The following is a 57,671-nucleotide window of genomic DNA, read 5'->3' on the forward strand; positions in this document are numbered from 1 at the left end:
ACTTATAAAAGGCCACCAAGCAAAAGCGCGGTAGCCTATGTTACCCCAACATTTGACGTAGAACCATTATATAAAACAATTGAAGTTTGTCTAGAAAAATACGAATATACTGTCAGCCTTTTCGTAAGCATCGGTAGTGTTTATCATGGAATATTTTGGTGTGAAAACTTAAATAGGACTATGGTATTATTAATCTTGCATTATTGTTCTCAAATGTGTTTGGAAACTAAGGAGATTTATTAATGAAATATACAGGAAGAATATTGGCAATTTCAAGTTTAATTATTTCCTCAGCAGCTTTTAAATTAAATGTATATTTATCACTGGGATATTTACCACCAAGGGAATGGATTTTAACCGCCATTTTTATGTTCCCAGTTTGGTGGATTGGATTACAAGTTGATAAAGCCAGATATTATGCGAAGGAAATGAAGAAAAAAGAAGAAGAAAAAGCTGAGCTTTTTGAAAGTGTAGATGCTGTAATTTATTCATATGATCTCATGAATAATAACTTAATGATATCATCAAAAGTTAGTGAGTTATGTGGATATTCAGCAGACGAATTTATCAATAATAAAGATTTATGGAAAAAAATGATTTATAAAGAAGACATTGATGTTTTAGGAAAGTTTGAACAAAAAATTTTGAAAGGCGAGACTGGAGTAGGAGAATACAGAATTCAGCTGCCAAATGGCGAACTAAAGTGGATTCAAAAACGTATTAAGCCTATTTTGGATTCAAATGGAAAAGTAATAAAATTAAATGGTGTCGACATTGATATCGACCAACGCAAGAAGGTTGAGGAATTACTTAGTTATAGTCAAGAACAGAATCGGAAACTGTTAGAAAAACGTTTGGATCAAACTGAACAACGTTTTAAGTCATTATTTGTTCATCATTCGGACTCCATCTTTACATTTAATTTAGATGGACAATTAATAGATGCCAATCAGGCAGCTGAAAAATTAGTCGATTATCCTATCGAGGATCTCAAAAATATGGATTGGAATTCTATCATTCTTCCAAAAGATTTAGATTTACACAGGGAGTATTTTAAGCAAGCTAATGAAGGAAAACATCAGGAGTGTACCGTATCAATTATTCGTAAAGACGGATGTGAACGAGTCGTTAATATAAAAATGATTCCGATTATCATTGATAATCAACTTATTGGGATTTATGAAATTGCAAAAGATATAACGGAATCCAAATTAAGTGAGGAAATGATCAGAAGGTCTGATAAACTATCAGTTGTTGGTCAATTAGCTGCAGGTGTGGCTCATGAAATTAGAAATCCTTTAACAACGCTTAGGGGCTTTGTGCAACTATTTAAAACGGATATTGATGAGCGGTATGCAAATATTATGTTAGCTGAGTTAGATCGTATTAACTTAATAGTCAGTGAATTTCTTATACTTTCCAAGCCACAAGCAATAAACTATGAATATAAGGATATGGAACAGATATTGCATAGTATTATTTCCTTTCTAGAACCGCAGGCAATCATAAAAAATATACAACTTCATTTGGTGGTTGATAAAGAAATACCGCAAATCAAGTGTGAACAAAATCAACTAAAGCAAGTTTTTATTAATCTTTTAAAAAATGCTATTGAAGCGATGCCAAAAGGTGGGAACATTACGGTAGAGGTTCAAGTAACCAATGATGAGATGGTCAATATATGTATTATTGATGAAGGAGAAGGAATAGAAGAAGAGCAAATACCTAAAGTGGGAGAACCCTTTTTTTCAACGAAGGAAAATGGGACTGGACTAGGTTTAATGGTTAGTTATCGAATTATTGAAAATCATGGTGGTGCAATGAGAATTTCAAGTCAGTTGAATAAAGGCACAACCATTGAGATTAAATTGCCTATAAGTACCCGAAGTTAGAAAGAAAGGGAAACTTTCCTTCATAGCCCAATTTAAGGATAACAACAATAAAAAGTAAAGAATAATAAAGAAAATCACTATCTTGTCTAGCTAGATAGTGATTTTCTAAAATAATGGATATTGTAATTGTTTCTATTATAAGCTTATGAACCATCTAACAATTTTTTAACGTATTTACAATCATTAGAGGGATTTATAAATACTACCTAAAAGAACTGTTAAATTAGGAGTCTACTGCTTATGTTCTATATTAATTTCGAATGAGATAATCAAATGCACCTAAAGCTGCTGTTGCACCGGATCCCATGGAAATAATAATTTGGTTATAGGCACTATCTGTACAATCTCCTGCTGCAAATACTCCAGGAATTGTCGTAGCTCCACGCTTATCAACGATGATTTCACCTATTGCGTTACGCTCAAGTGTACCTTCTAACCATTCAGTATTTGGCACAAGTCCAATTTGGACAAATACACCTTGTAATTCGACATGGTGTTCTTCACCTGTCTCACGATCGGTGTAAGTAATGCCATTTACATTGTCCGTACCTGTAATTTCTTGAGTAGCAGCGTTCGTTACGACTGTTACATTTGGTAGGCTGTTAAGACGCTCTTGTAGAACTTGATCTGCTTTTAACTCTGATGCAAATTCAAGAACTGTGACATGTTTTACAATCCCAGCAAGGTCAATTGCTGCTTCAATACCAGAGTTACCGCCACCGATAACCGCTACGTCTTTTCCTGCAAATAATGGACCATCACAGTGTGGGCAGTAGGCAACCCCTTTATTTTTAAGTTCTTGCTCACCAGGAACGTTAACATTTCGCCAACGAGCACCTGTTGAAATAATTACGGATTTACTCTTAAGAACAGCACCGTTTTCAAGTTCAATTTCAAAAAGGTCCTTCTTCTCTAAACGCTTAGCACGCTGTAAGTCTATGACATCAATATCATACTCTTTTACATGTTCTTCAAGAGCTTGTGCCAGTTTAGGTCCTTCTGTAGCTTTTACACTGATAAAGTTTTCAATACTTAGCGTGTCAAGAACTTGTCCACCAAATCGTTCTGCAACGATTCCTGTACGAATACCTTTACGCGCTGTATAAATTGCCGAACTTGCTCCAGCTGGTCCACCACCAACAACGAGGACATCGTATGGGTCTTTATCCGCTAGATCTTCTGCACTTAGACCCTCACCCAATTTAGCAATAATTTCTTGGAGTGAAATACGACCTCCGTTCCAGAACTCGCCATTTAGGAAAACGGCTGGTACGGCCATAACATTTTTACTTTCTACTTCTTCTTTAAATGCAGCTCCATCAATCATTGTGTGTGTAATGTTAGGGTTAAGTACACTCATAATGTTTAGTGCTTGCACAACGTCAGGACAGTTATGGCAAGTTAAGCTGACATATGTTTCAAAGTGATATTCACCATCAATTTTTTTAATCTGGTCAATCACACTTTGGTCGACTTTTGGAGCTCGTCCACTTACTTGTAATAAAGCCAACACTAAAGAAGTAAACTCGTGTCCTAAAGGCACACCAGCAAAGGTGACGCCAGTCTCTTCACCGACACGATTAATACTAAAGCTTGGTGTTCTATTTAATTCTGCTTTTTCGACAGTGATTTTAGACGACATGGAAGCTAGCTCTTCAACAAGAGCTAGCATTTCCTTCGATACGTCATCTGAACCTGCACTGACTTTAAGCAGAAGATCATTTTCTACTAGTTGAAGATATTGATTTAACTGTGACTTAATTTCTGCATCCAGTGCCATTTATAATCGCTCTCCTTAAATTTTACCTACAAGGTCAAGGCTTGGCTTAAGTGTTTCTCCGCCTTCTTGCCATTTAGCAGGGCAAACTTCACCTGGGTTGTTGCGAACATATTGTGCTGCTTTAACTTTAGAGATAAGCGTGCTTGCATCACGACCAATGCCTCCTGCATTAATTTCAACAGCTTGGATAACACCATCAGGGTCAATGATGAAAGTACCGCGATCAGCAACACCGTCTTCTTCAATTAATACATCGAAGTCACGAGAAATTTGATGTGAAGGATCTCCAATCATTGTGTATGTGATTTTGCCGATTGCTTCTGAATGATCATGCCATGCTTTATGAACAAAATGTGAATCAGTTGAAACAGAGAATACTTCAACCCCGAGTTCTTGAAGTGCAGGATATTGTTCTTGAAGATCTTCAAGCTCAGTTGGGCAAACAAAAGTGAAATCTGCTGGGTAGAAACAAACAATGCTCCATTTACCTTTTAAATTTTCTTCTGTAACATCGATAAATTCACCGTTTTTATAAGCTTGTGCTGAAAATGGTTGTACTTCTTTTCCTATTAGAGACATAACTAAAATTCCTCCTAAGTGTAATATTTAATATTATAGGAAACCTTTTATTTTATTTGTAAACTTGGCTACCTATAATAATTATTATTAATTTATACTAATTATTATATAGGTTTAATTATTTTTGTCAATTAAAATACAAGGATTACTTTAATTGAATTTTAGCAAATTTTTCGTACAACCTACAAAGAAATAGACTTTATTTATCGGATATTCCTTATAATATTGAGAAAAGTGAAGGTTACAGGGTAAAAGTAGAGATTGATAACCTGCTGATGAAACAGGTGTGGCGAACCGTATCACAAGTAATATTAAAAGGTTAAAGTGACGTATTAAAGACAAAGGCAGAATCTTTTAAAGAAAAAGGTTCTGCCTTTATTCTTAACCATTTTCGTAATCGCCATGTGCAAAAAAATTTTTTTCTACTTTTCACACTTATGGGCGAACGCACATATTATTTGTGTAAAGAGGTGGTGAAGCATGAAGAAAAATAACGTGAATGTAGAATATGATCCTTTTGCAATAGAACAGGAAGAATGGAGAAAAAGGCAAGTAAAAGATCGATTTAAACAATTGCTTACAATATCTTCTCCTATTTTCATTTTAGTTTTATGGGAATTTTTATCGAGAACTGGTTTAGTAGATGCGAGATTTTTCCCACCGCCAACAGAAATAGTTGGAACATTTTTTGTAATGGGAACAAGTGGAGAATTATTTAGTCATATTGGTATTTCATTATATAGAATATTTGCAGGATTTTTGCTAGGTGTTATCCCCGGAATTGTTCTTGGTTTATTAATGGGGCTATATTCACCAATACGGCACTTTTTTTCTCCATTAGTAATGGCGCTTATGCCAATTCCGACGTTGGCGTTATTACCAATTATTTTAATCATATTTGGTATCGGAGAAGTTTCCAAGATTGTAACCATTGCAGGAAGTGTGTTTTTTCCAGTCGTTATTAATACGGTAGCTGGGGTTATAAATATTGACAAAATCTATTTGGATGTAGCGAAAAACTATGGTGCTAATTCTAAAGATTTTTTCTTCAAAATTGCTTTACCTGGATCTCTTCCTGTTATGTTAGAGGGCATCCAAATGGGGCAGGCGATTGCACTTTTAACTATTGTTGCAGCGGAAATGATGGGAGCGAATTCTGGTATAGGTTATTTAATTTGGACCTCCTATAGTGCCTTTTTGCTAAAAGAGATGTATGTGGGACTCGTGCTGATTTCCTTTTTTGGATATCTATTTTCACTTATTTTAAGAGGGTTTCAGAAAAAGTTATTGCCGTGGAGATAGAGTATTAGAGAGGTGATACGATGGAGGAAATTCCGAAGATTTCTATTCATAATTTGACAAAAGTATTTTATAAAAAAGGTAGTAGCGTTTCAGCTTTAAAGGATATAACAATGGATATTAGAGATGGTGAATTTGTTTGTTTGGTTGGGCCGAGTGGGTGTGGAAAGACGACTTTACTTCGTATTCTTGCGGGATTAGAGAAACCAAGTGTTGGAGATTTTTCAATATCACAAGGAAAAGAAGATCGTCCATTACAATCAATGGTTTTTCAGGAGCGAGGAGTTATTCCGTGGTTAACGGTTGAAGAGAATGTTGCGTTTGGGCTCAATATGAGGCATTTACCGAAAAAGATTGTAAAAGAACGAACATCTTACTATTTGAAAAAAGTCGGACTTGAGAAATTTGCAAAGCTTTATCCAAAGGAATTATCCGGAGGAATGAAACAGAGGGTAAGTATTGCGCGAGCTTTTGCTAATGACCCCGAAATTTTATTAATGGATGAACCGTTTGCTGCGTTAGATGAACAAAATAAATTTATTCTTCAAGAAGAATTGTTAAGTATTTGGTCAGAAACAAAGAAGACAGTTCTTTTTATCACACATAGCATTGATGAAGCATTGTTACTTAGTGACAGAATCCTATTAATGAGTTCTCAACCCGGGAAAATTATCGATGAAAAGATCATCGATTTACCGCGACCGAGAAATATGGAACAGGTGCGTGCTAATAAAGAAATGGCAAATAGTTTTGTGGAAATTTGGAATCACCTGCAAGAAGAGGTGCAGGGGTCGAGAATGTAGGTATATAAAAAACTAAAAATGGAGGCGACTTGATAAGAGGCACAAGCACTTTGGAAAAATAGAAGAGATGCCTTTTTAATCTTAACTATTTTTTCTAAAATTGCCCCTCGAGCCTCTAATCGCCGGAACGAGAAAGGAGATTCACCATGGGGAAGTTCAAAGGGGTGTTTTTCGTCCCATTGTTTGTGGTCGCATTAATCATAGGAGGATGCTCTTCCAATAATTCGGGGGAGTCTAACAATGGAGGGAAGGTGAACAATGAAGTAAGTAAAGATAATCCATCAGGTGATTTAGCTCCTCTTGACGATAAGGCATCGGTGGTTATCGCAGAGGATGGATCTGCTTCAGGGGCAGGTTTTTATATTGCAAAAGAAAAAGGTTACTTTGAAGATTACAATATTGAAGTAGAATTCGCTCAATTTGCAAATAGTGATGATATGCTACCGGCATTAGCCTCTGGCGAAGTAGATATTGCAGGGGGAATTTCATCTGCTTCCTTTTTTAACGCCATTGCTCAAGGAATTGACGTTAAAATTATTGCAGATAAAGGACATAACATAAAAGGAGACTCTTACTTTTCCTTTGTAATTAGTAATGATTTGAAAGAGGAAATGAAGGACTACTCTGACTTTAAAGGTAAGCGTATAGCGGTTTCTACCAGAAATGCAGTGGATGATTATATTTTTCATAAGATGATAGAGCATGGAGGCTTGACGAAGGATGAGGTAGAGTTTGTACTAATGCCGGATTTTGGAAATATGCTTGCATCTATTGAGAATGGTTCTATTGATGCAGCACTTCAAATTGAACCATTTATTACACAAGGAAGTGAACAGGGTATCCATACTCGGTTTGGAGATGCAACGGATTATGCACCAAAAGCTCAAATTGCAATGGTACTTGGGTCACCTAAATTTATAAATGAAGAAAAAGATATTTCCTTAAGATTCATGGCTGCCTATTTAAAAGGTGTCCGTGACTACAATGATGCTTTTATTAAAGGGGAAGGCAAAGACGAAATAATTGAGATCATGACAGAGTATACGGCACTAAAAGATCCTAACCTATGGGAGAATGTTGGTGTTACAGGATTAAATCCTAATGGTGAAATGTTCATCGAGGATATTAAAAATCAATATGATATGTATAAAGAAAATGGTGCCACTCGAGGAGAGCTAGACTTCGACAAAGCCATTGACACGTCTATTACAGAAAAGGCTGTGGAGATTATTGGCGAATATGAATAGGTAGTCATGGAGAGAGTTGGCTATTTTAATCAGGGAGAATAATAGATGTTAGTTCTATTTTGGGATAAAGAGAGGCAACGATAGTATTCACTGCCTCTTTTTATTTCTTTTCTTTTTTTGAAAATAAGTGTTGTATTTCTTTGCTAACATGTTGTATAATTTGTTTGTGAAGAACTTCACAATAATCTCAGGAATAAACAGACCGCAATAAGATTATCTTTTTTTAAATCTGTTTGTGAAATTATTCACAAATAGAACAATAGGTCTTCCCTTCTCTCCACTATGAATGGAGATGAAAAAGTGATTTTAGACATATAGGTACCATTAGCAATTAGTATAGAAGTTAAAATAAGTTGAAATTAAAACATTAAGTATACTTAATCATGTGAAATGATTCACAATTAATGACTAATTGGAGGAAATCATGATGAATATTACATTAGGAAGCAAAGTTGTTTTAGTTGGAACCGGTTCAGTTGGCTCAAGTTATGCTTATGGTTTGATGAACCAAGGAGTTTGTGATGAATTAGTGCTTGTTGATTTAAATGAGGAAAAATCTAAAGGCGATGTTATGGATTTAAATCATGGGATTGTGTATGCTCCATCAACCATGAAAATAAAATTTGGTTCTTATGATGATTGTAAAGATGCTGCACTTGTCGTTATATGTGCTGGTGCTGCACAAAAACCAGGAGAAACTAGATTAGATCTTGTTAGTAAAAATGTAAAAATCTTTGAATCTATCGTAGGGAACATTATGAAGTCAGGATTTAATGGTATTTTCTTAGTTGCAACTAATCCTGTTGATATTTTAGCTTATGCTACATGGAAATTCTCAGGTCTCCCAAAAGAAAGAGTAATTGGTTCTGGAACAATTCTAGATTCTGCAAGATTTCGCTATCTACTAGGTGAAGAGTTTGATACAGCTCCTACAAGTGTCCATGGCTATATTATTGGAGAACATGGGGATTCTGAACTTCCTGTTTGGAGCTCTGCTAATATCTCTGGCGTACCAGTAGCGCCAAGATTAACAGAAGAAAGAAAAGAGGAAATAGCTGTTGAGGTGCGGGATGCAGCCTACAAAATTATTGAATCAAAAGGTGCTACGTATTATGGAATTGCAATGGGATTAGTGCGAATCACAAAAGCAATTTTACAAAATGAAAATGTCGTTTTACCAGTTGGCACGCTGTTAACAGGAGAGTATGATCACGAGGATGTTTACGTTGGAGTTCCTTCTGTTATTAATCGTACAGGTGTAAAAAATATAGTGGAACTTTCATTAAATGATAATGAAAAAGAAAAGTTTGCTAGTTCTGTAAAAACACTGAAAGGTATTCAATCTCTTTATTGGGAATAGTGTCATTCTTAAAGGCTGTTTTCGTAAAGGTGGTTGCTTTTTAACCGAAAACTTACTGAGTTAATTGGAGCGGAGGGCTCTTCCCTCTCTCCACGTGGAAATCAACGGGAAAAACTCACAAATGAAAACAACAATCTATGAGAAGTGAGCCTTCTTAAATAAGAAATTTTATGTAGGGGAGTAATTCCGATGTTAGTAGAAACTTTTGATCCATTTCATCATCTCGGCCTATCCGCTTTAGTTGCAGCGATTCCAATTCTTTTGTTTCTATTATGCCTAACAGTGCTAAAAATGAAAGGTATTCATGCAGCCCTATTAAATTTACTAGTAACCTTTCTAATCGCACTTTTTGTTTTTAAACTGCCTATTGGGGAATCAATTGGAAGTGTTATACAAGGTGCTATACAAGGGATATGGCCAATTGGCTATATCATTGTAATGGCGGTCTGGTTGTATAAAATTTCCGTTAAGTCAGGGAAGTTTGACGTTTTACGTGGTAGTATTGCAGGGATTTCACAGGATCAGCGTATACAACTCTTATTAATCGGTTTTTGCTTTAACGCCTTTCTTGAAGGCGCAGCTGGTTTCGGTGTTCCAATTGCAATTTGTGCCGTTCTCTTAGTTTCATTAGGATTTAAACCGTTACAGGCAGCAATGCTTTGTCTTATCGCAAATGGTGCTTCTGGAGCATTTGGGGCTATTGGAATACCAGTTGGAATCATCGATACATTTGGTCTTGAAGGCGATGTAACGGCTATGAATGTATCTGTCATGACTGCTTTAACACTACCTATCATTAATTTTACAATCCCATTTCTATTAATAGGGATAATGGATGGATTTAAAGGGATTAAAGAGATATTTCCGGCTATTTTAATCACTTCTACTACTTATACAGTGAGTCAAGCAATTATAACTATATTTATAGGTCCAGAATTAGCTGACATAATTCCCTCTTTATTAGCGATGGGGCTACTTGCACTATTTCTTAAAAAGTGGCAGCCTAAACGGATATTTTTACTTAATGGAAAAGAGTGTGAATTTGAAAAGCATTCTATGGGAGATATGATAAAAGCGTGGTCCCCGTTCTATTTATTAACTATATTTGTATTAATATGGAGTTTCCCAGCATTTAAAGGATTATTTACAGAAGGTGCAATCCTTGGGTTCTCTGTTTTAAAGTTTGCGATACCAGGATCTGCTATCGATGTTAGTGTTGATGTAATAGGAGCAACAGGTACAGCCATACTATTAGCAGGTTTAACAACAATAGTTACAACAAAATCAATAACTGGGAAGGAAAGCATAGGTCTTCTTAAGGAAACTGTTTCTGAATTTTATATCCCTATTATTATGATCTGTGCCATTATTGGGATAGCTAAATTAATGACATATGGTGGATTAACTTCTACTTTAGGGGAAGCAGTGGCAACAACAGGAGATATTTTCCCGCTATTATCACCAATTTTAGGGTGGATTGGAGTATTTATGACGGGATCGGTAGTCAATAACAATACATTATTTGCACCAATACAGTCTACTGCTGGTAGTATAATTGGAACTAATTCTTCTCTATTAGTTTCTGCTAATACTGCAGGAGGAGTGATAGCAAAGCTTGTTTCTCCTCAATCTGTTGCAATAGCAACGGCAGCTGTTGGAGAAACTGGAAAAGAAGCAGCACTCACAAAGATGACATTAAAATATAGCTTTATATTACTAGCCTTTGTAAGTATTTGGACATTTATCTTATCACTAGTTTTTTAGCGATACTAGTATGTGAACAATTAAGGAATTGGAGTAACGACTCTAATTCCTTTTTTAATGTTAAAGCAAGTAAAAGTAGTATAAAAAAATGGTAACATGTCTCCCTTTTATATGGAGACTACGGATAAAGTATTGAGGATGCGGAGAAGCATTTATCTAAAAAATTTCACTAGAAAAGAACGGAGTGAGTAATTAGACCTACCCTCTATTCTTTATAGTGAACAGAAGTGTTTAATGGTGTCTTGCTGTACCACTTATTTTAAATCAGTTAATTATATTTAATTGGATTTCATTTTCATACGAACTTTTTTTCGTGGAAGATACCAAAAGATAGCGTGGACAATGAGATTATTATATTAAAATAACTTACTCCTCTCATTTTTCTTCTTCTTTCTAGCCGTTTTTACAATGGGAAATAATGCTTGTTGTATAAGGGAGAGAAGGATTAGGCAAAAGATGATAAAATAAGAATAATAGAGAAACAAGTCGAGTATAAGAGGGAGGTTGAACATGAATATGAATGTACATCATCCACCAGATTATTCATCCGTTCCACAGGATAACGTAATCTTAGAACATTATGGGGTGAATGAACTAAACTTCGAGTCTATTAAAAATTATCGAGATAAATTTTCTGCTATTAAACCAAATCATCCGTGGAATGGACTAGAAACAAAAGAATTTTTATACAAAATTGGTGCATGGGGAAAGGTTCGAAATACGAATGAGGAAGGCTTAACGCTTGCTGGTTTATTAATGTTCAGTGAGGAAAGGATTATTACAGAAGTATTGCCACAGTATTTTCTTGAATATCGAGAAAGTTTAGAGGAAACACTAAATGGAAATTGGTCTAAACGCTTTACTTCACAGGATGGTACTTGGTCGGGGAATATATTTGACTTTTATTTCAAAACAAGTGCTGATTTAGCAGTTGATTTGAATGATTTATGTCAAAACAATAATCTTACTCTATCTGATGAGACGGCTGCTATATCTTGTTTGCATGAATCATTGATCAATGCATTAGTTCACTCCGATTATTATGGTGAGGGTGGCGTTGTTATTGAAAAGGAAAAGAATTTGTTTCGGTTTTCCAATCCTGGTCTTTTCCGTATATCAGTAGATCAAGCATTAGAAGGTAATATAAGCAATCTCCGCAACCCTAATCTCTTTAAAATGTTTATTTTAATAGGGCTTTGTAAAAGGACAGGCTCTGGATTAAAAAACATGGAGACAGCATGGAAGGATTATGGGGAGGATGCTTTTAATTTAATCCAAGTGCCAGAATCAGAACGTACGATTCTCACGTTACATGTAAAATCAAATTTGTTGGAAGAAGTACAACAGATGGAGGAAATAGTTGAAACAGAAGAGCACGAGCTTTTTTTATTTCCCGAAGAAGAGGTGGTAAACGAAGCCTTTGGTGACCAAGAGAGCTCCGTTAATAATGAGAAAAGCTCCATAAATAACGGAGTAAGCTCCGTAAATAAAAAGAGTAACTCCATTAATAACGATGATGACATCATAAAACGCGATAATAACTCCGTTAATAATGGTGATATCTCCGTAAACAAAGAGATTAACTCCTATAATAGTGGAAATAACTCCGATATTAAAGAAAGTGACTCCTATAATAACGAAGAAAACCCTTTTGTCAGTGCTTTTAACTCCGATAATAGTGAGATGCATGCGATAAATGAGCAAAAAGTTGATAGAGTGGCAAGTGATTTAAAAGTTGAACGAAAAGAGCAAAAAGCAGACTTCGCTTCTTCAAAAGAAATGGAAGAGGAATTGTGGGGAATTTCAGAGATTGCCAGAAGAAAGAGACGGTTAAAGCCAAGCGTAATGGAAGAAGTGATAGTAAGGCTTTGTGCCAAAAAACCATTAATGTTAAAAGAACTAGCACACTTATTAGAGAGAACCCCTGACGGATTAAGAAATAATTATCTAGCAAAGCTATTAAATAAAGGGGAAATAAGATTAAAGTATCCGGATCAATTAAATCATCCGAAGCAAGCCTATATAATCGTTGAGAAGTAAGAAAAGTAAAGGTGAGGTTAAAGCAGCAAATAGGCTATCCTTGCTTATACTAGTAAAGTAGAAAAACAGTAGAGGGAGAAATCCTCTGCTGTTTTTTTATTATGAAGATGATTCTTTGTGACTGACCAGTCAGGCTTGTCATCGTCTTCTACAATATTATGAGCACGGTTTATATTTTTTGAGTAAATACTTATATTTTTAAAGCCTGTTTTCGTAAAATTTTTTATTTGGGGGCAATGGACCATTCCAATCCACCCCAATCTCCCCTGTGTTTTCAACTTTTTTTACTTATTAGCTTTAAATATTGCCTTAATTGAAGAAACTATAACTAGTATGAGTAATTTGGCAAGTGGAAGCGGCTCACCCAAGGATGATAAGCCTTTAACCAGTGGAATTAGATAAGGGGGCTTTTGTATGAATACTGAGAAAATAACGGTTGTTAAATATGATGGTGATTATTTAGGAGAAACGCAGGAAGATGCAGCGGTTGAACATCCGCTAACTATTCGATTGGATGGGGAAGAGTTTGCGACAATGGTGTGCTCGCCTGATCATTTACATGAGCTTGTTGTTGGATTCTTAGCCTCAGAAGGAATAATCCGTTCTGAAAAGCAAATTAAGTCATTGCAAATTGATGATAGTAAGGGATTTGCTTATGTCGAGTTAGAAAATAAGCAAGTTAGAAACAAGGATTATGTCTCTAAAAGATTCATTGGTTCTTGTTGTGGAAAAAGTAGGCAATTTTATTTTCATAACGATGTCCAAACTGCAAAGACAATACGTAGTTATATGCAACTATCGGTTATCCAATGTTTGCACCTTATGAATGAACTGCAAAATCATTCTTCTCAGTTCCATTTAACGGGTGGTTTTCATAATGCAGCTCTATGCACAAAAGAAAAATTACTCTTAACACGGGCAGATATTGGTAGACATAATGCTCTAGATAAAATTTATGGATATTGCCTACATAACCGTATTTCATTATCAGACAAAGTAATTGTTTTTAGTGGAAGAATTTCTTCAGAAATCGTATTAAAAGTTGCAAAAATTGGTGCAGGAGTCCTTTTATCTAAATCGGCTCCAACAACTTTAGCGTTAAAGTTGGCACATGACTTAGGGATTACCGCGGTAGGTTTTATTCGAAAAGAAAGATTAAATGTATATACACATCCAGAAAGAATCGTGCAAGGCTAAAATAAAGGAAAGTAGGTAGTAAAATGTCATTTCATCCACCTAAGAAAACAGCAGAACTAGCCATGGAGCATGGGGAAAAGAAAGTTCATTTACCAGTATTTACTACACTTATTCTTGGTTTTTTAGCGGGAGCTTTTATCGCTTTTGGCTTTTTGTTGGACATTCGAGTGACTGCAAATTTACCGGAAGAAATATGGGGATCGATGTCTGCGTTCATTGGCGGAGCAGTCTTTCCGGTTGGGTTAGTATTTGTGCTACTAGCAGGTGGTGAACTACTCACAGGTAATATGATGGCGGTAGCAGTAGCAAGGTTTACTGGTAAAATTAAGACAATCCACATCGTAAAAAACTGGTCAATTATCACTGTCAGCAACTTTATCGGTTCAATTTTTGTGGCCTACTTTTTTGGACATATCCTTGGGTTAACGGAAACAGGTCCTTTTTTGGAGAAAACGGTAGCCGTCGCTGGTGGTAAAATAGAAGATTCCTTTTTTCAAGCTTTTATTTCAGGCATTGGAGCTAATTGGCTAGTATGCTTAGCTGTATGGCTTTGTTACAGTGCGGATGACTTTACAGGTAAAGTTCTCGGTATTTGGTTTCCGATTATGGCGTTTGTTGCTATCGGGTTTCAGCACGTCGTAGCTAATATGTTTGTCATTCCAGCCGCTATCTTTGCTGGTTACTTTAGTTGGTGGGAATACTTTGTAAACTTTGTTGCTGTATTTCTTGGAAACGCAGTTGGAGGCGCAATCTTTGTTGGTGGGTTTTACTATATGGCTTATTTGAGAGAAAAAGTCTAAACGGACGGTTTCATTAGTGCTTTTTTGCTTCAAAACGAACGAATTTTATTTTTAAAATTACCTAACTCTGGAATCCACTTGATGGCTTTCTTGAAAGTAAAATGGACCAGTCTCTTTATTGTAGAGGCTGGTCCACTTTTATGTTGCTATTCTAACTCCGATGATGGATATATTATGTGTTCCGTACATTCTAGACAAACATCTAGGATATCATACTTAGGTTCTTCCCTATCTACTTCCTCTACTCGGCCGCAAACTTCACAAATCCTAGCCATTCAAGAGATCCTCCTTTTACAATTCACCTTCGAGTTTGTTTGCTTCATATCCAATATCGATAATCGCTTGTTGAAAGTCTTGCAATGATCCAGCTTTCTCATCATAGGAAATGATAGCCTCTTTTGTCTGTACATTAATTTTGACGTTGCGTATACCCCATACATCATGCAAAGCTTTGCTAACTTTTACTTCGTCTTCTTTTTTGAGGTTAGGAATAGAAAGTTTATGGGTAATCAATTGTTTCACATCCTGACTAATGAGCTTGTTTGTTGTTTAATCCTTCTCCCATGCCATTTAAAAAATGAATCATCGTATTTAACGACGCATTTACATTTGGGTCTTTCATCGACTTTAGTAATCCCCACATTCCTATTTGTTCTTTCTTTTGTGTGCTTTCCGATGCCTTTTGTACCCCTTGTGTCAATCCCCCTAGAAGTTGTTTTAGTTGATCTGAATCTATCGATGACAACAGTTCTACTCCACTCATTCCATTTTTAATGATGTTGTGCATTCCGGGTTGGTTTATCTGTTCAATCGCAATGGAGCCTATTTTTTCTTTTGTTCTGAGAAAACCTTTGAGCATATCTAGAACCCCAGATTGATGGAGTTCTTTAAGAATAATTAGGCTGTCTTGAATAGCCTCCCTATTGTCAGCGATTTGTTTTAGAATTGCTTGGATATCCTCTGCTCGCTCTTCCTCTACATTACTTTGTTTTCGCTCAATTTGCTTGATCGCTTTTGCCATCGTAAATTCCCTCACTTTCAAGTGTCTCAGGAATCGGAGTGAAGTCTGAACGATTCCATTTTTTCTCCACTTCTACACCAATGTGTGGCTGTGGATTTCCAAATCGATGATTATGTCGAGGTAACGGAGATTCACCTGATTGCTCGAGTATTTCCATTTTAACCTGTGTTTCTTTATAGTTTGGTGTATGTGTGTCTTTGTCATAATAACTACTTGTTAATTTATTTACCGCTTTTTCGTTTTCTATTGTATTCATCGGCAAATATAGTTCATTACCTGCGACTCGTTCTGTAACTAACACACGTACTTTCACCTGACCATATGGGGAGGTTAAACGGACTAGTGATCCTGTTTCAAGGTTCCGTTCATCAGCCAGCTCTTTTGATACTTCTAGCCAAGGGTTAGGGACCATATGATGAATACCATCCGATCTATCTGTCATGTTGCCTTCGTGGAATTGTTCCAGTAACCGACCATTATTTAGATGAAGGTCAAATTCGTCATCTACTTCAAACGGTGGTGTCCAATCGACAGGAAAAAGTCGCGCCTTCCCATCTAGGAATTTAAACTTATCTTTGTATAGTAGCGGCGTACTCTCGCCATTTTTTTTCACTGGCCAAACTTGGCTATCCCAACCTTCCAACCGGTCATATTTTACTCCTGCAAAAATTGGTGCAAGCTGTGCTACTTCATCCATAATTTCAGATGGATGAGAGTACTGCCAGTTTGCTCCTAACTTGTTGGCAAAGTCACGGAAGATTTCCCAATCCGGTTTACAATCTCCAAGTGGCTCGAATACTTGATAGAAACGTTGAATTCTTCTTTCTGTGTTTGTGAAAGTTCCTTCTTTTTCTAAGCTAGGCGCTGCTGGTAAAACAACATCCGCAAATTGTGCTGTTTTAGAAAAGAAAATATCTTGGACGACAAAGAATTCTAGTTTTTCAAATGCTTCATGGACATAATTGATATTCGAATCAACTAAAGCCATTTCCTCTCCAAAAAGGTACATTCCTTTCACATGTCCATCTGTAATTGCTTCGACAATTTGGTGGTTATTCAAGCCTGGTTCTTTCGGGATATTTGTACCCCATGCTTGCTCAAATCGAGAGCGTACTTCATCATTCTCGACAGGCTCGTAACCTGGTAACCAGTTAGGCATTGTGCCAAAATCACTTGCACCTTGTACGTTATTGTGGCCGCGAAGTGGGTAAGCGCCGGCCCCTGGTTTGCCGTAATTACCTGTAACTAAAAGGAGATTACTAATAGCTGTACTTGTGTCAGTACCTCCTAAGTGTTGAGTGACGCCCATTGCCCATAAAATACATGTGCCATTTGACTCATGTATCATTTCTGCCACTTTTATTAGTGTGTCTTTTGATAACCCTGTTACTTCTTCAGCATATTCCAGTGTGAACTTTTCTAGCGATTCCTTGTATTTTTCTATATTATTGACACGTTCTTGTAAAAACTGCTTATCTTCCCAACCTTGATCAAGAATGTACTTTGTCACAGCTGATAACCATACAAGGTCTGACCCTGGCTTTGGATGGATGAATAGATCTGCTCGATCAGCTAATTCATTTTTTCTTAAATCGGAGACAAGTAATTTCAAATCATGTAGCTTGTGGGCACGTTTAATCCTAGTGGCTAGCACTGGATGGGATTCAGAAGGATTTGCCCCAACAACAATAACGAGGTCTGCACCTGCGATATCTTTCATTGTTCCTGAATCTCCACCAATTCCGACTGTCCGCATTAAACCAGCTGATGCTGGTGTTTGGCAATACCGAGAGCAGTTGTCAATATTATTCGTTTGAAAAACAGAACGTGCAAGTTTTTGAAATAAATAGTTTTCTTCATTGGTGCATTTAGAAGATGAAATAAATCCTAGTGCATCTGCTCCATCTTTTTCTTTAATAGCTTGGAACTTTTCGGCCATTAGATTTAGGGCCTCGTCCCAAGATGCCTCATAGAATTTGTCTCCTTTTCGAATAAGCGGCTTGGTTAGGCGCTCTTTGCTATTGACAAAGTCCCAGCCGAATTTTCCTTTTACACATGTAGAGATGCCATTTACAGGAGCATCCTCTTGTGGTTGAATTTTTAAAATTTCTCTATCCTTTGTCCATACTTCAAAGCTGCATCCTACTCCACAATAGGTACACACTGTTTTGGTTCTTTTTATTCGATCTTCCCGCATTGTTGCTTCTACATTGGAAATAGTAAAAATTTCTTTATATCCTGGTTCTACTTCCTTTGTTAAATCAATCATTGGTTCTAAAATATTTTTAGGAATTCCAGTCATATATCCTGCTTTTCCAAGCATAGATTTTTCCATCAACGCATTACATGGACAAACCGATACACAGTGGCCACAGGAAACACAAGAGGATTTATCAATCGGAACATCATTATCCCAAATAACTCTAGGTTGCTCTCTCTCCCAGTCAATACTTAACACTTCACTGACTTGGAGATCTTGGCATGCTTCTACACAGAGTCCGCACAAAATACATTGGTCGGGTTCATAGCGGTAAAAGGGATGTGTGGTGTCGGGCGGATAGGGTTTTGGTTTGAACTCGTACTTTTGATGCTCGAGTTCTAAATATTCCGCGGTGTTATGTACGACACAGTTTCCGTTGTTGTTATCGCATACGGTACAGTAAAGCTCATGGTTTTTTAAAATTCGTGACATACCTTCTAACTGAGCTTCTTTGGCAACTTCAGAAATAGAATTGACCACCATATTAGGCTCAGCCTTCGTCGAACAGGCTCTTTGTAGCTCGCCGTTTACCTCGACATAACAAGTATCACAGGTTTGAATTACACCAACACCTAAATCTGGTTGCGAGGAACAAATGCCAGGAATATACACGTTATTCTCTAGTGATGCTTCTAAAATGGACTGTCCTTTCTTTGCTTGGATCTCATTGTCATTCACTTTGAGAGTAAAACTATTTACCTCCATATGTGCCCACCTCCTAAAATAGTTAGCTATAGTTAAAGTATGGACTATTCATGAATTTGTATTACAAATAAATGTAATATTTGTAAGGAGGTTGGTTTCTAGGTTGTTTAAGGTAGCATTCAAATGTCAGATTCCAGAACCATTATTTAATCTTCTACTTACGAATTTATTAATGGGAGAGACTAAATGTACCAAAATCTATTACTATGTTATATTAGTGTATTAAAATTTGATGAGAAGTAGGGGGAATTAGAAAATGCTTGAGGAGTAAAGCTAAAAATTTTTATCCTTTTTTTCATTTCCTTTCTTCAATATTCGTCATCAGAAAAGCATACTACATGGTAGTATCATCAAATCATTTGTTTTTAGATTAATAAGCAAAGCTTTCCTGTTGTTTATTAATTTTTGTGTTAAAGATAGATAGGAGTTTTAGTAGAGGACATTTATCTTTTAATAAGAACGTTTTTGATTTGAAAATATTTGGTAAATTATTGAATAAGAGTTGTTTTTATTTTAATTCAATAATAAAAGCCGATAAAAAAATAGAATCATTTATCATCAACCTTAAGGAAAAGTTGAGAATGGACAATATGTATTTTAATGCGGGAATAAAAGGATAGTTTACCCAGTAATTATGAGAACCCATAGAGAATACAGTGACTCCTAAAGTGTTTTCATAAGTGATCCTTAAGATTAGTGAAATAATAATAGAGGTGATTGTCTTGAAGATGAAATTAGGTACTAAAATTAACATAATGGTTTTAGCCATTATTCTTTCTTTATCAATGATTATAGGGTTTGTAGTAAATCAACAAATTACAAAGGGGATTGAAGAATTTGCAGTTGAAAAGGCAAAAGGGGATTTAGGTCTAGCTTACAGATACATAAATAATAAATACCCTGGCGATTGGGCCATAAAAGGTGACAAACTTTATAAAGGAACTACTCTCATAAATGATAATTATGAAGTAGTGGATAAAATAGGTGAAGATACCGGGGATACTGTAACGATTTTCCAAAATGATACAAGGGTAGCAACTAATGTTATACAAAAAGGCAATCGTGCCATTGGAACGAAGGTTTCTGAAGAGGTATCAAATGTTGTTCTTAAAAATGGCAAAAATTTTTACGGTGAAGCTAACGCAGCAGGTAATATTTATCAAGCAGCTTATATGCCAATAAAAAGTGCAGACGGGGAGACGATAGGTATACTCTATGTAGGGGCTTCGCAGGCGATTATTGATAGTATTTTGTCAGGGATTTTAATGAAATTCTTGATTATATTAGTCGTTGTAATTGGGGTATCGTTCTTAATAGTTTATTGGTTTACAAGAAGAATTAAACAAAGATTAACGACGATTGTAAGGGCACTTGAATTAGCGGGACAGGGGGACTTTACATCCGAAATCGAGGATCAGGTTGGTGATGAATTAAGCACACTCTCATTAAGCTTTAATCGAATGGCTAAAGACCTTAAAAGTATGATGAATGAAGTTGCTTTTACTTCAGAGCAAGTTGCTTCAGCCTCAGAACAGTTAAACGCAAGTGCGGAACAAACAAGTAAGGCAACAGAAACCATTACAGAATCTATTCAACAAGTAGCAAATGGGGCAGAACATTCTACTATTAGTGTCCAGGAAAGTGCAGTTGCCTTGGAGGAAGTGACTAAAGGTGTTCAATCCATTGCCGATAATGCCTCTTCCATTTCAGAAGTTAGTTCACAGGCTACCCAAAAGGCTAAAGATGGTGGGGAATTTGTTGATAGAACGGTAAAGCAAATCACTGCAATCAGTCGGTCTGTCAATGAAAGTGGAGAGGTTATAAAATCGTTGGATAAGCGTTCTAGAGAAATTGGAGAAATCACGAAAGTCATTTCGGGCATTGCGGAACAGACCAACTTGCTAGCATTAAATGCTGCTATTGAAGCGGCTAGAGCAGGTGAACATGGAAAGGGATTTGCTGTGGTTGCGGATGAAGTACGTAAATTAGCAGAGCAATCCCAACTTTCCTCATCACAAATTTCAAATCTAATTGGTGAAATTCAACAAGATATGGTTCGTTCTAATAAATCAATGGAACATGTAACAATTGATGTGAAAGATGGTTTGACTATTGTTCAACGGACAGAAAGTAGTTTTAAAGAGATCCTTGAATTTATGGAAGAACTTTCTGAACAGATTCAAGATATGGCAGCAACGGCAGAAGAAATTTCTGCAAGTACAGAAGAAGTAGGAGCCTCTGTATTAGGTATTACAAAAGTTTCTACGGATACTTCTATGCACTCTCAAAATGTAGCAGCTTCAGCAGAAGAACAACTTGCATCAATGGAAGAAATATCGGCATCTTCTAATTCGCTGTCCAGCCTAGCAGAGGACTTACAGAAATTAATCAGTAAATTTAAGGTTTAGAAGAGCATGGAGAAAAAGATTACTCTGCTTTGTTTTAAAAATTCATAGTTTCTTTCTACTGTAGATGGATTAGATATGGGATTAAATCCGTATTATATGGTTGGTGGAAAGTTGAAAGTGGATGGATAAGGAAAAATTGTAAAAAACCCTACCTTCAGCAAACTTGAAGGTAGGGTTAAATATAGGATTATTTAAAGATTAGTACTTTACCAACAGTACCATCTTTACTTTGACCAGCGACACGGAACTTCAAGCCGTATTCTGGAACATTACGACCAGCGTCGACAATGCTAGGATTACTCCAGTCAGCGCTATCATCGAATAGTGGTGTGCGTTTTGTAAAGTTATCTTTCATTGTGACTCCTGTTAGAGCAGTATAGTCTAGGAACATTTTTTTCGACTTGTTTAAGCTAAATGCTGCGTCATGCAACTGGTAACGAGTATCACCGATTGTTTTATCGCTCCAAGATAGGCCGCGTTGATCAGCGTCGACTACCCCTAAGAACCCATCACCAGGGTGAACACCTGTCCAGTTGTTATCATAGGATTCATCTACATACCAAACAACTAAGCCTTCATCGTAGCTCATTAAGCTATTACCACGGCGGATGTGTTTTAAACCTTCGTCCACACCGTTATGAGATCTCCATTCTAATAGATAGTAGTGATTTGTTTCATATTTTCCATCATGTTTCTCAAAGCCATTTAGTGTAAATTGAGGTTCACCTTCAGCGCCATCAGAGAATACTTCATTTCCATCAGCTGTCACCTTAACATTGTCAGCAAAGAACCCATCTAAATTAGTAGCCCAGTCTGTCATAGAGCGGAATTGAAGTTGAATCTCTTGTCCGACATAATCACTTAAATCAATTGTTTCATGAACCCATCCATTACTTGAGCCAGTATAACCAGGTAGGTTCTCTTTAATTGCAGGGTAGCCACCAGGATCTAGGGTAGTGCTAGTTCTATCACTTGATAATGACTCCCAAGTTTCACCACCATCTGTTGATACTTGGACCATTGCATAATCCCAGTCTTGTTCGATATTATACCAAGCATCGAAATCAAGGGTTGCGTTAGAAGCAGCACCTGTTAAGTCGACAGTTGCGACCATTTTATGGTCAGCTTCATCGCCTTTACCGCCATAGTATTCGAATGATCCATCTGCAGGAGTATTTAATACATTTAGTTTATTCGGTAAGTCAACACGAACAGCATCATTGTTTGTACCTTTTGTTACACCTTCATCAAGAAGGATATTCGTACCCTGACTAGTGATATCATCAGCATGTAGGGTTGTACCACTTAGCCAATTACCACCATGCCAAGCTTGTAATTTTTCTTTTGCATAAGCACTCATTCCAGGTGGTTCTGTTCCAGGAATATCTCCAGCCCAGCTTCCACTTGCCATTAAGGACCAATAAGCAACAGCTTCCCCTGCACCAGTATATTGTGTATCGTATTCATCGGGAAGACCTAAGTCATGACCATATTCATGGGCAAAAACACCAGCAGCCCCATCCTCTGGTTCAATAGTATAGTCAAATGCAGCTAATTGACCGTCAAAACGGTCACTGTTAGAGTTGCCACCAGGAACGGCAATTAATCCTCCAAGGTCCCAACGATGTGACCAAATTGCATCTCCACCAAGAGAACCACCACCTGCTTCTTCCCCAACACCAGCATGAATAACCATTAAATGATCGATAATGCCGTCTGGCTCATCATAAACACCATCACCATCATAATCATCGCGGTCCCAAACGTCATACTCACTTAAATCAACATTTGGATCTGCTCCCGCTTTTGCAAGTGCTTCATATACTAGTTCACGTGGCTTTGCATCACTTCCATCTGGTGTTGGATAGTTTCCACCATAATAAGCAGCCTCATGATCTGCTGTATACCAGCCTGCTACCGTACCGTCAACAGTATAACTTCCACCAGATTGTTGTTCATAGTATTGCTTCATAGAAACAAGGTTTTCGCCATTCGGACCCTCATATCCATCTTCACCGAAAATCATATTTTGGAAGTGTTCATGTGTATAATTTTCATACCACATGTCCGTTTCTTCTTTAGTAATAGAGCTTTTTTCGTAGTCAGGGAAGTCAATCGCAAGAACAAGGACTTTGTCTTCGCGTACTTCTCCGTCATAATTCTCTTCTTCGACGGAATCTACTTTATTTTTCTTTGCTTGTCCTAGTTTGTTCCCTTTCCCATTTGTAAGACTATTGTCTTTAGATTTCTTTTCTTTGGTTACTTCCCCGATGGATTTTGGTAACTTATCTTTTGTCTTTGAAGTCTTCCCTTTGCCTTGTAAATATTTATCCAAAGCTTTCTCTGATTCTGCTAGACTAGCATCTTTTGCTAGTTTTCCTTCTCGCTTCAGCATCTCAATTAACTTTTCATCGTTTGCGATACCTGCGTCAAAAGGTACAGCTTCTTTCGTAGATGCAGAAGCAACTTTTGGTGCTAATGTATCACCGCCGACTGCCCCGACAAAAAGACTTGAAGCTATGATACTACTTGCGGTAATGCTAGAAAAAACTTTAAGTGCGCGGTTTTTCTTTGCCAAATCTATTCCCCCTCTTAAAATATCAATTAGCTCATTATGATAGTATAGTTTAATTTGAATATTGTAAATATTTTAAATCATCTAAAGAGGAAATGAGGGAAATATACCTAATTGTGATTTGGTAATTGGAATAAATAGAGGTTAATGTGCCTAGTAAATTAGTTGGTTTAAATGGTTTATATTGGAATTTAATGAAGGTCTAGTGAGAGATAAGAAAGAGATAAATTATTAATAAAAGAGATGCTCCAACCCACATTACTTGCTAAGTAGGTGACATGTTTGAAATAATGAAAGGGATTAATTGGGAATTCCAATAAGGAAGGAGATATGCTTTGTGAAAGTTCTTTTAGTAGGGGCGAATGGCCAAATCGGACAACACCTTGTTAATTTACTTAAAGACAGTAAAGAGCATGCAGTGAGAGCAATGGTACGGAAGGAGGAGCAAGCGGAGGCTCTTAACAAAATAGGGGTAGAAACGGTTGTGGCTAGTTTAGAAGATAGCGTAGAGGCAATTGCCGAAGCAGGAAAAGGTTGTGAAGCAGTTATCTTTTCTGCTGGGTCAGGTGGAAACACCGGATCTGATAAGACATTATTGGTGGACCTTGATGGAGCGGTTAAAACGATAGAGGCTGCTGAAAGATTAGGAATAAAGCGATTTATTATGGTTAGTGCACTTCAAGCACATAAGAGGGAGAATTGGAATGATCAATTGAGGCCTTACTATGTTGCGAAGCATTACGCAGATAGAATGCTTGAAGCTAGTAACCTAACCTACACAATCATTCGTCCAGGTGGCCTTTTAAATGAGCCAGGTACAGGAAATGTTTCTGTTGCTGAGAATTTAACTAGTGGTTCAATTCCACGTGAGGATGTAGCGCGTACGATAATAACTGCCTTAAATGAGGAGCATACGTTTAACCGTTCTTTTGACCTTATTTCAGGGGGAACTTCCATTACGGATGCTCTAAAAGCGATATAAAGAGCATAAAAAACGTCTAAAGTATCATGATACTTTAGACGTTTTTTATTATGGATTATATTAAATTACTCCCTGTGCAATCATGGTATCAGCGACCTTAGTGAATCCAGCAATATTGGCACCGACTACCAAGTTACCTGGATAACCATACTCTTCCGCAGCGTTTACACTGTTTTTGTAAATGCTTTTCATAATGTCTTGTAATTTGTGGTCTACTTCTTCAAACGTCCAAGACAGTCTCATGCTGTTTTGAGCCATTTCTAACGCAGAAACTGCAACGCCACCAGCATTAGCTGCTTTTGCAGGACCGAAAAGAACATTATTGTGAAGGAATTCATCGATTGCTTTAAGTGTAGACGGCATGTTTGCCCCTTCACCGACAGCTTTAACTCCATTTGAAACGAGCATTCTTGCTGATGTTTTATCAATTTCATTTTGTGTAGCACAAGGCAAAGCAATGTCACACGGAATGGACCAAATTCCGGAGCAGCCTTCATAATAGTGTGCTTCTGGGTGTGCATTAACGTATTCGCTGATTCTTTTGCTTTCTACTTCTTTTAGTTGTTTTATGGTGTTAAGATTAATGCCATTTTTGTCATAAATATAACCGCTAGAATCACTGCAGGCCACAACTTTTGCACCTAATTGCTGGGCTTTTTCGATAGCATAGATAGAAACATTTCCCGACCCGGATACAACAACAGTACTTCCTTCAAAGCTAAGTCCATTATCTTTTAGCATTTCCTGCATAAAATAAACGGTGCCATAACCTGTCGCTTCGGTACGAGCTAAACTTCCACCGTACCCAAGACCTTTGCCTGTTAAAACGCCAGCTTCATAGCCACCGCGAATTTTTTTATACTGACCAAACATATAGCCGATTTCTCTTGCGCCGACACCAATGTCACCAGCTGGAACGTCCACATCTGGCCCAATATGTTTACATAGTTCGGTCATGAAGCTTTGGGTAAAACGCATAATTTCTCCATCAGATTTTCCCTTTGGATCGAAGTCCGATCCGCCTTTTCCGCCCCCGATTGGCTGGCCAGTTAAAGAGTTCTTAAAAATTTGCTCGAATCCTAAAAATTTTATGATACTTGTATTCACGGAAGGATGGAAGCGTAAGCCACCTTTATAAGGACCGATAGCGCTGTTATACTGTACACGGAATCCACGATTTACTTGCACCTTTCCTTGGTCATCTACCCATGGGACTCGGAAGGTAATGAGTCGTTCTGGTTCAACGATTCTTTCGAGTATATTGTGTTCAGCATATTTGGGATGTTTAGCAATTATAGGTACGAGGGAATCAAAGATTTCTTTAACCGCCTGAAGAAATTCACTTTCGTGGGGATTGCGTTTCTCGACAGCTTGATATACTTCATTTACATAAGTCTGTGCAGTTAATGTTTGCAGTTTTTTATTACCTTCTAAAGTAGTTGCCATAATATTTATAATTCTCTCCTTTATAAAAAAGTATATATGCATGGTAAAATGGAGTTGTTAGTTAATGAATCATTATTATGAATTATTTTACAACTTTTGAATAATCTAAGCAATGCTGTAAATAGATAAGATTAATGCCAAAATGAGATGGATAGGAAAAGGGTTGTGTACAATGGAGTTAAGACAAATTCAGTATTTTATTGAAGTTGCTAAGCGGGAGCATGTGACCGAGGCAGCACTGGCGTTGCGTGTAGCTCAATCTGCTGTTAGTCGGCAAGTTTTTAATCTAGAATCCGAGTTAGGTGTCGATTTATTTGTTAGAGATGGGCGGAATGTCAAATTGACGCCAATTGGTAGTATGTTTTTGAAACATATGCAACAAGCAATGAAGGTGATTGAAAATGCAACGCGAGAAATCGAAGAGTGTGTAGACCCAGGGAAAGGCACGATCCGAATTGGGTTTCCAAGTAGTTTGGCTTCTTATACATTGCCTACTGCCATTTCTGCTTTTCGCGAACTTTACCCGCAAGTGAAATTTCAACTAAAGCAGGGTTCCTACCATAATTTAATTGATGGAGTGGTGAAAGGAGAAATAGATATGGCGCTGCTTGGACCAGTGCCACAACAGGAAAAAAAGGTAATAGGAGATATCTTATTTACGGATAATATCGTGGCTTTACTGCCAGTTGGCCACCCCCTTGCGAGTAAATCCTCTCTAATGCTCAGTCAATTACGGGAGGATTCATTTGTTCTGTTTCCTGAAGGTTATATATTACGTGATATTATCTTTAATGCTTGTCAACAAATTGGTTTTAAACCTAATGTATCTTTTGAAGGAGAGGATATTGACGCCATTAAGGGATTAGTATCAGCAGGCCTTGGCGTGACGCTTATTCCAGAAATCACACTAGTTGATAGCCTACCAAGATCAACAGTAAAGATACCAATTAGTGAGCCTAGTGTTAGACGTACAGTTGGAATTATTATCCCAAGTGAACGCAGTTTGCTTCCTACAGAGCAATTATTTTATCAGTTTCTAAAGGATTTCTTCTCTCGGTTAGATACATTTCAAAATTAATTTTAATTGTGGGGAAATGGAAGAAGTTCCGTTTAAAATAGCAAAGAAAAAGGGAATTGGACACGTCCAATTCCCTTTGATGTTTTCCGAGGAAATTATCCTTCGTTTATAGCTACTTTTTGTGCTTTCTTTTCTGTAGCTGCTTCCCTGTGGCCATCTTCTTCTGCCGGTTTCACTCGCTTAATAAAGAATGCGAGTAACAATGCTAGTATAGAAAGACCAGTTGCTACAACAAAGGCGTCATTGATACCTTTGATAGTTGCTTCTTTAATAATGTGTGCCATTTCTTGTTTAGCATCAGGTGTAACACCAGCAGCAGTGGCCATTTCTTTTGCGTGTTCTTCTGTCTGATTAGACATAACGGTTACAAGGAATGCCGTACCGAGTGCGCCGGAAACCTGTCTAAATGTGTTGGACATTGCAGTTCCGTGTGCATTTAACCGTTGTGGAAGTTGGTTTAGTCCTGCCGTCATAATTGGCATCATTAACATCGACATTCCGAACATTCGAGCGGTATACACTATAATTAACGTTGTGTACGTTGTGGAGTCTGTAAGCATACTAAATTCCCATGTTGTAATGGTTGTAATAGCTAAACCGATAACTGCGAGCCATCTTGCCCCTATTTTATCAAATATCCAACCTGTAATTGGAGACATAATTCCCATTAAAATTGCGCCAGGTAATAATAGTAATCCAGATTCCAGTGGGGTAAACCCACGGATATTTTGTAAATAAATTGGTACGAGAATCATTCCAGCAAACATTGCCATCGTGATGATCACATTAATAATCGTTGTAAGTGTAAACATATTATATTTAAACACTCTAAATTCTAGCATTGGATTTTTAACAGTCATTTGTCTGCGAATAAATATTGCAAGTGCAATAATACCAATGATAATAGAAGTAATTACTTCTACACTAGTCCAACCTGCGTTTCCAGCACTACTAAACCCATATAATAAGCCACCGAATCCTAATGTTGAAAGGATAATTCCAGGGATATCAATTTTAGGATAGGATAGTTGTGTAACATTTTTCAAAAGTAGCACGGCGACAAAGAAATCAATAATAGCAATTGGTAAAACGACATAAAATAATACTCGCCATGAATAGTTCTGGATAATCCAACCTGATAGTGTAGGGCCAATGGCTGGTGCAAAAGTCATTGCTAAGCCGATAAAGCCCATTGCTTTCCCACGTTTTTCTATTGGGAAAATGGTTAGAATAACAATCATAAGCAATGGCATAATTATTCCGGCACCTGCCGCTTGGACGACTCTCCCCATGAGAAGGAATTCAAAAGTCGGGGAAATGGCACATATTAAAGTACCAGCTGCAAATAGCCCCATAGATGTTAAAAATAGCTGTCTCGTTGTAAATCGTTCAATTAAAAAGGCAGTCACTGGAATTAATACTCCGTTTACAAGCATATATCCTGTTGTTAGCCATTGTGCTGTATTAGCGGAAATATCTAAGTCTATCATCATCTCCGGTAAGGCTACATTCATTAGTGTTTGATTTAAAATCGCAACAAATGAGCCTAAAAGCATAACCGTAAGAATCGCGCCTCTTTTTATAGGGGCCTTCGACACATTTGTTTCATCGGTCATTTTTTAATCCCTCTCCTTTTGGTTATAGTTTTCCAATAATTAATTGGTGAAGTTGTAGTAGTTGTTCTATTTCTTTATCTGGTATATCTACTATTTTCGACATTTGCTTCATAAATATGTTATGAGTTTCTTTTTGTTTTTCTTCGCCTTTGTCTGTAAGTCGGAGTAGCAACGTTCTTCTATCATTTTCTGAACGCTTGCGAACAAGGTATCCAGCCTTTACCAGACGTTCCACAATACCACTCATCGTACTGTTTCCCACTTGAAGTCGTTCTGCTAATTCGCCTAAACCGATATTTGGTTCTTCCTTTAGGGAGCGTAACACTAATAATTGCATAATCGTTATACCAAGTTGGTCGGGCTCATTCAATAAATGATAAAATTCACGATTGACTTCGCGAAAGGAATGCATAATCTTACTTATTTTGCTATAGCCGTCCATTTATTGTGCCTCCCCCCTTTTGTTTTATTAGTGAATATTTCGTATGCGAACTATTAACTTTGACAATTATACACTCGATTAAAGGAATGTCAATAAAAAAATCCTGTGGGATAATGTGATAGTCGAATCACATTATCCCACAGGATTAATAGGTAAATGTTAAAAGCTTAGCGTACGCCCTTCATGGACTTTTGAATTTTTGGTGATAACAGGAAGAGGATAATACTTAGAACGATGGATACTCCACCGATTACACCAAAGTAAGCCATTTCTGTCTCAGGTGAATAGAACTTAACAATTTGTGCATTAATTGCTTGAGCAGCAGCACTTGCTAAGAACCATAAACTCATCGTTTGTGCAGAGAAAGCAGCAGGAGCTAATTTAGTAGTAGCCGATAAACCTACTGGTGACAAGCATAGTTCCCCAAGTACAACAATGAAATAACTTAGAACAAGCCATAATGGATTAACCAATGATTCCTCACCGCCGAAATATGCTGGTAAAAGAATGACAAGGAAAGATAACCCGGCAAATAATAATCCTAAAGAGAATTTCTTAGGAATGGATGGTTGACGGTTTCCAAGTTTTACCCACATCCAGGCAAATACAGGCGCCAACAGGATAATAAATAATGGGTTTAACGATTGGAACCAAGCAGGAGATATTTCAAATCCTAGAACTTCTAATTGAGTACGTTTATCTGCATAACTAGCAAGAATGGTGGAACCTTGCTCTTGGATCGCCCAGAACATAACAGCAGCAATAAATAATGGAATATAAGCGATAACTCGTGAACGTTCATCTGCTGTTGTTTTAGGACTGCGGTACATTACGGTAAAGTAGATAATTGGAAGTCCAATTCCAAGAATTCCAACAAGAGCGATAAAGCTATCAAATGTTAGAAGTCCCGTTGGAATTGCAATAGCAATTAAGATAGCTAAAATTACTACACCCACTCCAATAATGGAGAAAACCTTTTTCTTTTCACTTTGTGCTAATGGATTTGCAGGGGATTTCCCAGCAAGCCCAAGATTTTTTTTCCTTGTAAATAAAAAGACTAATAATCCGACAAACATACCAACAGCAGCGATACTAAACCCTAAGTGGAAATTGTGTTTCATTCCAACTTCTCCGACAATTAATGGAGATAAGAACGCTCCAAGGTTAATTCCCATATAGAAAATACTGAATCCTGCATCACGACGATTGTCTTCCACGCTATATATATCACCGACAACGCTAGAAACATTAGGTTTCAGTAAACCCGTACCGAGTACAATCAAGATCATGGAAACGAAAAACAAACTAAGGTTTCCAGGTATTGCTAAAGCAATGTGACCAAGCATAATCAATATGCCACCGTAAAATATGGCTTTGGAAGTTCCGAAGATCCTGTCAGCGAGCCATCCGCCAATAATCCCAGACATATATACTAGTGATCCGTAGATAGACATAATAGCAAGGGCTGTAGGCTCATCAAGACCTAATCCGCCTTTTGATACTTCATAGTACATATAGTAAACAAGTATTGCTCTCATTCCATAGTAGGAGAAACGCTCCCAGAACTCTGTGAAGAAAAGAGTGAATAATCCCTTAGGATGCCCAAAAAATCCTTTTTGGGGAACACTTTCCACAATTTTCTGTTTATTTGAACCTGACATGATAAATGTAACCTCCTTAGTATATTAATATAATATTTTAAAAGATTGATATTGTCAAAAAGGTTTTTTTCTTCGTATTATATAAAATATAATTTGGAATATTTTAAAAAATGTAAAAAATAAATTATCTTAATATACCTTTTGTTTAGAATAGTTAAAATTATATTCTCGAACATAGTGATAATAGTAATGCGTATTTACTTTTAAATGCAGATGGATCTGTAAAAGTATTTCGAGAAATTAGAACATAAAAATACCCTCTAAGGCTCTAATAGCCTTAGAGGGTATTTTTTCTATTAGTTTACACCTGGGAACCATCCAGGAGAGTGAACAATTGCCTGCCACAAAGGACTTGGTACAACAAGTTGTTCTTGCTTCGTTGTGTCTAATGTTGTGTTAATTTCCATTTCTCTGCCTTCTTTTATTTTTTGAACCCAATCGGGATCAATAATTAATTCTCGTCCAAGTGCCAATAATGGGACACCTGTTTGAATTGCTTTTAGTGCGTCATCTGCAGAGTAAATGGAACCGACCCCGATTAATGGTACACGGTTATCAATTGTACGTTGAAGTAGCTCTATTCTTGTTTTCGTTGTGTCTGCATCGCGTCTTGCTTTAGACCAGAAGTCCATTAGAGAAACGTGGAGATAGTCTAAGCCTTGCTCTGATAGAGTATCAACGAATTCTAGTGTATCCCCCATAGTAATTCCTGGTGTTTCCGGTTCTTCAGGAGAAAAACGATAACCAACGATAAATGGATTTGTTGCATATTGTTCGACAACACTTTTCACTTTTTCAATAACGGCCAGTGGAAAAGTCATGCGTTTTTTTAGGTCTCCTCCAAAGCGGTCATCACGACGATTGGAATGAGGAGAGAAAAATTGTTGGAGTAAATAGCCGTTTGCCCCGTGTATTTCTACTCCATCAAAGCCAGCTTCAATTGCACGTCTTGTAGAATCACCGAAGGCCTCAATAATATGTTCAACTTCTGACTCTGATAACGCTCTTGGAGTTGTGTTGCTGTTTTCTGCCGGTACGTTACTAGCACTGACAATCTCCCCATTTGGTACTAACTCGGGAGGGCACATTCTTCCGCCATGAAAAATTTGCAGAACAGCCTTTGCTCCCTGGTTTTTAATGCCAGTAGCTAACTGTTTCAAACTTGGAATCATGTCATCACTGTCACTACCGAATTCCCCTTGAAATCCCTTTCCATCTGGAGTTACATAGGCACATGCAGTAATAACCATTCCTACTCCACCTGAACGGCGTGCATAATAATTTACTTCTTCGTCTGTTACGGTTCCATCAGGATTGGAAGAGAAATTGGTCATTGGTGCCATAATTACTCGGTTTTCCAGTTCAATCCCGTTTGGAAGTGTATAGGACTGGAATAAATCTTTATATTTTTCGTTCATTGTTGCTCCTCCTCTAATTAAACTACAATAAGCATAGTAAATTTGGGTTGTCGTTGTACACTTTTATGCTTCTCAAATAGTTTGGAAAATATTTTGTATGAAAAATAAAAAATCCCCAAAGTCAGGGATATAACGTTAAGTACCTATATTTATCTAGCCACTTATGAATTACTTCTTTGCATTCTAAACAGCTTGGTGACTTTACACCAAGCTGTTAAATCTATATAACTTTTTCAGAAGACTTTCTCGCGTCTGTTGACTCGGGTACACGAGTAAGGATAATCATTCCAATAATGAACAGAACAACTAGGCTGAACACACCAAAATTAGAATTTCCAGTAAGCTGTGCGGTCACACCGACTAACAGTGGTCCCATAATAGAAGCAAACTTACCAAAAATGTTATAAAACCCGAAAAATTCATTAGCATTTTCTTTTGGCACGAGCTTTCCAAAATACGATCTACTTAATGCCTGAATCCCGCCTTGAGAGGTGGCAACAAGCATCGCAAGTATCCAGAAATCCAATGTTGTTTCTAAGAAAAACGCATAGATACAGACAATAATATAAATGATAATGCCGACATATAACATCTTTTTCCCAGTGAACTTTTCGGAAAGTCTTCCATACAGAATCGCAAACGGTGCAGCAACAACCTGCGTCACAAACAGAATAATAAGTAAATTGGTCGAAGAGATTCCTAAATCTGTTCCATACGCAGTAGACATTGATATAACGGTTCCTACCCCATCAATATAGAAGAAATAAGCTAACAGAAATAAAAACACTGCTCGGTACTGTTTAATATTTTTAACTGTTTTTCCAAGCCGTTTGAAACTGGTTTGAATAATCTTCGGCTCACGTTCAATATAGTAATGCTGATGGACGTTTTTAAACAGTGGAATTGCAAATAACCCCCACCATAATGCTGTGATAACAAAGGCAATTTTGCTAGCTAATGTGGTTGAGACGGGAATAATATCATTTTGAGCTAAAACGATGATGGCAATGCTGATGATAAATGGAATCGTACTTCCGATATACCCTAAACCAAATCCACGTGCAGAAACTCGGTTCATTTTTTTCTCTGTTGTGACATCAACAAGGAAGGCGTCGTAAAATACATTGGCACCGGCAGAACCTACTGCAGCAACCGTATAAAAGATTAATAAAAGCAACCATTGGTCACTTGGGATAAACGCTAGAAGTGCAGTAAAGGCAACACCTAAAGCAAAAAAGAAGGTGAAAAACTTTTTCTTCAACCCTTGGTAATCAGCAATTGTCCCTAAAATGGGCCCGAGCATCGCTAAAATAAACGTTGCAATCGCAATCGTGTAGCCTAGGTACGCGGTAGAATTAGAGGCACTGACTCCTGCGTTGGTGGCGGCAGCTTTATAAAAAATGGGAAAGACAGCTGTCGTAATAATAATCGAGTAAGCGGAATTACCCCAATCATAAAGCATCCAGCTATTTTCTTCTTTTGTGAAGCGCTTCATTGATTAGCCCCCTCTAGGTAACTATACCTTTAGTTTACAAGTGTAATAGGTTAAAAGACGGATTATATACAAAATTTTACATAAATTTTACACAGTTAATAATTCCTTTATAATTTGACCGTCTGTATTCCCAAGACTAATCCCAAGCAAATGAGCAAATGTTGGTCCTTCATCGACTAGGTGCATAGAGGGGAGAATAGCGTTAGAACGGATACCTTTTCCAGCCATCATCAGAATAGTTGTATAGTTTTCTTTTTCAGGTGAATAGCCGTGAGATGCTAGAGTATAGCGTTTTTCTTTGACATCTTCAGGAGTTATCGTATCAATATAATCTCCTTCTAAGCCCTCTTTAAAATAGTACCCTTGGGCTGCTTCTATCATAAAAGCGGCTTGATCATCTGCTCCTTTCATTCCCGCTTCTTCGCCCGTCAGTACCTTTTCAATCCCATTGTTGCTATCGGAAACTAGACGATCAAGCAGTTCTCTCGTTGTCTTTAGTATGGAGGAATTCAATTTATCTTTGACATAAATATATGCGGACCCATCACAGCTTTTGCAATAAACCTTCCAGTCTAGTACTTTTCCTTGGTTATTCACGGTGATAAGTCCATTCTCCCGCAGTAACACATTCGGTTTTACTGCTTTCGATTCATCAAGTGCACTATGATCACCCAATGCGACAATAGTGGAATGCTCATAAATACCACTTTCTTTAAGAGCGTTGATAATTCTTCCAAGACGCGTATCATGACGGCGAATAGCTGATAAGGCTTCTTTAGAAGAAAACCCATTATAATGGCGTTGCGTATCGAGATCGGTAAAATGCACGAGTAAGAGGTTTGGCTTTTTCATTTTAATTGTTTGCACGGTCGATTCTAAAACAAAATCATCGAGTTCTGGCTGGCTAAGCCCTTTTCTTATATGACCAAAGCGACGGTTCATTTCTAATTGATGGAGCGGACTGCCATTACGAAGCGAAACCGCTATTTGATGATGCCAAGGGCGGTTCGCAAAGATCTCTGGCATATTGTAATCAATATCGGCTTTCGCTGTTACCGGCCATAGAAAAGCTGCTGTTGTCATGCCTGCTTTCTTTGCTTCGTCATAAAGCGTCGTCCCTTTGATATGATGACGGTGCCAATACCAATCAGGTGAGTTTTTCCCAGGTTGGAGAAGTGTATTATTGATAACACCATGTTTTTTCGGGTAGTTACCGGTGACAATAGTGGCGTGACAAGGATATGTAACGGATGGATAAATGGTCTCGACGTTTTTACAATACGATCCTTTTTGTAAAATCTCTTGAAAATGAGGAAGTTCTTCCAGCATGGGGAAGTCTAAGGAAGATAAACAATCAAATGAAATGACAATTAAGTGGTCAGTAAGACGAGACATAATGGACCTCCTATTTGGGGGACTTTTTATTATTAATATAACAGAAAATTCAGTCGGTAAGTGATAGATCGATAGCTATTCTGAAAAAATTGCTGTTTCCACCTGTGTTCCTTGATTACATGCTTTCTAACACATATAGTTAAGACAAGAAGAATAAGAAGAGGTGCGTATAATTGAATTTTCTACAAAAAATAGAACCATATTTAACATCAGATGACCTTTTAGTACAAGAATTTGTAGTTCATGCACTAGAGGACTATCCAGATGTTCCAGAAGAATGGGTAACGCGACTTTTAAAAGAGGCAGTAAATAAAAAAGAAAAAGAATCGTCCATCTTAGTTTTTGCAGATAAGCATCAACTAAGTGAAGAAGCTTTAAAGGTACTACTCGATGGTTTAGAAAAGGCAGAGAGATCCAAGAAGCATTTATATACAAAATTCCTTGAAAATATCGAACCACAATTAGCAATGAACTATAAGAATGAATTAACTCCTTATCATACAAAAGAGACATGGGACTTTTATGAGCTTCTCCTTAATGGAACGGAAGAAGAAGTGTGGAATAAGTATGGGGAAATTATAAATAAATTGGAACAAGCACCGGAATATGACCATGAGTTATTCATAAAAGGGAAGAAGGTAGTAAAGACACTCGTTCAAAAGGGCTGGATAAATGAAAAAGAAATTGCGCTTATATTAAGTGAAAATTTAAACGAAAACTGGTTTTCATTTGATGGGATTTTAGCTGTTTATGCGATTAGACTACTCAAGTTAGAAACACATACTCCAATACTGGCTAGTTTATTAACGAGAGAGGAAGATGTCTTACTAGAAGAGGTAGCGGACGCATTGATTTCATTTCAATCGGAAGAAGTAGTCAGAGCTGTTGAGCCTTACCTAAATCAAAGCGACTCGGTCATTTTTGCCACGTCTGTTGTAGGCAACATAAAACTCCCCCTTTCCATAGACGTATTACAATCAGCCTATCATCAAGTAACAGAGGAAGATCAAGATATTATATTTGAAGCATTATGCCATCAACTGTCACTGGATTGTCTACCAGAAATAGAGGATTACATGGAAAGCGAACCTGAAGTTTATCTAGTTGAACCGGAACCGGTCGCTTACGGGTATTTCACTGTAATGGGAGTAAAGCATCCTAAACTGCCAAAATGGAAGAGAGTAGCAGAAAAAAGGGAAAGACAATTTCAAGAAGATATGAATAATTCTAATCAAAACAATGCCCTTTCTACACCTGCTCCATATCAAAATACAGATAAGGTAGGACGTAATGATCCTTGTCCTTGTGGGAGTGGGAAAAAGTATAAGAAGTGTTGTTTGAATTAGGGATATGGGTTGGTAAGACTTGTCTTTAGGGGCGGGTCTTTTTAAATAATCTCTAATCGCTCCATCACTTTCTTTCTATACCCAATATGTGTTTAGGTTTACGATGAAATTCCAGCAAAACAATGATTCACATCTCTAACTTTAATAGCTGTATTCGTTTATATGTGCATATTCTTTTTCCGCGATGTTTGATTATTTTTAAGCCTATCGAATGGATATAAATAAGGAGAGAAGAGAGGTTAGAAACTCTCTCCCTACACAAAAAACAACCCAAACAAAATATACAAAACCACCGAAATCCCTGCACCAATCGCGGAGATCTTTAATTTATATCGAGCATAGTCGACAAGAGGCATTTCTAGGATAGACGCTGTTGTAATGGTCGTGTCACCTAAAGGAGATGTCATGGCGCCGAAGGATCCACTTGCAAACACGGCTCCAACTGTCATCGCAATTGATGCATCCGTAGCAGTTGCTAATGTCATCCCTAGAGGCATAAATAGCCCCCATACTCCCCATGAAGATCCGATAAAGTACCCAACAACAGAACCAAGCAGAAAGATGATAGCAGGGACGGAAAAGGCGGGAAGAAAATCTCCTAAGGTTGAGCTAATAAATTCTGAAAAACCAAGGTCCTCTGCTGTTAAGGAAAGTGCCCAAACTAATACAAGTAGGATGATTGCCTGCATGAGCTGGTTTCCACCGTCAAAGAAGTGGAATAGTGTTTCATCAAGAGCTTGCCGGCGGACAATATAGAAAATAAATGTAAGAATGAGCGTGATAAAAACGGCTAGTAGCATGACAAAGGTTGCGTCAGCCTTCGAAAATGCATCAAATACGGTTTCTGCCCCTTTGTCTCGCCCATCTTGCCATAATAGGAATAAGGATAGCCCTAGTAGTAAAAATAGAGGGATGATTAGGTTCCATGGTTGTGCTTTCACCCCACTTAGTTCTTTTTTTATTCCCATTCGATGATAAGGATGTCCGTCCTGTTTGTCGTTTCCTTCTTTTTCGGTTGGTTCTACTTCTTTTTTCTTTGATGTCCAGAATGTTCGAATCAGTCCAAGAATAAGCATGGTAATAGCAAAGAAGTTAAATGGAATACTTTGTAGAAATACCGAATAGGGAGCTAAATCTAAATCGTGTTCCTGAACACCTGCTGTAACGAGCGATACCATAAATCCAACAAATGCTGTTGCCACAGGTAAAAGCACAATAGTCGATGCTGTCGAGACATCCATCGTAAATCCGACTTTCTCCTTCGATATTTTCAATTTCCCCATTAACGATTTAACAACAGGCCCAATCATCATAATCCGAAACATCGGCATCATAAACGTAAAAGGAAGGGTTAGCCAAATAAGTCCTAGTAAACCACGTTGTGAGCTTATTTTCGTGCCAATCCATTCAGAAAACCCTTTAATACCACCAGATATCGTCATCATTCCAATAAGACCACCAAACAAATAGAGGAATCCAATAATTTTAATATTTGTCTCATCAGAAAGGGTAGTAACAATATACTGGACAGCTTGTTGTGTACCGGCCAATAATTCCATTTCTACAATAAAAGAGCCAGCTAAAATTCCTAAAACGAGCCCTGGTAATATTTTTTTCAACCAAATAGACATACCGATAACAATTAAAAATGGTATAAGGGAAAGCCAAGCTTGATCCAAAATGATTCCTCCTTCCATGGTTCATATGTTTCCCTGTTTTTATGTACTCATTCCTTTTGGAGTATCCCTTTGCCAGGGGGAGACAGGCTGTTTTGATGGAAGCTATGTGGGGGGGTTTGGCGTAGCTTGAGTTTAATATAAGATGAAAAATAAAAAGCTGTAGAGGGTAAAATTAACGATAAAAAAAGGTATCGGAGAAGAGTCCCCAATACCTTATCAACTTAAGTTCTTTCTTCAAATAACCGAGCCACTTCGACAATGACATTAACGGCTTTTTCCATATTATCGACAGAAATGTATTCAAATCTTCCATGGAAGTTCTCTCCGCCTGTAAAAATATTTGGTGTAGGCAGTCCCATGTAGGAAAGCTGGGAACCGTCTGTACCACCGCGAATTGGTTTAATATCTACTGGAATTTCAAGGTTTTCCATTGCTTGTTGGGCAATGTTGACGATCTCTATTACGGGTTTTATTTTTTCCCCCATGTTGTAATATTGATCTTTTATTTCTAGAAGAACCCTCTCTTCTCCATATGTTCCTTGTAAATCTGTGACAATCTTTTTAAGCATTTCTTTTCTAGTAGCAAATTTTTCCTTGTCAAAGTCACGAATTATGTAGTGAAGCGTTGTTTCTTCGACATCCCCATTGATAGAAGTGAGATGATAAAAGCCTTCATAGCCCTCTGTGTGTTCAGGTGCTTCTTCAACAGGCAATCGGTTATTAATTTCCATGGCAATTTTTGCAGAGTTAATCATTTTCCCTTTTGCCGTTCCAGGGTGAACATTCTTTCCTTTGCAAACAATCTTCGCTGCAGCTGCATTAAAGCTCTCGTATTCTAGTTCACCGAGTGGTCCACCATCAATGGTGTAGGCGAATTTGGCATTGAATGCATCAACATCAAATCGATGTGGTCCTCTACCGATTTCTTCATCAGGTGTGAAGGCTACTCTAACTTTTCCATGCTTAATTTCCGGATGATTAATCAGATAAGCCATTGCGGTCATAATCTCTGCGATACCAGCTTTATTGTCCGCTCCAAGCAAGGTAGTTCCATCTGTTGTGACTAGAGTATGCCCTTTATAGCTCGTTAGCTCTGGGAAGTCATTAGGAGAAAGGACTACCTGCTTTTCTTTATTAAGGACGATATCTGTCCCATCATAGTTTTCAACGAGCTGAGGGTTGACATTTGCCCCAGTAAAATCGGTTGCCGTATCGACGTGAGCTAAAAATCCAATCGTCGGCACTTCTTTGTCCGTATTAGAAGGCAAAGTCGCCATTACATAGCCATTCTCGTCTATTGATACTTCTTCCATACCAATTTGTTTGAGCTCCTCTACGAGCATATTAGCAAGTGTCAGCTGTCCAGGTGTGGAGGGGCATGTGTCACTGCTCTCATTTGATTGTGTATCAACTTTTACGTAAGAAGTAAATCGTTTAATAATTTCATCTTTCACTTTCTTTCATCTCCCTTACCGTATTATGTATACTCTCTTAGTTTATCATGTAGGGTTTTTTTATACCTATTGATATATTTTTAATAGGTTGTTTCGTAAAGTTTGTTGTTTGTGGGAAAAGGGCTGTTCCTTTCCGCTGCAGGCACTTGCTTTCCTCTGTATCCCGCAGGAGTCAAGCACCTTCCGCTCCACTCTATGTTTGCAACTGTTGTTAAAAGCAATCATTAGAAAAGAGCCATAAAAATAAAACGAATCTAAATACTAGTAATCTAATCGGAAATAGGGTATATCTAGGAGTAGGAATGAAAAAAGGAGGAATTGGTATGGAATCTCTACCATTAGTAGTAGATACAGAATGGCTATCTCAACATTTGGATGACCCAAATTTACGGTTACTTGATGCGACAACATACTTAAAAGGACATGAAATATGGGCTGGAAAGGAAACGTATGAAAAAGAACATATACCTGGGGCTGTCTTTGCCAATCTAGTTGATGAATTATCCGATCCAGATGCACAATTGAGCTGTACAGTGCCTACACATGAAAGGTTTGCTAGTAAAATAAGCGAGCTTGGGGTTGGTGATGGTACTTATGTTGTTATTTACGATCAGGGTATTTTATTGAATTCGACAATTATTGCCTCTTACTGGGCGTCTCGTTTATGGTGGCAGCTTCGTCTAGAAGGGTTTGATAATGTTGCTGTTCTTGATGGAGGATTATTGAAATGGAAAGAAGAAGGAAGACCGGTAACGAGCGAACCGGGAATTTATCCTCGAGGAAATTTCAGTGGGGAACGTAGACCTGAATTGTTGGCGTCTCGAGACGATGTAAAAGGCATGCTTGGTGACGACAATAACGTTTTAATTCATAGCCTATCACCGGCAGAATTTAAAGGAGAGACCAATGTATTTGCACGAAACGGTCATATCCCAGGAAGTAAAAATGTATTTTTTGCTGATATTGTTGATCAAGAAACAAAAGAACTGCGGGAAGAGGAAGAATTAAAGGAGATTTTTGAAAAGACAGGTGCACTTGATTCAACTAAAAAGGTTGTTACCTATTGCGGAGGCGGAATAGCGGCAACTTGGAATGCCCTTGCACTGGCCAAGTTGGGGCGTAAGGACGTTGCGGTTTATGATGGTTCGATGGTGGACTGGACATCGGATGATAAATTACCATTGGATAAAGAGTAGTGAATAAAATAAATGTATTAAGAGAAGCTCACAGGTAGTTGTGAGCTTTTTCAAGTGACAACATTTATAAAATTGATGTTAGTATTTTGGAAGGTGCTAGCGAGTAACTGTACCCTATTGAGCAGTTATCTACTACTTTTTTAATTCGAGGTACTCCGCTCTCAGCATCGAATACACAACAGTATCATGATACCGAGTACCATCAAAGTCTGTTTGTCTTAACACTCCATCTTGATGGAAACCGAATTTCTCCATCAATTTTTGTGATCCGACATTTTTTGCAAATAAATCCCCGACAATTCTGTTCAATTCTAAGGTCTCAAAGCTATATTCAAGAATTATTGGGAGTAACTCCGTCATGACACCCTTATGTTGGTAATCAGCTCGAATAACAGCCCCCATTTCCGCTTTTTTATGCCATAAATGAAGCTTGTGTAAGCGGAAAAAGCCAATAATCTCTTCCTTTTCTTTATCTATGATTACCCAAGGAATCTCTTTCTTTTCATAAAAACCTTCTAAATGGAGCTTTATTTTATCTGCCATTTCTTCCAAAGTCTGAACAGGGTGAGGAGTAAGGTATTTCATTGTATCGGCATCACTAAGAAAGGGGAATAAGTTCGGTGCGTCTTTAGTCGAAATTCCTCTTAAAATATAATGTTTTGTATATAAGACAGGTATTTTTTGAAGTAATGTTGTCATAAAAGTACCTCCATTTTTTCTTGTAGTATAACTTCTCGCTGTACTAGAAGAATTCCTACATAGTAGGAAGAAAAAAGTTTTTTTGGAAGGAGAGAGAAATTTTTGGTTTTGTTAAGAGATACTGTCGATGTACACAAAAGCGTAAACATGTATACAAAAACGTACACGTGTTTACAGAAATGTACACAATTGTGTACAAATAAGTATACAAGTAAACAAAAGCGTACACATTCTGTCACACCAACATGTTCACTAGTCTGTGTGCAAGGTTATATTTAAACTTTATGTCTAAATTTTTTCCAAATCAGTACCCACGTGATCTTCTTCTTGAAATCTTTCTCGCTCAAAATGGTTTATTTTTCAAAATGCTTTCGTGAAGTTTGTTATTTGTGGCCGTTGAATCACTATCTTTCACTCTGTGTTCTCGACTGTTGTTAAACAGCAATGATATTTTAGAAAACAGCCATTTTTTATAATCCTTGAGTGTCGAGATTCCTCTATTATAATTTGTTCAGAAGTATTGTTTTCAGTGATAGGGTATTCTTGTCTATCATTCTAATTTTCTTGTTCCTCTTTTCTTAGTCCATACTGTTGGAGAAATATAAGGGGATGTATTCTGGTGAAAAATGTGCTTGTATTTTTAGGGATTTTTAAAGAGAGTTGTCCAAGTTTCTTAGAGACTAATTTTCTCTTTTTAAGAGGAATGATATTGGTAGAAAGCGATTAGTTGGTTGATGCTAATGAGTGCGGATAAAATTATAGAGAAAGAATTTTTAGGGTCTCTATAGGGAAGGAGAGCTACCCTTTTCTTTATGAAAGATAACCAGTGTATACAAATTTGTTTACATGATTACATTTTTGTATACAAATGTTTACAAATAAGTGTACAAGTATACAAATCCGTACACATCAACGAGTATCAATATGTTTACAAGTTTGTACACAAGATTACATTTAGGTTTAATTTTTTAAATATTTATTATTTTTTGTAATTTGTATTGACGAACACTCCCTTTCCTATATAAGCTTAAATTAAGATTGTTTTAGTAAAGTCTTTTGCTTCTCAACTACAAACTGAGTTGCTTCTCGCTGCGGGCACTTGACTCCTGCGGGAAGAGAGGGAAGGGAGAGACCCTGCAGGCGAACTGTATGTCTAGCTCCAACGGCTAGCTCGCTGTAAAAAAGATAAAATTCCCAAAAGGCAAAGGACGTCTTTAGGGAATTTTCCTATTTTCTTCACGAGTTGGGTAAGCCGCTTCCGCTTTTCTAGGAGGCTCTCATTCCTCCCCGAGGAGTCTTGTGCCCGTAGCGGAAATCAACGGGCTAAATGTATAAGGGAAGACAACAATCTATGAGAAAAGAGCCTAAATGAAAGAAATAGTTTTTACCTCAAAACATAATTGAAAGGGATGGTTAGTTTGACAATCAACAGTCGAATTGCAGCTATTGATGTAGGAAATGATTCTCTTAAAGCAATATTTGGTGAAATGGATACTGAATTTACTATACCTAATGTAATTGCTAGGGATGTAAAAGATCGTCCTATTATTGGAATTGAAGATTTAGACAGCCAAGACCCTTTAGAAGGCATACATATTAAAGTACACTCCCCTACTCTCAAAGATAACAACGCTATTTATCGTGTTGGTCATCTGGCGACTAAAAGTAATAATTCAACAGAATTAGACCCAGGTAGCAGCAAATCGGAAGAAGATCAAACATTAGTGATGCTTTTTGCTGCAATTGCATTAGATGCTGTGCGTGATGAAAACAAACAAGTTTTTAAAAGAAATAACAATGTGATTGATACTAATTATACATTAGGGACAGGTCTACCTCTTAGAGAAGTAAAAGATGGTAAGGATGTAGGCTATCGCTCTAGTCTATTGAGCTCTGTGCATCAAGTAGAATTTTTAGTTACGCCTAAATACCAAGGAATTAAAGTCAATATTAAATTTGATGAAGTAAAGGTATATCCAGAGGGATTTGCGGCATTTATCAATCTTGTTATGGATAAGAATTTAAATATTACGAATAAGGATTTAATTGATAAAAGAATACTTATCCAGGATATTGGCGGTCTTTCAACAGATGTGGCTGTTATCAAAAATCGTAAAGTTGATGATGACAAAGCGCAAGGGTTTAATTTAGGAGTTTCGGAATCACTAGAAGCTATTAGAGAAGAGATTCGTTCTCGACATGGGGTTGAGCTTGATAGCCGTAGAGATGTTGTAGATATTATCACGAAGAAACACGATCGAAATCATATTATGGTAAAAGGAAGTAGGACAAGTGTCCATGACATCGTGGATCGTATTCTACTAGAGCTTGCTAAAAAGCAATATCGTCATCTTCGTAACACATGGCAGAAAAACTCTCAAACAGAAATCGGCTTCTTCATCGGTGGCGGTTCTATTATTTTAAAAGACTATTTAAAAACATTGAACAACAACTTAGATGGTTATAATATCGACTTTTTTGAAGATGAAAAAGAAAGTATCTGGATGATGGCCAATGCTTACTACAAGTTGATTATGGACTATAGTAAAAGAAACAATAAAAAAGAAGCGAAAAAAGAAGAACATAAATTTGTAAAAAATAAATAGGTGAACGAAATGAGTAGCGAAATGAAACGGGGGCAACCAATTACGTTTCGCGTTCCCTCCGATACACCTGATCACATAGTGAAGCATTTACAGCAACTAAAAGAAACAGAACGAAGAAACTTCTCTAGTAAAATGGCGGAATATGTAATAGAGGGTGTAAATCAATCCTATTCAAAGCAGAAGGAGACGATTACTGTCCCTTTGCCAAAGGGGTTGAATAAGTCCCAAAGAGATTGGCTTAAGCACGAACAATCGCAAGCATTATTAGGCAGTATTGTGTATCAACTTCTTTCAGACCCTGTTCGTACTGCGTCGCTAATATCATCTATGAATCATGGTGAAATAGAAATGAAAGATTATATTGACTTCAATGAAGAGATTGCTTCAAGTCTGGAAACAGAAAAGGAGCAAGAAACTGTTTTAAACAAAAAGGTTGAAGTTACAAATACTAATTCTACTAATTATTCTGATGATGATCTTGATAATTTTGACTGGAGTACAGCGGCTAAGCCAGAACTTGATTCTAATGAGCAAGAGGAAAACCATGAGGAAGATTTAGATGATTTACTTGGTGGTTTTCTTGCTCAGATGAATGACTAGTTCATCGATTATTTTTTAGGAAATATTATTTTCAAAAAGTCCCTTCAGCACAGTGCTAGAAGGGACTTTTTAAAGACTTTTTTGCGCAGGCTGTTTTCTAAAAGATTGTTGCTTTTAACAGCATGGAAAATGCAGAGTGCCTGCAGCGGAAAGGAATGGTCAACGCTCCATTACTTCTACTCGAAAAATAACACTCTCTACGAAAGGAGCCTTTGCATATTAATATTAAAATTAGAAAAGTAGTTAGGTGTGTGCTTTTTTAATGCGACTTACAAGGCATATAAATAATAGATATCATAATCTAACCCGGATTCTTGAATATATAGGACATGAAGATTGTCGGAAATACTAGTACTTATTTTTGCTAGTTTAAAAGAAAAGTAGATACATATTTTTAAAGTTTTATAATAGGAAAGAGTAGTATTGTGATAGGAGATTTTATAGAAATAGAGAATAAGTAGGAAAGAGATAAATAAGGAGGTTGACGAGATGGTTGTTCATGGAACAAAGGTGGAGGGGGTAAAAGTTGACCGAGAAACAAGGTGTAAGCACTACTCCACAGAAAAGGACGTTATTGCAATAAAATTCAAATGCTGTGATACCTATTACCCGTGTTACAAGTGTCATGAGGAGGTTGCGGACCATGACGCTATAGTGTGGGCTAAAGATGAATGGCAGTCAAAGGCAATTCTTTGTGGAAAATGCGGGACAGAATTGACGATTTTACAGTATATGAATTGCCAAGCAACATGTCCGCATTGTGAGGCATCATTTAATTCAGGGTGTCAGCTTCATTATCATTTATATTTTGAGGGATAGAGGTAGTGAAAACGATGTACCAGTTTCTAAGGATTTCAACAAAACGTATCACTCTAAAGGAGTGGGCGTAGACGGTGAGAGAGACCTTTTAAACAAGGATTATTAAGGAGCTTAGTTGGGATTAACGTTCACTAGGTTTTGAAATTTTTCATGTTTTTAATAAAATAGACGGTAAAAGGTTATAGGAAAAGAGGTTGACTATTTTGGATAAACAAAAGGCTGTATTTGCAGGCGGCTGCTTTTGGTGCATGGTGGAACCTTTTGATGAACAAATGGGAATTTTGAATATTGTTTCTGGCTATACGGGTGGCGAGGAGGTACATCCATCCTATAAGGAAGTGACGTCTGGCGAAACGGGGCATTATGAAGCAGTGGAAATTACGTTTGATAACAATCAGTTTTCCTATGAAAGATTGCTTGAGGTCTTTTGGCAACAGATTGATCCGACAGATGCGGATGGACAGTTTAGTGATAGAGGAAGTTCTTATCGGACGGCTATTTTTTACCAAAATGAAAGGCAGCGAATGCTTGCGGAAGCCTCCAAACAGGAATTGGAGAAGAGTGGGAAGTTTGAATCCCCAATTGTAACGGAAATATTGCCCGCCAAACCTTTTTATCCTGCGGAAGAGTATCATCAAGATTTTTATAAAAAGAATGGATTCCGATATGCTCTTTATAAAAGAGGTTCAGGTCGGAAGGAATTTCAAAAGAAATATTGGCCTGAGGATAGAAGTTTTTTAAAGGAGAAGCTTACGGAGCTACAATATTTTGTTACACAGGAAAATGGAACAGAGAGACCGTTTGAAAATGAATATTGGGATAATACTCGTGAAGGGATTTATGTCGATATTGTTTCAGGAGAGCCACTGTTTAGCTCGAAGGACCAATACGATAGTGGGTGTGGCTGGCCGAGTTTTACGAAACCAGTAACGGATGCGAGTGTAAAAAAGCAGTATGATTTGTCTCATAAGTCGACTCGAGTAGAAGTGAGAAGCAGAGAAGGTGACTCTCATCTCGGTCATGTCTTTCCTGATGGACCAGGACCAAAAGGACTTCGATATTGCATCAACTCTGCTGCCCTCAAATTTATCCCAAAAGAAAAACTCGAAGAAGAAGGATATGAAGACTTTAAGATCTTATTTAAAATGTAACAGAGGTCCGTCCCTCACTGTGTTAACACTTTAATGCAGTGAGGGACGGACCTCCAAATAATTCCTTTATAAAAACAGCCTGTCTCCAAGCATGATAGTGCTTGGAGACAGGCTATTTGTGTTAGTCCTGAAAACGATTTTTCTTTTCTTTTACTTGTCCTGTCGTAAATTCGACCATTTCAGAACTTGTACGATTTCCTTTTTTTACATTGTTATTGCTTTGCGCATTGCGATTTCCCTGTTTTGTTCTACCCATTGTAAATCCTCCTTCATTTAAAGGTCCGTCCCTCATTACGGTGCAGTGATAAAGGCACGCTCCGAGGTTTTTTTAGTATTTGGTTGTGCTTTGGGGCTCATACATGGAATTTAGTTTAGTTTTGTTAGTGGTTTTTTGGCTGGACCCTCTACAACTTCGCCTTCGATTGTGAAGCGGGAGCCGTGGCATGGGCAGTCCCATGTTGTGTCGCCGTGATTCCACTCTACTTCACATCCCATATGGGTGCAGGTTGTGTCAACTAAGTGTATTTTGCCGTCTTTACTCCGGTATCCTCCGCAGCGGCGTCCTTCGGCATTGACGACAGCCCCTTCGCCTTCTTTCAAGTCTTCTGGTTTTTTAGTAGGGACTTCTAGTTTTCCACTAATTAACTTGCCTGCAACATTAGCGTTTGCCTTAACTAGTTTTTTTACACTTGGATCTGCAGCGAATCGAGAAGGTGAGAATACTTCGCTATATATATTTCGTTCGCCTAATACAGCATCGGCTAAAATTTGAGCGGACAGGGTACCAGACGACATCCCCCATTTTTTAAAGCCTGTCGCAACAAAAATGGAAGGGTGTTTCTCTGTAATCGGTCCTATGTAAGGCACTTTATCGAGACTTGTTAAATCTTGTGCAGACCAGCGATAACGGACCTCCTCAATGCCTAACACTTCTTCTCCGTAGTTTTCTAAAGCACGATAATGTTCCATCGTGTCTTTGCCTTGCCCTGTTTTATGGTTGTCTCCGCCAATTAGTACTAACTTTTCTCCATCCTCTCCTTCTGTATAACGCAGTGAACGCGTCGGGCTTTCTGCGTTAATATACATGCCACCAGGGTATTCCTTTTTTGTCTTTACTCCTAATATATAAGAACGTTCCGGTTCAAGTCTGGTAAAATAAAAGCCTTTCCCATCGTAAAATGGAAAGTGTGAGCAAACGAGAACATTTTGACAGTCAACGTGATAGCCATCTCTCGTGACAATCTTAGTAGATTCCTTTTCCTGAATATCCGTTGCTGTCGTTCCTTCATATATTTTTCCACCTTGGTTGACTATTGCTTCCACAAGCTTCTTAAAGTATTTCAACGGGTGAAACTGGGCTTGATTTTTCATGATCACAGCATTTTTTATAGGAAAATCAATAGGAATTTCCTCTACGATTTCCCCAGGAATGCCCAAACGTCGATATGCTTCATACTCTGTAGTGACTTTGCTAGAATACTCATCGGTTGTCGCATATACGTACGCATCCTGTTCTGTTAAGTTGCAGTCTGCTTCTATCTCAGTAGCTGTTTGTTTGATGAATTGAAGGGCATCCATGTTGGCATGATAATATTTCTTTGCAAATTCTTCTCCAAAATGCTGGATTAGTTCATCGTAGAGTAATCCGTGTTGGGCAGTGATTTTGGCTGTCGTATGCCCAGTCGTGCCGTTTAATATTTGATTCGCCTCAATCAATACAACATTCTTTCCGGCCTTCGAAAGTAAATAAGCGGCTGTTAAACCTGCGATTCCCCCTCCGACAATTCCTACATCGGCTTTTGTATTTTCTTCAAGCTTTGGGAAGGTAAGAAGCTTTACTGATTCCCTCCAAAACGGTTCGGGAGATTGTTGGAAAGCATTTTGTTGGTTATTTTCCATTAGGGTACGCTCCTTTTTTGACGTTCTCTTTATTACTTTTCCCAATCAAAGAAAAAATAAATTTATTTTGCCTTGATTGGATAAAAAAGGATATGTTTCCCTTCAAAAAATAATCCATATTAAATAGGCAATAAAAAAGCTTAAGAGGAAAACATTCCTCCTAAGCTTGAGCATTCTCTCTATTAAAATGAAACTTGTTTTGCATATTTTTCAGCGGAGTCAACGGTTTGTTTTAATAGCATGGAAATGGTTACAGGGCCTACTCCACCCGGAACAGGTGTGATGGCGCTTGCCTTTTCATAGCAAGAGTCATAATCGGCGTCACCAATATTCCCTTTGTTGTAGCCTGCATCTAATACAACGGCACCATCTTTTAGCCATTCTCCTTTAATAAAATTAGGCTTTCCGACAGCTGCTACGACGATATCGGCAGTAGCTAATATATCCGGAAGATTTTTTGTGTAGGAGTGACAAGTAGTGACGGTTGCATTTCTATTAAGAAGCATCATGGAAACGGGTTTTCCTAAGATAGGGCTACGTCCAACAACAACTGCCTTTTTTCCTTCTAAAGGAAGGTTATAATAATCGATAATGGCCATGATAGCAGCTGGAGTACAAGATGGATAATCACCGAAACCGAGAGCAGTTTGACCAAAGCCAAGACTTGTAACACCATCGACATCCTTTTCGATAGCAATTGCTTCAAACGCTGCACGCTCATCAATATGGCTTGGAACAGGATGTTGTAGAAGAATTCCATGTACAGTAGTATCGTTATTTAAATCGGATATTTTTTGTAATAATTCCTCTGTAGTTGTTGCTTCAGGAAGTTCAACCTTAATTGACTTTATGCCTAGTTTCTTGCAAGCATTTCCTTTCATTTTTACATAAGTAGCAGAAGAAGGATCATTGCCGACAAGAATAGTTGCTAAGCAGGGAGTTACTCCTTGTGTCGATAGGGTTTCGACTCTTTCCTTTAGACTATCTTTTACATCTGTTGCCACGCGTTTTCCATCTAGAATAAGTGTTTCCAATATAATCCCTCCTGATTAAATAAAAGGCTCTTTTTGATTTGTCTCTGTTATAAATATCCAAAATATTAACTAATATGAAATCTCTCCATTAAAAAAAGACAAGGGTATCCTGTTCCCTTGCCTATTGCCCAGGCGAACGGCTAATGGCTAAACTAACTAAATAAAGTGCAGCTCCCTTGTGGTTCCTTCCACATTTTCGCCAGTCACTGCTTACATAATAATGTTAATCACACTATAACACGAAAGTAAATACGATTTCAATGATGAATGTTCGTGTTTTTTGTTAAAACTAATGAAGGAACTTCCTCTTTTGTTCATGCCCTTTCTATGTTAAGGTTATTCAAATGAAATGATAATTCTTTAAAAGAAGGGATATTATGTATAAAGGATATAGATTGCGCTGGACATTTTTTACCATAGGATTGCTCGTGCTTTCATTAGGAATAACATTAACGATTAAAGGAAAAGATTTAGGGATTGCTCCATGGGACGTTTTTCATTACGGTCTTTTTGAAAAATTTGGTTTAACAATTGGAACATGGTCTATTATTGTTGGACTTTTTATCTTGCTTATAACTGGTCTTGCATCAAAATCCTTCCCCAAAATCGGTGCATTTTTGAATATGGTTTTAATTGGAGTATTTATTGACATTTTTAACTATATTATTCCAGACCCAGAAGCCTATTGGATGCAAGCTATTGTGTTTGTTGCTGGTATTTTTGTTATTGGTTATGGAGTTGGTTTATACATTTCAGCAGACCTTGGAGCGGGTCCAAGAGACAGTTTAATGCTACTTATTACGGAAAAAACAGGTTGGAAAATTCAATGGGTACGAAATGGAATGGAGAGCACTATCTTCTTTTTCGGCTGGCTTATCGGAGGACCAATTGGAGTTGGTACAGTCATCATTGCCCTTTTTCAAGGAACAGTAGTTGGATTTTCTTTGCCACAATGCCAACGATTTTTAAAATATTTACTTACTAAGGAAACAATTAAGAAGGATGGTCCTATAGCTAGCTAAAGGGCTGTCTTTTTTAGTAGATTGTTTTGAGTGTTTGTTATGCCCACTTGGGATATCGGCAAAACGGGAAATTTTCGATTTACTTCGCACTTGGCTCCAGTCTACCTTCTTCACAACATTTGCTTATGGATGCTCTGAGCAGGGATTTTCGTATGGAAGAAAGAAGTTATTCATATTAGAAAAATTGGTAGGAGTTGATAATGTGGAGGAACTAGTTGGTCATTGCGCAAACTGTAAGAAGCCGATCTATTGTCTAGACGGCTTTTTTAACGGTATCCAAGAAGAAGGTGGGAAAATCTACTGTTTTTCTTGTGAAAAATTGGAGGATGAGGAAGATGAATAATTACACGGAGAAATTAATAACGGCTTTTCAAGCAAACAAAAATGAGGAAAATGTTGAGCCGATGAAAGCATATATGCGGAACCAATTCGAATTTTTAGGGTTAAGAACACCTGAGCGAAGGAAGTTATTTCGTGCTTTTTTAAAGGAAAATGGAAAACCATCAATGGAAGAACTTCTGGAAATTGTCCCGGAGTTATGGGAGCAGCCAGAACGGGAATTTCAGTATGTTGCGATGGAGCTAGTAGAAAAACAAGCAAAACATTTAAGCACGTCACACTTGCCTTTAATTGAAAAAATGATTGTGGAAAAATCATGGTGGGACACAGTAGACTTAATTGCATCCCATCTTATTGGAGAGATATTTAAAAAGTCCTCTAGTGAAAAGAATATGTATCTTGAAAAGTGGATTCACTCTGAGAATATGTGGTTAAATCGAACAGCGATTCTTTATCAGTTGAGCTATAAACAAAATACGGATGTTAATCAGCTATTTTCTATCATTCTTCTACATAAGGAATCAAAAGAATTTTTTATTCAAAAAGCGATAGGATGGGCATTAAGAGAATATTCGAAAACAGTTCCTGAAGAAGTAAAAAACTTTATTGAAAACGAGAAGCTGGCAGCGTTAAGTAAAAGAGAAGGAATGAAGCATATTAACAAGCTTGAAAAAATGAAGTAAAGCCTTAGAAGTATATACGATAATCGAATGTCCTCCAGGTGTAGTATTTTAAGGTTTCCAATATTTTAATGGACCCTGAATAAAAAGTAAAAACTTCCTCATAATACAAATAACAAATGTATTTGAGGAGGTATTGGATATGAAGAAAGCATTGATAACATTAGGATTAACGGCAGCTGCTCTAACTGCGATTATTTGGGGAGAGCAATTGATGGAAACAAGTGCAAATGAAGGGCGAGTAAGCTATACAATTGAAAATGCTCAATGTGACAACTGTGCAAACGAATTATCTGTCGCTATCGAAAATATCCTTGGAATTGAAGCCTACACATACAACGACGAGAAAAATACCTTAACCATTGACTATAATCCTACTGTAATGGAAACAGAATGGATTACAGAATCGCTAATGGCAAATGGATATAGAATTGAAGAACAATAACAGCTCACGTACAGGGCTGTTTTTTCTTTGGTAAATTACACTCTCTTCCACAAGGCAAAGGGGTCTGTCCTCCGATATTGTCCAAAAAGAAATGAACGACATATTCCTCCAACAAGGTGGCTATATCCGTAGGGGACAGATCCCATCTGCATTGGTATAAGGATAGTCTACATACTTTTCTGACTCTAAATAGGCATTCACCTACCTTTTCTTTGTGCATAGAATGTATAGAGTATTTGCTCGTATGGAAAGCCGAGTCTGAATTTTTACGAAGGAGTGTTGGGAGTGGGTACTATTCGTCATTATTTTGCTGGAGGGAATACGGCAAGAGGATTTTATAGTTTGTATGATTCGAATTTAAAAGGGTTAGATCGTTTGTTTATTTTAAAAGGTGGTCCCGGTACTGGAAAGTCCTCTTTAATGAAAAGGGTAGGGGAGTACTGGAATCAAGAAGGGTATTATGTTGAATACTTACATTGTTCGTCTGATAATGATTCCATTGACGGTATCCTTATTCCTGCTTTAAAAGTGGGGATTGTTGATGGAACGGCACCACATGTGATTGAGCCGCATGTACCTGGAGTGGTAGAGGAGTACGTAAATCTAGGAGAAGGCTGGGATGCAGACCTTCTTAGGGAAAATAAAGAGTCGATTAAAGAGTTAACAGCGAAAGTGTCGCAAACATTTGAAACGGCATATAGTGTATTTGCAGAGGCGTTAGCGGTTCATGATGAATGGGAAGAAATTTTTATTAACAATATGGACTTTTCTAAAGCGGATGAGCTAACCAATGAACTTATTGAAAAACTTTACGGGAATGTTTGTTTAAATAAACAAGCAGATGTTCGGGACCGTTTTCTTGGAGCAGCGACACCAATTGGGGCAGTTGATTTTATTCCGAATCTTACGGGGGAGCTTCCTCACAGATATTATATAAAAGGAAGACCGGGATCGGGGAAATCAACAATGTTGAAAAAACTGGCGAAAGAAGCGGAGATAAGAGGGTTAGATGTGGAGATTTACCATTGTGGTTTTGATCCTCATAGTATTGATATGGTGATTGTTCGTGAGCTTGGTTGGGCAATCTTTGATAGTACGTCTCCGCATGAGTATTTTCCAGAGCGCGACGGTGATACGACAATCGATGTATATGAAAGAGCAATTATCCCTGGCACAGATGAAAAATATGAAACACAAATAAAAGATATTTCTGCTCGCTACAAAGGGAAAATGAACGAAGCGATATCGTACTTGGCCAAAGCGAAAGCACTACGTGACGAGCTAGAGGCATTTTATATTAAGGCAATGAATTTTGATGTGGTGGATTCAAAGGAAAGTGAAATACAAGAAGAAATAAAAGGGATTGCAGAAAAACTAAATTAATCAACTTTTATACTATGAAGATGAAAAAGTAGAGCTACTGGAGTGGCTCTACTTTTTGATTAGTTCCTTTTGCAAAATGAAGAACATCTAAACCTCAAAAAGGAATTGAAAATCCATCCAAAGGTAGAATCCTGTACGATGATTTCCTGTTTGGGATATACTATAAATGAGTGAAAGAAAAGAAATATTTTGTCCGTCACATAAAAACATGTTAGTATAGGTGAAGGCTATATATTCCTATTTTCTAGCGAAAAATAGCAGTTTTGTACACGTGGAAAAGACATTTGTTTATAAAACGCTTACATAAAAATGGAGGGATTTATATGACAAGTAAAACATTAGATCAGTTTTTGCATAAAAATTTGGAAGAGTTAAAATCACAAGGACTTTATAACGAGATTGACCCACTAGAAGGCCCAAATGGCCCAATGATTACAATTGGAGGAAAAGAACTTGTAAACCTTTCTTCTAATAACTATTTAGGTTTAGCAACAGATGAGCGCTTAAAGGAAGTAGCAATGGAAGCGATAAAAGAATATGGCGTAGGTGCAGGAGCGGTACGTACCATTAATGGAACGCTTGATATCCATGTGAAACTGGAAGAAAAGCTTGCAGAGTTTAAAGGAACAGAAGCAGCAATTGCTTATCAATCTGGCTTTAACTGTAATATGGCGGCAATTTCTGCTGTTATGGATAAAAATGATGCGATCCTTTCTGATGAATTAAACCATGCTTCTATTATTGACGGTTGTCGTTTATCAAAAGCAAAAATCATTCGTTTTAATCACTCTGATATGGACGACCTTCGTGCAAAAGCAAAAGAAGCAACAGAGTCAGGTCAATATAATAAAGTGATGGTCATTACAGATGGTGTATTCTCAATGGATGGAGATGTGGCAAAACTTCCTGAAATCGTAGAGATTGCGGAAGAATTTGATTTAATGGTATATGTCGATGATGCCCATGGCTCTGGTGTCCTTGGTAAAGGTGCTGGTACGGTGAAGCATTTTGGTCTTTCTGATAAAGTTGATTTCCAAATGGGTACTCTTTCTAAAGCTATTGGTGTTGTAGGCGGATATGTGGCTGGTAAAAGAGAGCTAATTGACTGGCTAAAAGTTCGTTCTCGTCCATTCTTATTCTCTACTGCATTGACTCCTGCGGATGTTGTTGCTTGTACAAATGCATTAGACCTTATTATGGATAGTACAGAACTTCAAGATAATATGTGGGAAAATAGCCGTTACTTAAAAGAAAAGTTAAAAGGCTTAGGTTTTGATATTGGCGAAAGTGAAACACCTATCACACCAGTGGTTATTGGGGACGAAAAAGATACACAGAACTTCAGTAAGCGTTTGTATGAAGAAGGTGTTTATGCTAAATCAATCGTGTTCCCAACTGTACCTAAAGGAACAGGACGTGTAAGAAATATGCCGTCAGCTGCTCATACAAAAGAAATGCTGGACAAAGCTATTACTGCATATGAAAAAATCGGAAAAGAGTTAGGAATTATCTAGAAATAAACTATAGGAAGGGGGGCTACAACCAAGTGCTAGCCACTTTTGGATAGCCCCGTCTTTCTTTTATAGATATAGTAGACACCTAAGATAGGGAAAGGCAGGAGGTTGAACAATGAAAAAGATTTTATTAACGGGTGCTCTTGGTCAAATTGGTTCTGAATTCACGCTAAAGCTCCGTGAAATATATGGGACAGATAATGTTGTGGCAACAGATATCCGTGAAACGGAAAGTGAAGTTGTTACAGGTGGACCTTTTGAAAAGTTAGATGTAACCGACGGCGATAAAATGATGGATATTGCAAAAAGACATAATGTTGATACCGTTATCCACCTTGCAGCACTCTTATCAGCAACAGCAGAAGCAAAGCCACTACTGGCTTGGAATATAAATATGGGCGGACTTGTTAATGCTCTAGAAACAGCTAAGGAATTGGATTGTAAATTTTTTACGCCTAGTTCTATTGGGGCATTTGGTCCACTAACACCAAAGAATGAAACACCACAAGATACAATTATGCGTCCGACGACAATGTACGGAGTGAATAAAGTTTCTGGTGAATTACTAGCTGATTATTACCACCAAAAGTCCGGAGTAGATACAAGAGGAGTGCGTTTTCCAGGATTGATTTCGTATGTTGCGCCACCAGGTGGTGGAACGACAGATTACGCAGTAGAAATTTATTATGAGGCAATTAAAAATGGAAAGTATACATCGTATATCGGTGAAGGAACGTATATGGACATGATGTATATGCCAGATGCTTTAAATGCTGTGATTGATTTGATGGAAGCAGATCCAGCCAAGCTTAAACATCGGAATGCTTTTAATGTAACGGCAATGAGCATCGCACCAGAAGATGTTGCAAAAGAAATTCAAAAACATATTCCATCTTTCACATTGGATTATAATGTTGACCCAGTTAGACAAGGTATTGCAGAAAGCTGGCCAAATGCTATTGACGCTTCTGCTGCCAAGGAAGAGTGGGGCTTTAAAGCAGAATATGACTTAGCAAAAATGACAGCAGATATGCTGGAAAAATTAAAAGAAAAGTAAAAAGAAAAGTGAAAGCGGCTTGAACAGCTCGTGAAGAAAATAGGGATTTCTCTCAAAAGGCGCTTTTGGCCTTGAGAGAGAAATCATCTTTTTCATAACGAGCTAGCCGCTGGAACTGGCCAAAAGAAAAGTGTAAGCGGCTTGAACAAGACAAAAAGTAAAACAGTGAGTACACAGATTTCGTATGTGTACTCACTGTTTTTTATTAGAAGTCAAATCTCCTCAAGCTTTTCTGTCGGCTTCCTATATGTTACATAGGTACCAGCAACAAAGTCATGAATAGATCTGCGGTCCTCTCGCAGCCCAACCATAAAAGCACTCGTAATCAATATGCCAAAGCTTAAAAGAGAGCCTATTAACATGATAGCCGATGCCCCTAGCATGCTTTGAGCAAGTTCAGCAGAAGGAGCGGAAGTTGAAAAGAATTCGACAACATCAAAGCCAATCATTGTAAAACTTATAAGCCCTGTAATAATTAAAGGGCTTGCATAAACAAGTCCACCTAAAATATATCGCTTTACCATCGTCCATATTCCGATATTTTCCCCATTTTTCTTTACGATTCTTATTTTCAGCAATCGCTTCCCAACTGTATATCCGTACCAAAAAGCAGGAACTAACAATAAATAAAAGAAGTTTAGCGTATCAAGAATATAATTACTGACTGTTTCTGATAGAAATAATCCTAAAAATAGGCTAACAACTAAATAAAGTAGCCAATCTAAAAGATTAGCCCCGAGCCGAATCCAAAAGCCTGCTCGTGTATCTTGCAAAGTATTCCCCCCCTTATATGTACTTTTTAGTGGAACTATTGTATCATACTTACTGAAAATCTAAACTATACACATAAATATCTTACGACCCTATAATCGCTTATATGATACGAGAATGAAAGATATTAGTATGAAAAAGAATAATAGCCGTAATTATAACAATGTATAAAAAAGCACTTCATGATATGATAAAAGAAAATCGATAAGTGTTAGGTGAAAACATGAATCATGATCTGAATGAAGTCTCATGGCAAAAGTTTAAATTAATAATTAGTCTTCTAATAATCCTTTTAGCACTTGAAGTGCCGGTTGTTTGGCTTGTGCCACATCCTTGGAGTGTAGTGCTCATCACCTTACTTGTTATTTTAGAAATCGCATTTATTTTACGTCTTTTGACAAAAGGTAAAAAGCAAATCAACCAGCACAATCTCTTATTACAAGAGGAGAATTTGTTGTCAACACTGATTCACTCCTTGCCTGATTTTGTATGCTTTAAGGATGGCGAAGGAAGATGGTTAAAGGTAAATCAATTTGGAAGAAAGCTTTACGAGCTTGAGAACATCTCTTATCAAGGAAAAACGGATGGGGAGTTGGGGGAGCTAGTACCTTTTTTTAAAGACGCTTTTGCATATTGTGTAAATTCAGATGAGGAAACATGGAAAGCTGCAAGTCTAACTCGTGCAGAGGAATCATTCTATGTGCCATCAGGTGA

48 protein-coding genes and 1 riboswitch (1 of these 49 running past the window's edge) are annotated in these 57,671 nt (G+C 37.5%); of the genes, 27 read left to right on the forward strand and 21 right to left on the reverse strand.

The features are described 5' to 3' along the window. Both ACFSUL_RS08015 and ACFSUL_RS08020 read left to right on the forward strand, forming a co-directional pair. Window positions 1-243, forward strand: a 243-nt coding sequence (locus ACFSUL_RS08015) for a hypothetical protein (protein WP_377934336.1), incomplete at its 5' end; no start/stop codon positions are given. Next, window positions 243-1,892: a PAS domain S-box protein gene (locus ACFSUL_RS08020; RefSeq protein ID WP_377934338.1), complete on the forward strand. Its 1,650-nt coding sequence runs from the start codon at window positions 243-245 to the stop codon at window positions 1,890-1,892. The genes ACFSUL_RS08015 and ACFSUL_RS08020, both read left to right, overlap by 1 nt. A gap of 250 nt (window positions 1,893-2,142) precedes the next feature. Here the strand turns inward: ACFSUL_RS08020 and ahpF are convergent, their stop codons facing one another. Together ahpF and ahpC are read right to left on the reverse strand one after the other, a co-directional pair. Then, window positions 2,143-3,672 (reverse strand): alkyl hydroperoxide reductase subunit F, encoded by a 1,530-nt coding sequence (gene ahpF / locus ACFSUL_RS08025; RefSeq protein WP_377934340.1) that lies wholly within the window; start codon window positions 3,670-3,672, stop codon window positions 2,143-2,145. A gap of 15 nt (window positions 3,673-3,687) precedes the next feature. After that, the gene (ahpC, locus tag ACFSUL_RS08030; RefSeq protein WP_071410396.1) at window positions 3,688-4,251 is read right to left on the reverse strand and encodes an alkyl hydroperoxide reductase subunit C; all 564 of its coding nucleotides are present in this window, start codon (window positions 4,249-4,251) and stop codon (window positions 3,688-3,690) included. A gap of 480 nt (window positions 4,252-4,731) precedes the next feature. On the opposite strand from ahpC, the gene ACFSUL_RS08035 reads away from it, so the two are divergent. The 8 genes from ACFSUL_RS08035 to ACFSUL_RS08070 all read left to right on the forward strand — a co-directional run bounded on the left by ACFSUL_RS08035 (window position 4,732) and on the right by ACFSUL_RS08070 (window position 14,761). Continuing rightward, window positions 4,732-5,553 (forward strand): ABC transporter permease, encoded by an 822-nt coding sequence (locus tag ACFSUL_RS08035; RefSeq protein ID WP_377934343.1) that lies wholly within the window; start codon window positions 4,732-4,734, stop codon window positions 5,551-5,553. Between the two features lie 20 nt (window positions 5,554-5,573). After that, complete coding sequence (locus ACFSUL_RS08040; RefSeq protein ID WP_377934345.1) at window positions 5,574-6,353, forward strand: ABC transporter ATP-binding protein; 780 nt, start codon at window positions 5,574-5,576, stop codon at window positions 6,351-6,353. Between the two features lie 146 nt (window positions 6,354-6,499). After that, window positions 6,500-7,600, forward strand: coding sequence for an ABC transporter substrate-binding protein (locus ACFSUL_RS08045; RefSeq protein WP_377934347.1), 1,101 nt, complete (start codon window positions 6,500-6,502; stop codon window positions 7,598-7,600). 427 nt (window positions 7,601-8,027) lie between these two features. Then, complete coding sequence (locus tag ACFSUL_RS08050; protein ID WP_377934349.1) at window positions 8,028-8,960, forward strand: L-lactate dehydrogenase; 933 nt, start codon at window positions 8,028-8,030, stop codon at window positions 8,958-8,960. A 189-nt stretch (window positions 8,961-9,149) separates the two neighbouring features. Next, window positions 9,150-10,724, forward strand: coding sequence for an L-lactate permease (locus ACFSUL_RS08055; RefSeq protein WP_377934351.1), 1,575 nt, complete (start codon window positions 9,150-9,152; stop codon window positions 10,722-10,724). 510 nt (window positions 10,725-11,234) lie between these two features. Then, entirely contained in the window at window positions 11,235-12,764 is a 1,530-nt protein-coding gene (locus ACFSUL_RS08060) for an ATP-binding protein (protein ID WP_377934353.1), read from the forward strand. Window positions 12,765-13,178: 414 nt separating this feature from the next. Then, complete coding sequence (fdhD, locus tag ACFSUL_RS08065; protein ID WP_071410404.1) at window positions 13,179-13,961, forward strand: formate dehydrogenase accessory sulfurtransferase FdhD; 783 nt, start codon at window positions 13,179-13,181, stop codon at window positions 13,959-13,961. Between the two features lie 23 nt (window positions 13,962-13,984). Next, window positions 13,985-14,761, forward strand: coding sequence for a formate/nitrite transporter family protein (locus ACFSUL_RS08070; RefSeq protein WP_377934356.1), 777 nt, complete (start codon window positions 13,985-13,987; stop codon window positions 14,759-14,761). Between the two features lie 146 nt (window positions 14,762-14,907). Here ACFSUL_RS08070 and ACFSUL_RS08075 read toward each other — a convergent pair whose 3' ends face one another. Genes ACFSUL_RS08075 through fdhF form a run of 4 tightly spaced genes read right to left on the reverse strand, consistent with a single transcriptional unit; the run spans window position 14,908 to window position 18,747 of the window. Continuing rightward, window positions 14,908-15,036, reverse strand: coding sequence for a hypothetical protein (locus ACFSUL_RS08075; protein WP_377934358.1), 129 nt, complete (start codon window positions 15,034-15,036; stop codon window positions 14,908-14,910). A gap of 16 nt (window positions 15,037-15,052) precedes the next feature. Further along, on the reverse strand, window positions 15,053-15,274 hold the full coding sequence (locus ACFSUL_RS08080) for a heavy-metal-associated domain-containing protein (RefSeq protein WP_377934360.1): 222 nt from the start codon (window positions 15,272-15,274) through the stop codon (window positions 15,053-15,055). A gap of 16 nt (window positions 15,275-15,290) precedes the next feature. Continuing rightward, complete coding sequence (locus tag ACFSUL_RS08085; RefSeq protein ID WP_377934362.1) at window positions 15,291-15,782, reverse strand: DUF1641 domain-containing protein; 492 nt, start codon at window positions 15,780-15,782, stop codon at window positions 15,291-15,293. Beyond that, the gene (gene fdhF / locus ACFSUL_RS08090; RefSeq protein WP_377934364.1) at window positions 15,757-18,747 is read right to left on the reverse strand and encodes a formate dehydrogenase subunit alpha; all 2,991 of its coding nucleotides are present in this window, start codon (window positions 18,745-18,747) and stop codon (window positions 15,757-15,759) included. Before fdhF ends, ACFSUL_RS08085 begins: the two co-directional genes overlap by 26 nt. A gap of 728 nt (window positions 18,748-19,475) precedes the next feature. On the opposite strand from fdhF, the gene ACFSUL_RS08095 reads away from it, so the two are divergent. Beyond that, on the forward strand, window positions 19,476-21,155 hold the full coding sequence (locus ACFSUL_RS08095; RefSeq protein ID WP_377934540.1) for a methyl-accepting chemotaxis protein: 1,680 nt from the start codon (window positions 19,476-19,478) through the stop codon (window positions 21,153-21,155). A gap of 187 nt (window positions 21,156-21,342) precedes the next feature. Here ACFSUL_RS08095 and ACFSUL_RS08100 read toward each other — a convergent pair whose 3' ends face one another. Continuing rightward, entirely contained in the window at window positions 21,343-23,733 is a 2,391-nt protein-coding gene (locus ACFSUL_RS08100) for an immune inhibitor A domain-containing protein (protein WP_377934366.1), read from the reverse strand. Window positions 23,734-24,067: 334 nt separating this feature from the next. Here ACFSUL_RS08100 and ACFSUL_RS08105 point away from each other — a divergent pair, with 334 nt between their 5' ends. Continuing rightward, window positions 24,068-24,712: an SDR family oxidoreductase gene (locus ACFSUL_RS08105; RefSeq protein ID WP_377934368.1), complete on the forward strand. Its 645-nt coding sequence runs from the start codon at window positions 24,068-24,070 to the stop codon at window positions 24,710-24,712. Between the two features lie 60 nt (window positions 24,713-24,772). On the opposite strand, the gene gdhA is transcribed toward ACFSUL_RS08105, so the two are convergent. Next, window positions 24,773-26,158, reverse strand: coding sequence for an NADP-specific glutamate dehydrogenase (gene gdhA, locus ACFSUL_RS08110; protein WP_377934370.1), 1,386 nt, complete (start codon window positions 26,156-26,158; stop codon window positions 24,773-24,775). A gap of 172 nt (window positions 26,159-26,330) precedes the next feature. Here gdhA and ACFSUL_RS08115 point away from each other — a divergent pair, with 172 nt between their 5' ends. Continuing rightward, a complete protein-coding gene (locus ACFSUL_RS08115) occupies window positions 26,331-27,236 on the forward strand; it encodes a LysR family transcriptional regulator (protein WP_071410412.1) in 906 nt (301 codons plus the stop codon). Between the two features lie 95 nt (window positions 27,237-27,331). Here the strand turns inward: ACFSUL_RS08115 and ACFSUL_RS08120 are convergent, their stop codons facing one another. The 6 genes from ACFSUL_RS08120 to ACFSUL_RS08145 form a co-directional block, all read right to left on the reverse strand. Beyond that, on the reverse strand, window positions 27,332-28,852 hold the full coding sequence (locus ACFSUL_RS08120; RefSeq protein WP_377934373.1) for a DHA2 family efflux MFS transporter permease subunit: 1,521 nt from the start codon (window positions 28,850-28,852) through the stop codon (window positions 27,332-27,334). A gap of 22 nt (window positions 28,853-28,874) precedes the next feature. Next, window positions 28,875-29,294 carry a MarR family winged helix-turn-helix transcriptional regulator gene (locus ACFSUL_RS08125; protein WP_377934375.1) on the reverse strand — a complete coding sequence of 140 codons (420 nt, stop codon included), beginning with the start codon at window positions 29,292-29,294 and terminating at the stop codon, window positions 28,875-28,877. Between the two features lie 167 nt (window positions 29,295-29,461). Then, complete coding sequence (locus ACFSUL_RS08130; RefSeq protein WP_377934377.1) at window positions 29,462-30,955, reverse strand: peptide MFS transporter; 1,494 nt, start codon at window positions 30,953-30,955, stop codon at window positions 29,462-29,464. Between the two features lie 296 nt (window positions 30,956-31,251). Then, window positions 31,252-32,373: an NADH-dependent flavin oxidoreductase gene (locus ACFSUL_RS08135; protein ID WP_377934379.1), complete on the reverse strand. Its 1,122-nt coding sequence runs from the start codon at window positions 32,371-32,373 to the stop codon at window positions 31,252-31,254. A gap of 220 nt (window positions 32,374-32,593) precedes the next feature. Beyond that, window positions 32,594-33,868 (reverse strand): MFS transporter, encoded by a 1,275-nt coding sequence (locus ACFSUL_RS08140; protein ID WP_377934381.1) that lies wholly within the window; start codon window positions 33,866-33,868, stop codon window positions 32,594-32,596. Between the two features lie 87 nt (window positions 33,869-33,955). After that, complete coding sequence (locus tag ACFSUL_RS08145) at window positions 33,956-35,263, reverse strand: alkaline phosphatase family protein (RefSeq protein WP_377934383.1); 1,308 nt, start codon at window positions 35,261-35,263, stop codon at window positions 33,956-33,958. A gap of 173 nt (window positions 35,264-35,436) precedes the next feature. Between ACFSUL_RS08145 and ACFSUL_RS08150 the strand changes: the two genes are divergently transcribed. Then, window positions 35,437-36,609 (forward strand): SEC-C metal-binding domain-containing protein, encoded by a 1,173-nt coding sequence (locus ACFSUL_RS08150; protein ID WP_377934385.1) that lies wholly within the window; start codon window positions 35,437-35,439, stop codon window positions 36,607-36,609. Between the two features lie 254 nt (window positions 36,610-36,863). Here the strand turns inward: ACFSUL_RS08150 and ACFSUL_RS08155 are convergent, their stop codons facing one another. Then, window positions 36,864-38,288: a Na+/H+ antiporter NhaC family protein gene (locus ACFSUL_RS08155; protein WP_377934387.1), complete on the reverse strand. Its 1,425-nt coding sequence runs from the start codon at window positions 38,286-38,288 to the stop codon at window positions 36,864-36,866. 221 nt (window positions 38,289-38,509) lie between these two features. Further along, window positions 38,510-39,742 carry a peptidase T gene (gene pepT, locus ACFSUL_RS08160; RefSeq protein WP_377934389.1) on the reverse strand — a complete coding sequence of 411 codons (1,233 nt, stop codon included), beginning with the start codon at window positions 39,740-39,742 and terminating at the stop codon, window positions 38,510-38,512. A 323-nt stretch (window positions 39,743-40,065) separates the two neighbouring features. On the opposite strand from pepT, the gene ACFSUL_RS08165 reads away from it, so the two are divergent. Beyond that, window positions 40,066-40,938, forward strand: coding sequence for a sulfurtransferase (locus tag ACFSUL_RS08165; protein WP_377934391.1), 873 nt, complete (start codon window positions 40,066-40,068; stop codon window positions 40,936-40,938). 132 nt (window positions 40,939-41,070) lie between these two features. Here the strand turns inward: ACFSUL_RS08165 and ACFSUL_RS08170 are convergent, their stop codons facing one another. Continuing rightward, on the reverse strand, window positions 41,071-41,637 hold the full coding sequence (locus ACFSUL_RS08170; protein ID WP_071410428.1) for a GNAT family N-acetyltransferase: 567 nt from the start codon (window positions 41,635-41,637) through the stop codon (window positions 41,071-41,073). Between the two features lie 1,424 nt (window positions 41,638-43,061). Between ACFSUL_RS08170 and ACFSUL_RS08175 the strand changes: the two genes are divergently transcribed. From ACFSUL_RS08175 to msrB, 4 genes are all read left to right on the forward strand, one after another. Continuing rightward, window positions 43,062-44,243 carry an Alp7A family actin-like protein gene (locus ACFSUL_RS08175; RefSeq protein WP_449237060.1) on the forward strand — a complete coding sequence of 394 codons (1,182 nt, stop codon included), beginning with the start codon at window positions 43,062-43,064 and terminating at the stop codon, window positions 44,241-44,243. 9 nt (window positions 44,244-44,252) lie between these two features. Then, window positions 44,253-44,843, forward strand: coding sequence for a hypothetical protein (locus ACFSUL_RS08180; RefSeq protein WP_377934395.1), 591 nt, complete (start codon window positions 44,253-44,255; stop codon window positions 44,841-44,843). A 489-nt stretch (window positions 44,844-45,332) separates the two neighbouring features. Beyond that, window positions 45,333-45,662 (forward strand): CHY zinc finger protein, encoded by a 330-nt coding sequence (locus ACFSUL_RS08185; protein WP_377934397.1) that lies wholly within the window; start codon window positions 45,333-45,335, stop codon window positions 45,660-45,662. A gap of 194 nt (window positions 45,663-45,856) precedes the next feature. Continuing rightward, window positions 45,857-46,813: a peptide-methionine (R)-S-oxide reductase MsrB gene (gene msrB / locus ACFSUL_RS08190; RefSeq protein ID WP_377934400.1), complete on the forward strand. Its 957-nt coding sequence runs from the start codon at window positions 45,857-45,859 to the stop codon at window positions 46,811-46,813. A 121-nt stretch (window positions 46,814-46,934) separates the two neighbouring features. Here the strand turns inward: msrB and ACFSUL_RS08195 are convergent, their stop codons facing one another. From ACFSUL_RS08195 to ACFSUL_RS08205, 3 genes are all read right to left on the reverse strand, one after another. Next, entirely contained in the window at window positions 46,935-47,069 is a 135-nt protein-coding gene (locus ACFSUL_RS08195) for a hypothetical protein (protein ID WP_377934402.1), read from the reverse strand. Between the two features lie 110 nt (window positions 47,070-47,179). Beyond that, window positions 47,180-48,712, reverse strand: a complete 1,533-nt coding sequence (locus tag ACFSUL_RS08200; protein WP_377934404.1) for an FAD-dependent oxidoreductase — start codon at window positions 48,710-48,712, stop codon at window positions 47,180-47,182. A gap of 182 nt (window positions 48,713-48,894) precedes the next feature. After that, window positions 48,895-49,749 (reverse strand): bifunctional 5,10-methylenetetrahydrofolate dehydrogenase/5,10-methenyltetrahydrofolate cyclohydrolase, encoded by an 855-nt coding sequence (locus ACFSUL_RS08205; protein ID WP_377934542.1) that lies wholly within the window; start codon window positions 49,747-49,749, stop codon window positions 48,895-48,897. Between the two features lie 116 nt (window positions 49,750-49,865). Next, a riboswitch (ZMP/ZTP riboswitch) is annotated at window positions 49,866-49,963 on the reverse strand. 160 nt (window positions 49,964-50,123) lie between these two features. Between ACFSUL_RS08205 and ACFSUL_RS08210 the strand changes: the two genes are divergently transcribed. The 7 genes from ACFSUL_RS08210 (at window position 50,124) to ACFSUL_RS08240 (ending at window position 56,186) form a co-directional block, all read left to right on the forward strand. After that, window positions 50,124-50,768 carry a YczE/YyaS/YitT family protein gene (locus ACFSUL_RS08210; RefSeq protein WP_377934406.1) on the forward strand — a complete coding sequence of 215 codons (645 nt, stop codon included), beginning with the start codon at window positions 50,124-50,126 and terminating at the stop codon, window positions 50,766-50,768. Window positions 50,769-50,970: 202 nt separating this feature from the next. After that, on the forward strand, window positions 50,971-51,111 hold the full coding sequence (locus ACFSUL_RS08215) for a hypothetical protein (RefSeq protein WP_377934408.1): 141 nt from the start codon (window positions 50,971-50,973) through the stop codon (window positions 51,109-51,111). Then, the gene (locus tag ACFSUL_RS08220; RefSeq protein WP_377934410.1) at window positions 51,104-51,790 is read left to right on the forward strand and encodes a DNA alkylation repair protein; all 687 of its coding nucleotides are present in this window, start codon (window positions 51,104-51,106) and stop codon (window positions 51,788-51,790) included. The genes ACFSUL_RS08215 and ACFSUL_RS08220 overlap by 8 nt, the downstream gene beginning before the upstream one ends. A 139-nt stretch (window positions 51,791-51,929) precedes the next feature. Further along, window positions 51,930-52,232 (forward strand): cation transporter, encoded by a 303-nt coding sequence (locus ACFSUL_RS08225; RefSeq protein ID WP_377934412.1) that lies wholly within the window; start codon window positions 51,930-51,932, stop codon window positions 52,230-52,232. A gap of 285 nt (window positions 52,233-52,517) precedes the next feature. Continuing rightward, complete coding sequence (locus ACFSUL_RS08230) at window positions 52,518-53,615, forward strand: PRK06851 family protein (RefSeq protein WP_377934414.1); 1,098 nt, start codon at window positions 52,518-52,520, stop codon at window positions 53,613-53,615. A 323-nt stretch (window positions 53,616-53,938) separates the two neighbouring features. After that, window positions 53,939-55,129 carry a glycine C-acetyltransferase gene (locus ACFSUL_RS08235; protein WP_377934416.1) on the forward strand — a complete coding sequence of 397 codons (1,191 nt, stop codon included), beginning with the start codon at window positions 53,939-53,941 and terminating at the stop codon, window positions 55,127-55,129. Between the two features lie 115 nt (window positions 55,130-55,244). Then, entirely contained in the window at window positions 55,245-56,186 is a 942-nt protein-coding gene (locus ACFSUL_RS08240; protein WP_377934418.1) for an L-threonine 3-dehydrogenase, read from the forward strand. Window positions 56,187-56,398: 212 nt separating this feature from the next. Here ACFSUL_RS08240 and ACFSUL_RS08245 read toward each other — a convergent pair whose 3' ends face one another. Continuing rightward, window positions 56,399-56,959 (reverse strand): RDD family protein, encoded by a 561-nt coding sequence (locus ACFSUL_RS08245; RefSeq protein ID WP_377934420.1) that lies wholly within the window; start codon window positions 56,957-56,959, stop codon window positions 56,399-56,401. A gap of 221 nt (window positions 56,960-57,180) precedes the next feature. Here ACFSUL_RS08245 and ACFSUL_RS08250 point away from each other — a divergent pair, with 221 nt between their 5' ends. Further along, window positions 57,181-57,671, forward strand: partial view of an ATP-binding protein gene (locus ACFSUL_RS08250; protein ID WP_377934422.1) — the 5' end (the start) only. Its footprint extends 766 nt past the window's final position; the window shows 491 of its 1,257 coding nt (coding positions 1-491); it begins with the start codon at window positions 57,181-57,183; its stop codon lies off the right edge, out of view.

Source organism: Bacillus seohaeanensis (genome assembly GCF_042684945.1).
Lineage (GTDB): Bacteria > Bacillota > Bacilli > Bacillales > Bacillaceae_B > Rossellomorea > Rossellomorea seohaeanensis.

What these genes read in the sequence shown, in the direction of transcription:
- ACFSUL_RS08020 (WP_377934338.1), top strand. Translation starts at nt 243, where the DNA reads ATGAAATATACAGGAAGAATATTGGCAATTTCAAGTTTAATTATTTCC.
- ahpF (WP_377934340.1), bottom strand. Translation starts at nt 3,672, where the DNA reads ATGGCACTGGATGCAGAAATTAAGTCACAGTTAAATCAATATCTTCAA.
- ahpC (WP_071410396.1), bottom strand. Translation starts at nt 4,251, where the DNA reads ATGTCTCTAATAGGAAAAGAAGTACAACCATTTTCAGCACAAGCTTAT.
- ACFSUL_RS08035 (WP_377934343.1), top strand. Translation starts at nt 4,732, where the DNA reads ATGAAGAAAAATAACGTGAATGTAGAATATGATCCTTTTGCAATAGAA.
- ACFSUL_RS08040 (WP_377934345.1), top strand. Translation starts at nt 5,574, where the DNA reads ATGGAGGAAATTCCGAAGATTTCTATTCATAATTTGACAAAAGTATTT.
- ACFSUL_RS08045 (WP_377934347.1), top strand. Translation starts at nt 6,500, where the DNA reads ATGGGGAAGTTCAAAGGGGTGTTTTTCGTCCCATTGTTTGTGGTCGCA.
- ACFSUL_RS08050 (WP_377934349.1), top strand. Translation starts at nt 8,028, where the DNA reads ATGAATATTACATTAGGAAGCAAAGTTGTTTTAGTTGGAACCGGTTCA.
- ACFSUL_RS08055 (WP_377934351.1), top strand. Translation starts at nt 9,150, where the DNA reads ATGTTAGTAGAAACTTTTGATCCATTTCATCATCTCGGCCTATCCGCT.
- ACFSUL_RS08060 (WP_377934353.1), top strand. Translation starts at nt 11,235, where the DNA reads ATGAATATGAATGTACATCATCCACCAGATTATTCATCCGTTCCACAG.
- fdhD (WP_071410404.1), top strand. Translation starts at nt 13,179, where the DNA reads ATGAATACTGAGAAAATAACGGTTGTTAAATATGATGGTGATTATTTA.
- ACFSUL_RS08070 (WP_377934356.1), top strand. Translation starts at nt 13,985, where the DNA reads ATGTCATTTCATCCACCTAAGAAAACAGCAGAACTAGCCATGGAGCAT.
- ACFSUL_RS08075 (WP_377934358.1), bottom strand. Translation starts at nt 15,036, where the DNA reads ATGGCTAGGATTTGTGAAGTTTGCGGCCGAGTAGAGGAAGTAGATAGG.
- ACFSUL_RS08085 (WP_377934362.1), bottom strand. Translation starts at nt 15,782, where the DNA reads ATGGCAAAAGCGATCAAGCAAATTGAGCGAAAACAAAGTAATGTAGAG.
- fdhF (WP_377934364.1), bottom strand. Translation starts at nt 18,747, where the DNA reads ATGGAGGTAAATAGTTTTACTCTCAAAGTGAATGACAATGAGATCCAA.
- ACFSUL_RS08095 (WP_377934540.1), top strand. Translation starts at nt 19,476, where the DNA reads ATGAAATTAGGTACTAAAATTAACATAATGGTTTTAGCCATTATTCTT.
- gdhA (WP_377934370.1), bottom strand. Translation starts at nt 26,158, where the DNA reads ATGGCAACTACTTTAGAAGGTAATAAAAAACTGCAAACATTAACTGCA.
- ACFSUL_RS08115 (WP_071410412.1), top strand. Translation starts at nt 26,331, where the DNA reads ATGGAGTTAAGACAAATTCAGTATTTTATTGAAGTTGCTAAGCGGGAG.
- ACFSUL_RS08120 (WP_377934373.1), bottom strand. Translation starts at nt 28,852, where the DNA reads ATGACCGATGAAACAAATGTGTCGAAGGCCCCTATAAAAAGAGGCGCG.
- ACFSUL_RS08125 (WP_377934375.1), bottom strand. Translation starts at nt 29,294, where the DNA reads ATGGACGGCTATAGCAAAATAAGTAAGATTATGCATTCCTTTCGCGAA.
- ACFSUL_RS08130 (WP_377934377.1), bottom strand. Translation starts at nt 30,955, where the DNA reads ATGTCAGGTTCAAATAAACAGAAAATTGTGGAAAGTGTTCCCCAAAAA.
- ACFSUL_RS08135 (WP_377934379.1), bottom strand. Translation starts at nt 32,373, where the DNA reads ATGAACGAAAAATATAAAGATTTATTCCAGTCCTATACACTTCCAAAC.
- ACFSUL_RS08140 (WP_377934381.1), bottom strand. Translation starts at nt 33,868, where the DNA reads ATGAAGCGCTTCACAAAAGAAGAAAATAGCTGGATGCTTTATGATTGG.
- ACFSUL_RS08145 (WP_377934383.1), bottom strand. Translation starts at nt 35,263, where the DNA reads ATGTCTCGTCTTACTGACCACTTAATTGTCATTTCATTTGATTGTTTA.
- ACFSUL_RS08165 (WP_377934391.1), top strand. Translation starts at nt 40,066, where the DNA reads ATGGAATCTCTACCATTAGTAGTAGATACAGAATGGCTATCTCAACAT.
- ACFSUL_RS08170 (WP_071410428.1), bottom strand. Translation starts at nt 41,637, where the DNA reads ATGACAACATTACTTCAAAAAATACCTGTCTTATATACAAAACATTAT.
- ACFSUL_RS08180 (WP_377934395.1), top strand. Translation starts at nt 44,253, where the DNA reads ATGAGTAGCGAAATGAAACGGGGGCAACCAATTACGTTTCGCGTTCCC.
- ACFSUL_RS08185 (WP_377934397.1), top strand. Translation starts at nt 45,333, where the DNA reads ATGGTTGTTCATGGAACAAAGGTGGAGGGGGTAAAAGTTGACCGAGAA.
- ACFSUL_RS08195 (WP_377934402.1), bottom strand. Translation starts at nt 47,069, where the DNA reads ATGGGTAGAACAAAACAGGGAAATCGCAATGCGCAAAGCAATAACAAT.
- ACFSUL_RS08200 (WP_377934404.1), bottom strand. Translation starts at nt 48,712, where the DNA reads ATGGAAAATAACCAACAAAATGCTTTCCAACAATCTCCCGAACCGTTT.
- ACFSUL_RS08210 (WP_377934406.1), top strand. Translation starts at nt 50,124, where the DNA reads ATGTATAAAGGATATAGATTGCGCTGGACATTTTTTACCATAGGATTG.
- ACFSUL_RS08220 (WP_377934410.1), top strand. Translation starts at nt 51,104, where the DNA reads ATGAATAATTACACGGAGAAATTAATAACGGCTTTTCAAGCAAACAAA.
- ACFSUL_RS08225 (WP_377934412.1), top strand. Translation starts at nt 51,930, where the DNA reads ATGAAGAAAGCATTGATAACATTAGGATTAACGGCAGCTGCTCTAACT.
- ACFSUL_RS08235 (WP_377934416.1), top strand. Translation starts at nt 53,939, where the DNA reads ATGACAAGTAAAACATTAGATCAGTTTTTGCATAAAAATTTGGAAGAG.
- ACFSUL_RS08240 (WP_377934418.1), top strand. Translation starts at nt 55,245, where the DNA reads ATGAAAAAGATTTTATTAACGGGTGCTCTTGGTCAAATTGGTTCTGAA.